The organism is Pseudoxanthomonas indica, from assembly GCF_900167565.1.
Classification (GTDB): Bacteria; Pseudomonadota; Gammaproteobacteria; order Xanthomonadales; family Xanthomonadaceae; genus Pseudoxanthomonas_A; species Pseudoxanthomonas_A indica.
Map to the genome: position 1 here is coordinate 795,307 of NZ_FUZV01000002.1, position 55,643 is coordinate 850,949.

The 55,643-nt window shown below is 65.5% G+C and carries 54 protein-coding genes (2 of these 54 only partly in view); 38 read left to right on the top strand and 16 right to left on the bottom strand.

The window, feature by feature from the left end:
- Positions 1-261, bottom strand: partial view of a LysR substrate-binding domain-containing protein gene (locus B5X78_RS14225; protein ID WP_079725166.1) — the 5' end (the start) only. The gene continues 657 nt to the left of window position 1, outside the view; 261 of the gene's 918 nt are visible here — the first part of the coding sequence; it begins with the start codon at positions 259-261; its stop codon lies off the left edge, out of view.
- Positions 262-381: 120 nt separating this feature from the next.
- Between B5X78_RS14225 and B5X78_RS14230 the strand changes: the two genes are divergently transcribed.
- Entirely contained in the window at positions 382-1,275 is an 894-nt protein-coding gene (locus tag B5X78_RS14230) for a DMT family transporter (protein WP_176140918.1), read from the top strand.
- On the opposite strand, the gene B5X78_RS14235 is transcribed toward B5X78_RS14230, so the two are convergent.
- The 3 genes from B5X78_RS14235 to B5X78_RS14245 all read right to left on the bottom strand — a co-directional run bounded on the left by B5X78_RS14235 (position 1,257) and on the right by B5X78_RS14245 (position 4,052).
- Entirely contained in the window at positions 1,257-2,672 is a 1,416-nt protein-coding gene (locus tag B5X78_RS14235; RefSeq protein WP_079725168.1) for a DUF2867 domain-containing protein, read from the bottom strand. The genes B5X78_RS14230 and B5X78_RS14235 overlap by 19 nt on opposite strands.
- A gap of 43 nt (positions 2,673-2,715) precedes the next feature.
- Positions 2,716-3,048 carry a metalloregulator ArsR/SmtB family transcription factor gene (locus tag B5X78_RS14240; RefSeq protein ID WP_079725169.1) on the bottom strand — a complete coding sequence of 111 codons (333 nt, stop codon included), beginning with the start codon at positions 3,046-3,048 and terminating at the stop codon, positions 2,716-2,718.
- A gap of 95 nt (positions 3,049-3,143) precedes the next feature.
- On the bottom strand, positions 3,144-4,052 hold the full coding sequence (locus B5X78_RS14245) for a peptidylprolyl isomerase (RefSeq protein WP_425478747.1): 909 nt from the start codon (positions 4,050-4,052) through the stop codon (positions 3,144-3,146).
- A gap of 183 nt (positions 4,053-4,235) precedes the next feature.
- Between B5X78_RS14245 and B5X78_RS14250 the strand changes: the two genes are divergently transcribed.
- The 3 genes from B5X78_RS14250 (at position 4,236) to B5X78_RS14260 (ending at position 6,702) form a co-directional block, all read left to right on the top strand.
- A complete protein-coding gene (locus B5X78_RS14250; RefSeq protein WP_079725171.1) occupies positions 4,236-4,601 on the top strand; it encodes a PadR family transcriptional regulator in 366 nt (121 codons plus the stop codon).
- Entirely contained in the window at positions 4,598-5,515 is a 918-nt protein-coding gene (locus B5X78_RS14255) for a sensor domain-containing protein (RefSeq protein WP_079725172.1), read from the top strand. The genes B5X78_RS14250 and B5X78_RS14255 overlap by 4 nt, the downstream gene beginning before the upstream one ends.
- Before the next feature lie 149 nt (positions 5,516-5,664).
- Positions 5,665-6,702 (top strand): NAD(P)-dependent alcohol dehydrogenase, encoded by a 1,038-nt coding sequence (locus tag B5X78_RS14260; RefSeq protein WP_079725173.1) that lies wholly within the window; start codon positions 5,665-5,667, stop codon positions 6,700-6,702.
- 68 nt (positions 6,703-6,770) lie between these two features.
- Here B5X78_RS14260 and B5X78_RS14265 read toward each other — a convergent pair whose 3' ends face one another.
- Both B5X78_RS14265 and B5X78_RS14270 read right to left on the bottom strand, forming a co-directional pair.
- Positions 6,771-8,021: a polyhydroxyalkanoate depolymerase gene (locus B5X78_RS14265; RefSeq protein ID WP_079726204.1), complete on the bottom strand. Its 1,251-nt coding sequence runs from the start codon at positions 8,019-8,021 to the stop codon at positions 6,771-6,773.
- Positions 8,022-8,105: 84 nt separating this feature from the next.
- Positions 8,106-8,711, bottom strand: a complete 606-nt coding sequence (locus B5X78_RS14270) for a class I SAM-dependent DNA methyltransferase (protein WP_079725174.1) — start codon at positions 8,709-8,711, stop codon at positions 8,106-8,108.
- An 86-nt stretch (positions 8,712-8,797) separates the two neighbouring features.
- Here B5X78_RS14270 and B5X78_RS14275 point away from each other — a divergent pair, with 86 nt between their 5' ends.
- A complete protein-coding gene (locus B5X78_RS14275) occupies positions 8,798-9,271 on the top strand; it encodes a CopD family protein (RefSeq protein ID WP_079726205.1) in 474 nt (157 codons plus the stop codon).
- A gap of 354 nt (positions 9,272-9,625) precedes the next feature.
- Complete coding sequence (locus tag B5X78_RS14280) at positions 9,626-12,730, top strand: S8 family serine peptidase (protein WP_176140876.1); 3,105 nt, start codon at positions 9,626-9,628, stop codon at positions 12,728-12,730.
- Between the two features lie 60 nt (positions 12,731-12,790).
- Here B5X78_RS14280 and B5X78_RS14285 read toward each other — a convergent pair whose 3' ends face one another.
- A complete protein-coding gene (locus B5X78_RS14285; RefSeq protein WP_079725176.1) occupies positions 12,791-14,509 on the bottom strand; it encodes an alkaline phosphatase family protein in 1,719 nt (572 codons plus the stop codon).
- A gap of 141 nt (positions 14,510-14,650) precedes the next feature.
- On the opposite strand from B5X78_RS14285, the gene B5X78_RS14290 reads away from it, so the two are divergent.
- From B5X78_RS14290 to B5X78_RS14305, 4 genes are all read left to right on the top strand, one after another.
- Positions 14,651-15,976: a dicarboxylate/amino acid:cation symporter gene (locus B5X78_RS14290; protein WP_079726206.1), complete on the top strand. Its 1,326-nt coding sequence runs from the start codon at positions 14,651-14,653 to the stop codon at positions 15,974-15,976.
- Positions 15,963-16,385, top strand: coding sequence for a GNAT family N-acetyltransferase (locus B5X78_RS14295; protein ID WP_079725177.1), 423 nt, complete (start codon positions 15,963-15,965; stop codon positions 16,383-16,385). The genes B5X78_RS14290 and B5X78_RS14295 overlap by 14 nt, the downstream gene beginning before the upstream one ends.
- A gap of 167 nt (positions 16,386-16,552) precedes the next feature.
- On the top strand, positions 16,553-17,926 hold the full coding sequence (locus B5X78_RS14300) for a M16 family metallopeptidase (RefSeq protein ID WP_079725178.1): 1,374 nt from the start codon (positions 16,553-16,555) through the stop codon (positions 17,924-17,926).
- A gap of 10 nt (positions 17,927-17,936) precedes the next feature.
- On the top strand, positions 17,937-19,352 hold the full coding sequence (locus tag B5X78_RS14305; protein WP_079725179.1) for a M16 family metallopeptidase: 1,416 nt from the start codon (positions 17,937-17,939) through the stop codon (positions 19,350-19,352).
- 194 nt (positions 19,353-19,546) lie between these two features.
- On the opposite strand, the gene B5X78_RS14310 is transcribed toward B5X78_RS14305, so the two are convergent.
- A complete protein-coding gene (locus tag B5X78_RS14310) occupies positions 19,547-20,353 on the bottom strand; it encodes a hypothetical protein (RefSeq protein ID WP_079725180.1) in 807 nt (268 codons plus the stop codon).
- A 190-nt stretch (positions 20,354-20,543) separates the two neighbouring features.
- On the opposite strand from B5X78_RS14310, the gene B5X78_RS14315 reads away from it, so the two are divergent.
- Positions 20,544-21,041: an acyl-CoA thioesterase gene (locus B5X78_RS14315; RefSeq protein ID WP_079725181.1), complete on the top strand. Its 498-nt coding sequence runs from the start codon at positions 20,544-20,546 to the stop codon at positions 21,039-21,041.
- Positions 21,042-21,114: 73 nt separating this feature from the next.
- On the opposite strand, the gene B5X78_RS14320 is transcribed toward B5X78_RS14315, so the two are convergent.
- On the bottom strand, positions 21,115-21,903 hold the full coding sequence (locus tag B5X78_RS14320) for a C40 family peptidase (RefSeq protein WP_079726207.1): 789 nt from the start codon (positions 21,901-21,903) through the stop codon (positions 21,115-21,117).
- Between the two features lie 82 nt (positions 21,904-21,985).
- Positions 21,986-22,504: a C40 family peptidase gene (locus tag B5X78_RS14325; RefSeq protein WP_229730780.1), complete on the bottom strand. Its 519-nt coding sequence runs from the start codon at positions 22,502-22,504 to the stop codon at positions 21,986-21,988.
- A gap of 168 nt (positions 22,505-22,672) precedes the next feature.
- On the opposite strand from B5X78_RS14325, the gene B5X78_RS14330 reads away from it, so the two are divergent.
- The 8 genes from B5X78_RS14330 (at position 22,673) to mdtD (ending at position 32,163) form a co-directional block, all read left to right on the top strand.
- The gene (locus B5X78_RS14330; RefSeq protein WP_079725183.1) at positions 22,673-23,152 is read left to right on the top strand and encodes an FKBP-type peptidyl-prolyl cis-trans isomerase; all 480 of its coding nucleotides are present in this window, start codon (positions 22,673-22,675) and stop codon (positions 23,150-23,152) included.
- Between the two features lie 173 nt (positions 23,153-23,325).
- A complete protein-coding gene (locus tag B5X78_RS14335) occupies positions 23,326-24,594 on the top strand; it encodes a DUF418 domain-containing protein (protein WP_079726208.1) in 1,269 nt (422 codons plus the stop codon).
- Between the two features lie 25 nt (positions 24,595-24,619).
- A complete protein-coding gene (locus B5X78_RS14340; protein WP_079725184.1) occupies positions 24,620-25,897 on the top strand; it encodes an NAD(P)/FAD-dependent oxidoreductase in 1,278 nt (425 codons plus the stop codon).
- Positions 25,894-27,258, top strand: a complete 1,365-nt coding sequence (gene gorA / locus B5X78_RS14345; RefSeq protein ID WP_079725185.1) for a glutathione-disulfide reductase — start codon at positions 25,894-25,896, stop codon at positions 27,256-27,258. The genes B5X78_RS14340 and gorA overlap by 4 nt, the downstream gene beginning before the upstream one ends.
- A gap of 94 nt (positions 27,259-27,352) precedes the next feature.
- Positions 27,353-28,822: a DUF418 domain-containing protein gene (locus B5X78_RS14350; RefSeq protein WP_079725186.1), complete on the top strand. Its 1,470-nt coding sequence runs from the start codon at positions 27,353-27,355 to the stop codon at positions 28,820-28,822.
- Positions 28,823-28,859: 37 nt separating this feature from the next.
- A complete protein-coding gene (hutG, locus tag B5X78_RS14355; protein WP_079725187.1) occupies positions 28,860-29,636 on the top strand; it encodes an N-formylglutamate deformylase in 777 nt (258 codons plus the stop codon).
- Between the two features lie 32 nt (positions 29,637-29,668).
- Positions 29,669-30,637 carry a DMT family transporter gene (locus B5X78_RS14360; protein ID WP_079726209.1) on the top strand — a complete coding sequence of 323 codons (969 nt, stop codon included), beginning with the start codon at positions 29,669-29,671 and terminating at the stop codon, positions 30,635-30,637.
- A 44-nt stretch (positions 30,638-30,681) separates the two neighbouring features.
- A complete protein-coding gene (gene mdtD, locus B5X78_RS14365; RefSeq protein ID WP_079725188.1) occupies positions 30,682-32,163 on the top strand; it encodes a multidrug transporter subunit MdtD in 1,482 nt (493 codons plus the stop codon).
- A gap of 87 nt (positions 32,164-32,250) precedes the next feature.
- Here mdtD and B5X78_RS14370 read toward each other — a convergent pair whose 3' ends face one another.
- The 3 genes from B5X78_RS14370 to parE form a co-directional block, all read right to left on the bottom strand.
- Complete coding sequence (locus B5X78_RS14370; protein WP_079725189.1) at positions 32,251-33,405, bottom strand: carboxylate-amine ligase; 1,155 nt, start codon at positions 33,403-33,405, stop codon at positions 32,251-32,253.
- A 47-nt stretch (positions 33,406-33,452) separates the two neighbouring features.
- Positions 33,453-35,456, bottom strand: a complete 2,004-nt coding sequence (locus B5X78_RS14375; protein ID WP_139381573.1) for an alpha/beta hydrolase family protein — start codon at positions 35,454-35,456, stop codon at positions 33,453-33,455.
- An 87-nt stretch (positions 35,457-35,543) separates the two neighbouring features.
- Positions 35,544-37,433, bottom strand: coding sequence for a DNA topoisomerase IV subunit B (gene parE / locus B5X78_RS14380; RefSeq protein ID WP_079725191.1), 1,890 nt, complete (start codon positions 37,431-37,433; stop codon positions 35,544-35,546).
- A gap of 173 nt (positions 37,434-37,606) precedes the next feature.
- Here parE and B5X78_RS14385 point away from each other — a divergent pair, with 173 nt between their 5' ends.
- The 8 genes from B5X78_RS14385 to truD all read left to right on the top strand — a co-directional run bounded on the left by B5X78_RS14385 (position 37,607) and on the right by truD (position 44,607).
- On the top strand, positions 37,607-37,861 hold the full coding sequence (locus tag B5X78_RS14385) for a hypothetical protein (protein WP_079725192.1): 255 nt from the start codon (positions 37,607-37,609) through the stop codon (positions 37,859-37,861).
- A 129-nt stretch (positions 37,862-37,990) separates the two neighbouring features.
- Positions 37,991-39,652, top strand: coding sequence for a CTP synthase (gene pyrG, locus B5X78_RS14390; protein ID WP_079725193.1), 1,662 nt, complete (start codon positions 37,991-37,993; stop codon positions 39,650-39,652).
- Between the two features lie 53 nt (positions 39,653-39,705).
- On the top strand, positions 39,706-40,539 hold the full coding sequence (gene kdsA, locus B5X78_RS14395; protein ID WP_079725194.1) for a 3-deoxy-8-phosphooctulonate synthase: 834 nt from the start codon (positions 39,706-39,708) through the stop codon (positions 40,537-40,539).
- Positions 40,540-40,668: 129 nt separating this feature from the next.
- Positions 40,669-41,955 (top strand): phosphopyruvate hydratase, encoded by a 1,287-nt coding sequence (gene eno, locus B5X78_RS14400; protein WP_079725195.1) that lies wholly within the window; start codon positions 40,669-40,671, stop codon positions 41,953-41,955.
- 2 nt (positions 41,956-41,957) lie between these two features.
- The gene (gene ftsB, locus B5X78_RS14405) at positions 41,958-42,305 is read left to right on the top strand and encodes a cell division protein FtsB (protein WP_079725196.1); all 348 of its coding nucleotides are present in this window, start codon (positions 41,958-41,960) and stop codon (positions 42,303-42,305) included.
- On the top strand, positions 42,302-43,003 hold the full coding sequence (ispD, locus tag B5X78_RS14410) for a 2-C-methyl-D-erythritol 4-phosphate cytidylyltransferase (protein WP_139381574.1): 702 nt from the start codon (positions 42,302-42,304) through the stop codon (positions 43,001-43,003). Before ftsB ends, ispD begins: the two co-directional genes overlap by 4 nt.
- Before the next feature lie 69 nt (positions 43,004-43,072).
- Positions 43,073-43,576 (top strand): 2-C-methyl-D-erythritol 2,4-cyclodiphosphate synthase, encoded by a 504-nt coding sequence (gene ispF, locus B5X78_RS14415; RefSeq protein ID WP_229730738.1) that lies wholly within the window; start codon positions 43,073-43,075, stop codon positions 43,574-43,576.
- Positions 43,573-44,607 carry a tRNA pseudouridine(13) synthase TruD gene (gene truD, locus B5X78_RS14420; protein ID WP_079725198.1) on the top strand — a complete coding sequence of 345 codons (1,035 nt, stop codon included), beginning with the start codon at positions 43,573-43,575 and terminating at the stop codon, positions 44,605-44,607. Before ispF ends, truD begins: the two co-directional genes overlap by 4 nt.
- Positions 44,608-44,614: 7 nt before the next feature.
- Here truD and B5X78_RS14425 read toward each other — a convergent pair whose 3' ends face one another.
- On the bottom strand, positions 44,615-45,160 hold the full coding sequence (locus B5X78_RS14425; RefSeq protein WP_079725199.1) for a Smr/MutS family protein: 546 nt from the start codon (positions 45,158-45,160) through the stop codon (positions 44,615-44,617).
- A gap of 105 nt (positions 45,161-45,265) precedes the next feature.
- On the opposite strand from B5X78_RS14425, the gene surE reads away from it, so the two are divergent.
- Genes surE through B5X78_RS14445 form a run of 4 tightly spaced genes read left to right on the top strand, consistent with a single transcriptional unit; the run spans position 45,266 to position 48,202 of the window.
- On the top strand, positions 45,266-46,045 hold the full coding sequence (gene surE / locus B5X78_RS14430; RefSeq protein ID WP_079725200.1) for a 5'/3'-nucleotidase SurE: 780 nt from the start codon (positions 45,266-45,268) through the stop codon (positions 46,043-46,045).
- Positions 46,042-46,719, top strand: coding sequence for a protein-L-isoaspartate(D-aspartate) O-methyltransferase (locus B5X78_RS14435; RefSeq protein ID WP_079725201.1), 678 nt, complete (start codon positions 46,042-46,044; stop codon positions 46,717-46,719). The genes surE and B5X78_RS14435 overlap by 4 nt, the downstream gene beginning before the upstream one ends.
- A 6-nt stretch (positions 46,720-46,725) precedes the next feature.
- The gene (locus B5X78_RS14440) at positions 46,726-47,337 is read left to right on the top strand and encodes a YqaA family protein (RefSeq protein WP_079725202.1); all 612 of its coding nucleotides are present in this window, start codon (positions 46,726-46,728) and stop codon (positions 47,335-47,337) included.
- 28 nt (positions 47,338-47,365) lie between these two features.
- Positions 47,366-48,202, top strand: coding sequence for a peptidoglycan DD-metalloendopeptidase family protein (locus tag B5X78_RS14445; RefSeq protein ID WP_079726211.1), 837 nt, complete (start codon positions 47,366-47,368; stop codon positions 48,200-48,202).
- 218 nt (positions 48,203-48,420) lie between these two features.
- Here the strand turns inward: B5X78_RS14445 and B5X78_RS14450 are convergent, their stop codons facing one another.
- Entirely contained in the window at positions 48,421-48,801 is a 381-nt protein-coding gene (locus tag B5X78_RS14450) for an Mth938-like domain-containing protein (RefSeq protein ID WP_079725203.1), read from the bottom strand.
- A 32-nt stretch (positions 48,802-48,833) separates the two neighbouring features.
- Complete coding sequence (yhbY, locus tag B5X78_RS14455) at positions 48,834-49,139, bottom strand: ribosome assembly RNA-binding protein YhbY (RefSeq protein WP_079725204.1); 306 nt, start codon at positions 49,137-49,139, stop codon at positions 48,834-48,836.
- 94 nt (positions 49,140-49,233) lie between these two features.
- On the opposite strand from yhbY, the gene rlmE reads away from it, so the two are divergent.
- The 7 genes from rlmE to hflX form a co-directional block, all read left to right on the top strand.
- Positions 49,234-49,866 (top strand): 23S rRNA (uridine(2552)-2'-O)-methyltransferase RlmE, encoded by a 633-nt coding sequence (rlmE, locus tag B5X78_RS14460; RefSeq protein WP_079726212.1) that lies wholly within the window; start codon positions 49,234-49,236, stop codon positions 49,864-49,866.
- A 49-nt stretch (positions 49,867-49,915) separates the two neighbouring features.
- On the top strand, positions 49,916-51,847 hold the full coding sequence (ftsH, locus tag B5X78_RS14465; protein WP_079725205.1) for an ATP-dependent zinc metalloprotease FtsH: 1,932 nt from the start codon (positions 49,916-49,918) through the stop codon (positions 51,845-51,847).
- A 237-nt stretch (positions 51,848-52,084) separates the two neighbouring features.
- On the top strand, positions 52,085-52,237 hold the full coding sequence (locus B5X78_RS18640) for a hypothetical protein (protein WP_176140877.1): 153 nt from the start codon (positions 52,085-52,087) through the stop codon (positions 52,235-52,237).
- Positions 52,237-53,136, top strand: a complete 900-nt coding sequence (gene folP / locus B5X78_RS14470; RefSeq protein WP_079725206.1) for a dihydropteroate synthase — start codon at positions 52,237-52,239, stop codon at positions 53,134-53,136. Before B5X78_RS18640 ends, folP begins: the two co-directional genes overlap by 1 nt.
- A 20-nt stretch (positions 53,137-53,156) precedes the next feature.
- Complete coding sequence (gene miaA, locus B5X78_RS14475; RefSeq protein ID WP_079725207.1) at positions 53,157-54,113, top strand: tRNA (adenosine(37)-N6)-dimethylallyltransferase MiaA; 957 nt, start codon at positions 53,157-53,159, stop codon at positions 54,111-54,113.
- Between the two features lie 115 nt (positions 54,114-54,228).
- Positions 54,229-54,501 (top strand): RNA chaperone Hfq, encoded by a 273-nt coding sequence (hfq, locus tag B5X78_RS14480; protein WP_079725208.1) that lies wholly within the window; start codon positions 54,229-54,231, stop codon positions 54,499-54,501.
- A gap of 107 nt (positions 54,502-54,608) precedes the next feature.
- Positions 54,609-55,643 carry the 5' portion of a ribosome rescue GTPase HflX gene (hflX, locus tag B5X78_RS14485; protein WP_079725209.1) on the top strand. 267 nt of this gene lie beyond the right edge of the window, so the window shows 1,035 of its 1,302 coding nt (coding positions 1-1,035); its start codon is at positions 54,609-54,611; its stop codon lies beyond the right edge, outside the window.

Here is a 55,643-nt window from a genome sequence, read left to right on the forward strand (position 1 = left end):
CAGATTGGCGGCCACACCTTCGATGTCGCTGAGTGCGCTGGTCGCCGCATCCGCCAGTTGCCGGCCTTCCAGAGTCAGCTTGACCCCGCGCGCATGGCGCTGGAACAGCACCACGCCCAGCAGCGATTCCAGCTTGCGGATATGGTGGCTCACCGCGCTCGCAGTCAGATGCAGCTCTTCGGCCGCATGGGCGAAGTTCTGGTGGCGGGCGGCGGCGGCAAACACGCCCAGGGCGGGCAACAGGGCAGGGCGCAGGTTCATGGCCAGACTTGAACGAAATTTGTGGCTCCCTCGCATTCTATGCGCTTGTGGCTTTCCGGCGTCCAGGGACAATGGCCGCAGACACAAAACAGGCGCACGGCAATGGCAAGCAGCGACGGCGTGGCGGCACAAACCCTGGCCAACCCGAGTACTCCCATGACCCGCGACTGGCGCACGCCGCTGGAGCTGCTGGTGCTGGGCGCCATCTGGGGCAGCTCATTCCTGTTCATGCGTATCGCCGCCAAGCCGTTCGGCGCGTTCGCCCTGGTCGACATCCGACTGGCGCTGGGCGCGATCATCCTGCTGCCGTTCCTGTGGCGCGACCGCGCTTACATCAGCCGCGCCATGTGGCCCAAGCTGGCGATCATCGGCGTGATCAACTCGGCCATTCCGTTCCTGTTGTTCGCCTGGGCGGCGCAACGCTCACCCGCGGCCATCGGCGCGATCTGCAACGCGATGACGGTGTTGTTCGCTGCGTTGATTGGCTTTCTGTTCTTCGGCGAGAAGATCGGCACACGTCGCGCCATCGCCCTGCTGGTCGGCTTTGCCGGCGTGGTGCTGCTGGCCACCAGCAAGGCCGGTGGCCTGAGCGTGGGCATGGCGGTGGTGGCCGGTTCGACCGCAGCGTTGCTGTATGGCGTCGGCGTCAATCTGGTGCGTCGCCATCTCGCTGGCATTCCGCCTGCCGCCGCCGCTGCCGCCACGCTGAGTTGCTCGGCGTTGGTGCTGGCGCCGTTCGCCGCGACGCACTGGCCGGACCACCCGATTGCACCGGTGGCGTGGGGCAGTGCGATCGCCATCGGCATCGTCTGCACCGGCTACGCCTTCCTGCTGTACTACCGCTTGATCCAGCGCATCGGCCCGGCGCGCGCCGCCACCGTCACCTATCTGGTGCCGCTGTTCGGCGCGGCATTCGCGTGGATGTTCCTGGGTGAGCCGGTGACGCCGGCGATGCTGGGGGCGGGTGTGTTGATTCTGGGGAGTGTGGCGTTTAGTCAGCGCAAGGCGGGCTGAATCCCGTCGCTTGGCTTTGCCGTCGCCGTGGCCGGTTCGCCCAGCGCGAACTCGGCCGCGTGCCGCAACATGCTGGGAGAGATGTAGCGGCGGTGCGCGGCCGCGATGGTCGCCATGTAGCAGCGGCCAAACAGGTTCGTGCACTGCACGCGGGTGCCGAGGCTTATCTCGATGCGGCCATTGTCCAGCAACTGCACGCCGACGCAGGAACGGAACCGCAGATGGCGGTCGTCGGCACCCAGAATCACCTGGGCACGCCGTCCATCGGCATCAATCTTCTGGACGAGGACTGGATAGCGGCCCAGGAAGAGACTGTCGCGCTGGTCCGAAAGCAACGATGACACCGGACATCCCAACGGCGACGTGCGCAGGCGCAAAGGCCGCACCAGTACGTTGCGCAGACGCATCAACCAGGTGACGCCGGCAGGCCGCTGCTGCAGGAAACCGTCCAGCACCTGCGCCAACCAGTCTTCCGCGTTGCGCCGCGTCGGGACCGCTTGAGTGAGGACGAAGCTGTCATCGTGGTGATGCGCGGGCAGTTCGCCCGCCAGTAGCGAATCGGCGGGCGTGGCGGGCATCGCCTGTACGGGTATGCGGCGCGCGCTGATGAAACCGCCGGCGTGCCGGCACAAACCGATCCACGCCCGCAGCCGCCCGCTGGCGGCGCGCGCGTGCGCGCACAGCGCGGCGATGGCGCTGTCTGCTGGGGCTTCCAGCGACAGTGAAATGGTCGGCGTCATCGCATCATCGGCGGAGCGCGAGGCGGCCACACGGGCCACTACCTCGGGCAACAACTCGGTCAAGGACGCCAGGTTGGCCGTGCCTGCCGCGACCTGTTGTCGCTCGCTGTCTGTCAGCGGTCCACCGAGCTCGTTGGTGTGGCAGGACAGCGCGAAGAACACGGGATGCCGCGACGACGTCCGCAGTGGCGCGAACTGATGCCAGGCGCCGTCGCCAAAGCGCACGGTGAACAAGCAATCAGCCGGCAGCCTTACCTGGCGCAGCGCGTGCAGGAAATGGCGGGGGTCGGCGGCCAGTTGCGCATCGGACGCGGTGGAAAAACGCAGCAGCGCGCCGCCGCTGCCTGTGATGGCGGTGAACACGCGATGCCCGGCGTGGCGATGGAAGGGATGGCCATGGGCGCCGACTGCGAACGAGTACAACGCGGTGGCATCGCCCTTCTCGATGTCCGGAGCGCCGATGCGCACGGAGGGTTCGTCGAGCTCATCGATGAACCCGAGATGGCCACGTTGGCGATCGCCCGCATCGGCAATCAGGCGATCGCCTGCGCCATGTCCCAGTTGGGCGACCAGCACCACTTCCACCGGCAGTCCGCCGCAGTAGGACGGCAAGCGCGCGCTGGGAAAACCACTGACCCGTTCCGTATTGCGTGACATGGCAAGCCTCGCTGCAAAAGGAAATGTGGTGTGTGTTGGAAACTCAGCGCGCCGGACCGGGCTTCTTCTTCGCGCCAGCCAGCTGTCTGGCCTCGCGCTTTAGCGGTCCGGCGGTTGGACAGATTTCAAAGGCGAATCCGGTCAGTGTGTTGACCAGGCTGTCCGGGACCAGGCGGTAGAAAACGAATTGGCCGCGCCGTTCGCTGCTGACCAGGCCAGCATTTTCCAGCACGGAAAGATGGCGCGAGATTGCCGGTGCGCTCATCTCGAAACGTTTGCCGATGTCGCCCGCAGTCAGTTCCTGCGCCGACAGGTAGGCCAGGATTTCCCGGCGAGGGCGCGAGGCAAGGGCTTCGAAGACTTGATCGATGGCCATGGAACTAAAGAGTTAACGGATTAGTTAAATATCTAATTCATTGGCTGGCTTGTCAAGGGCCCGAATGAAGAAGGCGCCTCGCGGCGCCTCCAGGTTCACTTCTTCGGCGACCGCACCGGCAACGGCACATTGCACACATCGATATGGCCGGCCGGGCGCACGTACCACGGGTCGCGACGATTGCGGCGTGCTTCGGTGGCATCGGTGAAGCTGCGCGAATCGGTGCGCAGCAGTTCCAGCGGCGTGCGTTCGGCTTCGGGCACGTCGCTGGCCAGGCGGATGGCGCGAATCGGGGTGTAGTCGGCCTTGTCGGCATACATGCCCATCGGTTCCGGGCCGCGCTTGAGCACGCTCAACAATTCCATGCCCTTGACCACGCGGCCGACCACGGTGATGTTGCGATCCAGTTGACGAGGTGACTGCCCAATCACCACGTACAACTCGGTGGCGTTGCTGCTGTCGGCGGCGGTATCGCGACCCGCGCCCAAGGTGGCGTAGCAATGCGCCATCCAGGCCTGGCCGGTCTTCGGGTCACGGGCGGCAGGGAAGCCATCGACAAAGCCCACCTGCGGCGCCCAGCCGTCGCTGTCCGGCAGCACGTCGAACTTCAAATCATCGGCCTTACGCTCGAACTCGGCGGGCAGCTTGGGCTTGGCGCTGCCCATCGACTTGCGCTGGCTTTCCTCTTCGGTGGGGTCGCCGAACTGCACCACCCAGTTGTCCTGCGAGCGGTAGATCGACAGGCCGTTCCAGAAGCCCTCATGCGCCAGCGTGCGGATGTTGCCTACGTGCTCCGGCGCAAAGGCCGGCGCCAGTTCGATGATCACGCGTCCGCTTTCCAGCTCGAGGTAAAGCGTGTTGGCCGGATCCAACCGGCGCCAGTCCTGGGCCGGCGAGGCCTCCAGGATTTCCTGCGCGCTGCGGTATTTGCTCTTCTGCGGCTCGGCCGCGTGGGCCGGCAAGGTGGCAAAGGCCAGGGCGGAGGCGAGCAGGGCGAGGCGCAGGGTCATGGGCGGTCCGGTCCGGTGGCGTGTGAAGGCGTCGATTCTACGCAGAGTCCCGGTGGCGCTGTCTCCCTTTGCCGGGGCCGCAGCGGGCCGTGGGCAGAAGTAGCCATGACTACCTGCACATTCGCTATACCCAAGTTCGCACTAGTGTTGTCTCCAAGCTAGTCAAGGAGGCGCGCCATGGTCGATGTGGATGCCCAATTGAAGAAGTTCCAGAAAGAGCTCAGCGCCGGTACGGTCTCGCTGGCCCTGCTGGCGGTGCTGGCCCGGGCCGGGGAACCGCTGTACGGCTACCTGATCGCCAAGCAGTTGGAGCGGGTCGGGGAGGGCGTGCTCAGTGGCAAGCAAAGCGCGCTTTACCCGGTGCTGCGCAACCTGGAAGGCGGGGCCCTGCTGGAGAGTTTCGTCGAACCCTCGGTCTCGGGTCCGCCGCGCCGCTATTACCGTATTACCGAGGCAGGGCGGCAGACCCTGCAGACGTGGGCGGCCGCCTGGCGCGCCACCCGCGATTCCGTTGATTCCGTCCTGACGGGGATAACCGCATGAACATCGAATCCGCTCCGCGTCTTCCCACCACCATCCCCGAGTACCTGGAACAGCTGCGCGCCGCATTGGCGGGTTCGGACCCGGCGCTGATCCAGGACGCGCTCTACGACGCCGAGGAATACCTGCGCTCGGAACTGTCCGAACAGGCCGGCAAGAGCGAGGCCGAAGTGATCGCATCGGTGGCCGGCAGTTACGGCGCGCCGGCCGAGGTGGCCGATATCTATCGCGACACCGAAGTGACGGTGACCCGCGCCCTGAAGCCGCCGGCGCCGCCCAAGCGCGAATCGTTGATCGGCCGCTTCTTCGGCGTGGCCGCTGATTCGCGCACCTACGGCGCGCTGTTCTACATGCTGCTGTCGTTGGCTACCGGCACGTTCTACTTCACCTGGGTGGTGACCGGCGCGAGCCTGTCGGCCGGCCTGATGATTCTGATCGTCGGCATCCCGCTGCTGATGCTGTTCCTGGCTTCGGTGCGCCTGCTGTCGTTGGTGGAAGGCCGCATCGTCGAGGTGCTGCTGGGCGAACGCATGCCGCGTCGTCCGCTGTACACGCAGCGCGACAAGCCGTGGATGACCCGCATCGGCGAGATGTTCACCGACCGCCGCACCTGGACGGCCATGCTGTACTTCTTGTTGATGATGCCGTTGGGCACCGCGTATTTCAGTGTCGCGGTCACCTTGTTGAGCCTGGCCCTGGGTCTGGCCGCCGCCCCGCTGGCGCTGTTCCTGCCGCACTCCTGGGACATCAACTTCGGCTTCTGGTCGGTGGGCGATCCCGGCATGTACTTCGCGGTGCCGCTGCTGTTCGTGATTGGCGTGTTGCTGCTGTTCGCCACCATGCATCTGGCCCGTGGCATCGGCAAAATCCACGGTTGGTTGGCCAAGCAGTTGCTGGTGAGCAATCCGGTGGTGTAACCGAACCGGCACACCTGTCCGCCACCAGGAAAGCCCCGCGCAAGCGGGGCTTTTTCTTTCCAGTGCGGCGCCGTGGCGTGCTGCCTGCGCCTTCACCCTGATGTAACCAGTCGGGCGGATCCTGACGCTTCCTCCCGTGGAGCGGCGCCATGAAGATGAAAGCGGTGCGATTCATCCAGACGGGCAAGCCGGCGGAAGTGGTTGACCTGCCCAAGCCCACGCCGGGCCCCGGCCAGGTGCTGCTGAAGATCGCCGGTGCAGGCGTCTGTCATTCGGATCTGCACATCCTCGATGAGCCGCTGGGTTTGTCGGGTCCGTTCACCCTCGGCCACGAGAATGCAGGCCATGTCGCCGCGCTGGGACAAGGTGTCGAGGGGTGGAAGGAAGGCGACGCCGTCGCCGTGTACGGTCCCTGGGGTTGTGGCCGCTGCCACACCTGCCAGACCTCGGCGGAAAACTACTGCGAGAACCACGCGCTGCTGGGCACCATGGGCGGTGGATTGGGATCCGATGGCGGCATGGCGGAATACATGCTGGTGCCGTCGGCGCGCCAACTCGTGCCGCTGGGCAAGCTGGATCCGGTGACCGCTGCGCCGTTGAGTGACGCCGCGCTCACCCCCTACCACGCCATCAAGACCGCACTGCCGATGCTGACGCCGGACGCGAGCGTGCTGGTCATCGGCATCGGCGGCCTGGGTCACATGGCCGTGCAGCTGCTCAAGGCGCTCACGCCGGCCACCTTGATCGCCGGCGATATCGATGATTCCAAGCTGGCGCATGCGCGTCACCTGGGCGTGGCGCATACGTTCAACACCCGTGACGGCGACGCGGCACTCGAAGGGATAAAGCAGCTGGTCGGCCCGCGTGGTGTCACCGTGGTGCTGGATTTCGTCGGTGCACAGGCCACCGTGGATCTGGGCGCGCAGGTGGTCGGGCGCAACAGTCGTCTGAGCGTGGTCGGACTGGGCGGCGGCGTGGTGCATCACGCCGCCAATCGGCCGCCGTACGGGTGTCAAGTCACCGTCCCGTACTGGGGCTCGCGCACCGAGCTGATGGAAGTGATCGCGCTGGCCGAGGCCGGGCGGATCCAGGTGGACGTGCAGTCGCATCCGCTGGAGCAGGCGGTGCAGGTGTACCAGTGGCTGCGCGAAGGCAAAGTGCGCGGGCGTGCGGTGCTGACGCCCTGAGGTGTTCGCCCTATGAAAAAAGCCCCGCGCGAGCGGGGCTTTTCTTGTCTGCGCTGGCCGGCGTTGAATCAGCCCGCCGCCTTGGCGATGAAATCCCGCACCTGCGGATACACCTTGTCGCGCCAGCGACGGCCGCTGAAGATGCCGTAATGGCCGGCGCCTTCCACGGTGATGTGCTGCTGGTGATCCGGGGCGATGCCGGTGCACAGGTCATGCGCGGCAGCGGTCTGGCCCAAACCGGAGATGTCGTCCAGTTCGCCTTCGATGGTGAGCAGGGCGGTGTCGGTGATCGCCGCCGGATTCACCAGCTCGCCGTTGACCTTCCACTTGCCGCGCGGCAGCAGGAATTCCTGGAAGACCACGCGGATCGTGTCGAGGTAGTACTCGGCCGGCATGTCGAGCACGGCGTTGTACTCGTCGTAGAAGCGACGATGCGAATCCGCATCCTGCAGATCGCCCTTGACCAGGTTGGCGTAGAAATCCCAGTGCGACATGAAGTGGCGGCTGGGGTTCATCGCGATGAAGCCGGCGTGCTGCAGGAAGCCGGGATACACCGCACGGCCGTGGCCCGGATACGGCGAGGGCACGGAGTGGATGACGTTGTTCTCGAACCACGACAGCGGATTGCGCGTGGCCAGGCCGTTGACTTCGGTGGGGCTGCGACGCGCATCGATCGGCCCGCCCATCATCACCAATGAGCGCGGCGTGTCTTCGCCGCGGCCGGCCATCAGCGAGACCGCGGCCAGCACCGGCACGGTGGGCTGGCACACGCTGATCACGTTGAGATTCTTGGCGCCGATATGGCGGATGAACTCCTCCACATAGCCGATGTAGTCATCCAGGCTGAAGGCGCCCGCTTCCTGCGGCACCATCCGCGCATCGACCCAGTCGGTCACGTAGACCTTGTGGTCGCGCAGCAGCGTGCGCACGGTATCGCGCAGCAGGGTGGCGTGGTGGCCGGACAGCGGCGCCACCACCAGCACGACCGGATCATCCTTGAGCGCGACGATGTTGTCGGCGTCGTCCGTATAGCGCTTGAAACGCAGCAGGCGGCAGAACGGCTTCTTGATGATTTCCTGTTCCACCACCGGCACCGTCAGTCCGTTGACTTCCACTTCGTGGATGTCCCAGGCCGGCTTTTCGTAGTCCTTGCCAATGCGATAGATCAGCTCGTTGCTGGCGGCGATGCGCTCGGCGCCGGGCAGGTTGGACAGCCAGCTGCCCTGCGCGGAAAAGATGCGGGCATTGGCTTCGGCCATGTACGCCAGCGGCGCCATCCAGGCGCGGCCCAGCTCATGCCATTGATACAGAAGGGTCATACGGTCAGGATCCGGGGCCAGAGCGGCCATCTGCTGCGGCGCAGCATACCGCATGCCGGGTGAGCCCGGAATTCGCCTGTTCAGCTAGCCCGCGGCTAACTCCAGCGCCGCCGCATCGGCCACCAGCGCTGGCGCCAGCCAGCAATGCGAACCCAATCCGCGCAATCCCTGCTGCTGGAACTGCTCCCGGTACCAGTTGGCTTTGCGCGGCTGGAAGCCTTCGTGGTCGCCTTCGTACTCGTCCTCGCGGGCGAAGGTTTCCAGGAAGGCCACGCCGCCGCACAGCTCGGCCAGGCCGACCAGGCCGCGCTTGAGCTCGCGCGTGGGCACGTAATGCAGCACGTCCGAACAGATCAGCAGATCCACTGGTGCGCACGGCCGCAGATATTCAAAGTCGCCGAACTGGGCGAAGTGCAGATTGCGTAGGCGACCAAACCGGCGCACGGCGTATTCGCTGCTGTCGAAGCCCAGATACTGCAAGCGTGGACGCAACTTGAGCAGCGGCGCACGCCAGGCGCCTTCGCCGCAGCCGATGTCGAGCACGCTGCGAATGGGGCGTTCCAGGTGGTATTCGGCGGTGGCAACGGTCAAGGCCACCTTGCGCGCGAGTCGCTGCGGCCCACCGATATCGCCTTCGCGATACCAGCGACGGAAGTAGCCGGCGTCGTAGATTTTTTCGGGCGGGCTCATGGCGGCGGGCGCGAGGGCAAGGGCGCCTATTGTTCACGCGGATCGCCTGCGCGGGAAGGCCGGCGTTGCTGGCGGTGATCGCGACGATGCGGGAGAATCCGCGCTTTACGATCATCGGAGCCCGCCACGTGGACAAGGCCAGCCTGTATCCCTGGATCAAGACCCTGCATATCGTCTTCGTCATCGCCTGGATGGCGACGGTGTTCTATCTGCCGCGCATCCTGGTCAACCTGGCTGAAACCACCGGCCAGACCGATGTGCAGGCGCGTTTGATCCTGATGGGGCGGAAGCTTTATCGCTTTGGCCACAACATGTTTGGCCTGGCGGTGCTCTTTGGTGGCTGGCTGGTCTTTTCGTATCACCTGTGGGGCGGTTGGCTGCACGCCAAGCTGACCCTGGTGGCGTTGGTGCTGGTGCACTTCATCCTGTCAGGGCGTTGGTTGAAGGGCGTGGAGAAGGGCAAGCCGTTGCCTTCTTCGTTCACCCTGCGGCTGTTCAATGAGGGGCCGGTGCTGGTGTTGATCGCGATTGTCTGGCTGGTGTTGGCCAAGCCTTTCTGACCTGCAGGGGGGGGCGGTCATCGATTCAGTCGCCGCGTCTGCGCAGATGCAGGCGAGCGCGCAGGCGCCTGGACCGCTTGCGGTCAGTTAGTTGATGATCAATCAACTTCGATTCATGCGAAAAACAAGCGCAGCCGGGCCTGCTTTCGTGGAAGCAGAGCAAAATAGGCTGAAATCGTTTCAACGGTCGGATCACATTGCGGACTTGATCGGGTCGATGCGCGGAACTTAGCGTGCGCGCCCCGATAGTTCAGTCCCCCCATGTTGACCTGCAAGACCGCACTGATTCCTTCCTGCCGCTTGGCATTCGCTCCATTCCGTAATTGCCTTTCGCAGGCCGTCTTGGCTGCGTTGATGTGCGTGCCCGCACTGGCGGCGGCGCAAAGCCAGTACGAGGATCCCGGGCAGTCGGGAAATCCCGAAAGCTGGCACACGGATGAATTCAACAAGGACTGGGGTCTGGCCGCCATCGGCGCCGACCACGCGTACGCACGGGGATTGAGTGGCAAGGGCATCAAGACCGCGGTTCACGATGACGGCGTGGCCCATTGGCACAGTGAGTTCGCCAACAGATTGGACACGATTACCTTCGCCGATCCCGGCTGCCCATCGCGTGCGCACATTGCCGGCCCCGGTGCATGCTTCTACGCCGATGGCACGGTCAGTTACGCGTTTACCGACAATTACGACCAGAATCAGATTGATCACCTGCGCCGATTGGCCGAGCAGGGGAAGATCACACCGGAAAAGCTGAAGTACTACGAGAGCCTGCCCGGCTTCCGCTACGCCGAGCACGGCACGCATGTGGCGGGGACGATTGGCGCCGCGCGTGACGGCTCGGGGATGCATGGCGTCGCGTTCGCGGCGGACATGGTTTCGGCCAACTTCCTCAGCGATACCTATCGAAATTTCCAGGCGGCAATGAATTGGCCCGGCGCGGTCCGTTACGCGCGCGCGCCGGGGCTGTCGGCATTGCGCAGCCTTTACGACCAAATGGCCGAGCGCGAGGTCAGGGCCATCAACAACTCCTGGGGTCCCGGCCGCGACTTCAAGACGGAAGCAGAACTGGACGCCTTCGGCGAGAATGCTTTTGTCCAGGAGGCGACAGCCATTTACGGCGCTGCCGCCATCGACAATGACCTGATCCAGGTGTTCGCCGCCGGCAACCAATCCGGCACTCTGGCGAGTTACTGGGCCACGTTGCCGCGTTATCTGCCCGAAGCGGAGCCCTATTGGCTCAGCGTGGTCAATCTGTCTCAGGATCTGACCCGTAGCGCCGGTTCAAGTATTTGCGGCCTCAGCAAGGACTGGTGCATTTCCGCCCCCGGCACCGATATTTATTCAGCGATACCCGCCGGCCAGATCAGCGGCGAAGTAGTACGCGACGACCATGGTGCAGTGTTGGGCTTGCAGGTGGATGAGGCCGAACAAACCAGCAGCTACGGCGTCAAGACCGGCACCTCCATGGCGGCACCCCACGTGACTGGCGGTTTGGCACTGTTGATGGAGCGTTTTCCCTACATGACCAGCGCGCAGGTGCGCGATGTACTCCTGACCACGGCCAGGGATTTGGGCGCGCCCGGCGTTGACGAGGTGTTTGGTTGGGGGTTGATGGATTTGAAGAAGGCCATCGACGGCCCCGGCTTGCTGCGCGTGGATACGGACGTCGCTCTCTCACGCCCTGCGGGGGGCGCGAAAGTATGGCAAGGCGAGGCGTGGGACGACTGGCGCAATGACATTGCTGGCAATGGCCAGTTGACCAAGCGTGGTGAAGGCTGGTTGCGGTTGAGCGGCGACAACACGTTTGCCGGCATAGTGCTCAAGCAGGGCGTACTGGAGTTGACCGGCGCCAACACGCTTGATGCGGCGGTGACCGTGGAAGGCGGCGTCCTGCTGCTGGATGGCAAGTTGATCAATACCGACTTGACGCTTCGCGAAGGCAGGGCGCAGGTGCAGGGCGAGATCCGGGGTGGTCGGACCCACGTAGGCGCTCAGGCCCTGTTGAGCGGCACGGGCCGCTTGGCGCAGGCGCAAGTGGCGGGCACCATCGCGCCGGGTGACAACGGCATTGGCACTTTGCATGTGCAGGGCGACTACGAACAACTAGCCGGCTCCACCTATCAGGTGGACCTGGGCGAGCAGAACTCTGATCGGCTGGTGGTCGCCGGACAGGCCCGCCTGCAAGGCGGAGAGGTGCAGGCCACGCCGGTCGAGGCGACGCTGGGCGATCACTATCGGATCCTGGATGCGGGCGACGTGCAAGGGCAGTTTGCAGGCGTGCAGGGCGCGACGGGTTCACCCTTCCTGAAAATGGGGTTGAGCTACTCGGCCAAGGCGGTGGACCTGAGCGTGCAGCGTGGCCTGGCCCTGGCCAGCGTGGCGAGTAGCGACAACCAGCTCGCCACCGCCACGGCGGCGGACCAGTTGCCTGAGAGCAGTGACCTGGCGCGAACCTTGACCCGCCTGACGCCGATGCAAGTGGTGTCTTCGCTGGACCAGATCAACGGCGAGTCCTACGCCAGTCTGCAGGCATCCCTGCTCATGCAGGGCCAGCACCTCAACGAAAGCAGCGCGCAGCGCCTGCGCATGCAGCAGAGCGCATTCGCCCTGCAACGCGATGCGGACAAGCGCAACGGTTCCTGGGTGGAGATGAATCAGGCGGCCAGCCGATTCGCCGCCGATGGCAATGCGGCCGCCGTCCGTTCGCAGGCCAGTCTGTTGAGCATCGGCTATGACCGGTACTTGGGTGGAAGATGGATGGTGGGCGTGAACGGCGCGATGGGACGCGGTGAGCAGAACATCAGCGAGCGCAGCGCGCGTTCCACCTTCGACAGCCGCAATCTGGGGCTCTACGCAGGCAAACGCTGGGATGCCTTTGCGCTGAGAGCGGGTGTATCGGTTTCGCAGCATCACGTGGATGCGGAGCGCCGCAGCAGTCTGGGCAGCGAGCTGCAGACTCCGCACGCGCAGGTCCGCCAAACGGGCCAACAGGCGTATTTAGAAGGCGGGTATCGGTTCGACCTCGGATCCCGCGCACAGCTGCAGCCCTTCTTGCAGTGGTCGCAGGTGCGAGTCCGACACGGCGCGTTCGCGGAGTCGGGGGGCAGCTCGGCGCTGCAGGTCGCCGCGCAACGCAGCGTGGTGGATTACAGCACTGTCGGGCTCGACCTGGCAACGTCACTGGCGGCGGCTGGCGGCGAAGACTGGCTGAGCTTCGGTGGCACGCTGGCGTATCGACACGCGACGGGCGACCTGACGCCACTGACCAGCGCGCGCTGGCAGGGTGGCGAACTCTTTGCCGTGCGCGGTACGAGCATCGGTCCGCACGCAACCCTGTTCGACCTGCATCTGGGCGCGCGGCTGAGCCGTAACAGCCTGCTGGAATTTGGCTACAACGGTGCCCATGGCTGGAATGGTTGGGACCACGCGCTCAATGCGCGCTTTTCGGTGGCCTTCTGACGTTGGAGCGCATCCACGCCGGCTGCGGCGTGAATGCGCTGGGCAAGGACAACAGGCGCTTCAGCGGGCGCGCTCAAAATCCGCTGGCTTGGGCAGTTCCACCGGCACACCATCGGCATTGCAGGTCTGCGCGGCGCACAGGCGCTCGCGCAACCGGGGCGTGGCCTGCACGATGAAGTGGTAGATGGTGTTCTGCTCGACCGTGCCGCGCACGGCATCGCTGCCCGGGCCGATGGCCCAGATGCCGACGTCTTCGCCGCCGTGCGATTCGGATTTCAGCGGCACCATGGCTTCCTGCAGGTAGTCGGGATCTTCGGTATCCACCGCGTTCAAGTCCGGGCGACCGTCATGCGCTTCGACACTGCTGGGCGCATGCAGGAATTTCTTCGGCCCTGCCGGCTGGCGATTGCTGGCGCCGGGATAGCCGGGGCCGTTGGCGTAGCTGAGCGTGGTGAAGGGCAGACCCAGTTGATCGCGGGCGAGATCGCCGGGCATGTCGTCCTCGCTGCCCTGACCGCGCACTTTGCCGAGGATGGGATTGCCGCGCACCGGATAGCCGACGAAGTTCAGCGAATGCGAATGGTCGGCGGTGACCAGGATCAGCGTGTCTTCGCGCGAGGTCGCGTCCACCGCTGCCTGCACCGCCTGCGACAGGGCGATGGTTTCATCCAGCGCACGGAAGGCATTGCCGTAGTGGTTGGCGTGATCAATGCGCGCGCCTTCGATCATCAACACATAGCCTTCGGGCTTGCGCGAGAGGGTGTGGATGGCGGCGCGGGTCATCTCGGCCAGCGAGGGTTCGCCGGACGGGTCACGACGGCGATCATGCTCGAACTGCATGTGATCGGGTTCGAACAGGCCGAGCACCTGTGGTGCCTCGGCGGCGGCGAGCAACTGCGTGCGATTCCACACGTAGGCGCCCTGCGGATGGGCCTGCCGCCATTCGGCGGTGAGATCGCGCTCATCCAGGCGCTGGCCGACCTTGTCGTCGTATTCGGGATCGCGTTGCTGGGCGCTGGTGAATTCGCGGCGACCGCCGCCCAGGGCAACGGTGGGGCCGCGACCGAAGCGCGAAGAGGTCAGCAGCTGCGCCGCGATGTCCTGGCAGCCTTCGGCCACGGCATTGGCAGGCAGATCGGCGTTGTTCTCCCAGTCGCGGTTCGGCACGTGGGCATAGGTCGCTGCCGGGGTGGCGTGGGTCAGCCGCGCGGTGGTCACCACACCGGTGGCCATGCCGGCGCTGTCGGCCAGTTCCAGCCAGGTCAGCGCGGCCTTGCCCAGGCTGTCGGCGCAGTCATTGCGCTGGCCGGCCGTGACGCCAATGGCGCCCATGTGAGTCTTGATGCCGGTGGTGATGGCGGTCATGGTGCCGGCCGAGTCCGGCGTCTGCGAATCGGTGTTGTAGGTCTTGCTCAACGCGGTCTGCGGAAAGCGTTCCCAGCTCAACTGGTTCTCTTCGCCCGATTGTCCCTTGCGCTGCCCGTCCAGGATGCGCGCGGCAGCGACCGTGGTCAGGCTCATGCCATCGCCCAGGAACAGGATCACGTTCTTCGCGCGGCCCTGCATGGCGCCATTGGCGGCGGCGCGGGCAGCACCATTGCGATACCACCAGGCCGGGGACTCGCCGTCCGGATGCTGCACCACCGGCACATCGATGGCGGCAACACGGGCCTTGCCGGCGGCGGAGGACGCCACGGCGCTGGTGGACGGGACGGAAGCACAGGCGGTGAGCAGGCTCAGGCTCAGGCCCAGGGCGGGCACGACAAAAGCAGGGCGCATCAGCAACTCCAGAAATGACTCGCCATTATGGCAACCGACAGTGTCCTGTTCATGACACGCCGGCTTTCCAGCGCTGCCGTCGTGCTCATCACCCGACTGGGCTATCGTGTCGGCCTGCATTTCTACAGGGTGGCGTGGTTGATGAAGCTGGTGTCGGCATGGTTCAAGATTCCGTTCTGGCAACGGGTGCTGGGCGGTTTCGCGCTCGGCGCATTGGCCGGTTGGCTGCTGGGTCCGGCCGCTGATACCTGGTTCGCACCGCTGGGCACGCTCTACGTCACCCTGATCAAGATGATCGCGGTGCCGCTGGTGTTCTTCGCGGTGATCAATGCGGTATCGAGTCTGCACGGGCAGAAGTCGGTGGCTGCGCTGGGCGGACGCACGTTCATGTGGTTCGTCATCACCGCCGCACTGGCCGTGGCGGTGGGCCTGGCCGTAGGCGTTGTGATGCAGCCCGGCGTGGGCGTGACCACGCTGCAGGTGGATGCCAATTATGTGCCGAAAGATATTCCGAGCCCCATCAAGGTGCTGCTGGACGTGGTGCCGTCCAATCCGTTCCAGGCGCTGACCGGCATCGGCACCACCAAAAATGCTGCCGGTGAAACCGTGCTGGCCGCGGGCAAGGGTTCGATCCTGCCGGTGATCTTCTTCGCGGCACTGCTGGGCTTTGCGATGGTCAAGCTGGGCGAGAAGGTAGCCGGCGCGCGCAAGCTGGCCGGCGAGGCCAGCGAGATCATGATCCAGGTGACCCGCTTCGTGCTGGAGATCACCCCGATCGGCACCTTCGGTTTGATTGCCTCGCTGGTGGGCGCGTACGGCTTCAGCAAGTTGCTGCCGCTGGCCAACTTCGTCGGCGCGCTCTACGTGGCGTGCGCGCTGCATATCGTGGTGGTGTACAGCCTGTTGCTGGCCAGCCACGGCTTGAATCCGCTCAAGTTCTTCCGTGGCGCGGCGGCGGCGATGCAGGTCGCCTTCGTCAGCTCGTCCAGCTTCGCCTCGATGCCGGCCTCGCTGCGCGCGATCACCCACAACCTGGGCGTGGACAAAAGCTATGCCTCGTTCGCGGTGCCGCTGGGCGCCAGCATCAAGATGGATGGCTGCGGCGCGATCTATCCGGCCCTGTGTGCGGTGTTCATTTCGCAGTACACCGGGCACCCGCTCAGCGCCGATCAGTATCTGATCGTGCTCATTGCTTCAGTGTTGGGCAGCTTCGGCACCGCCGGCGTGCCGGGCACGGCGGTGGTGATGGCCACGGTGGTGCTGAGCGCCGCCGGCCTGCCGCTGGAAACCATCGGCTATCTGTACGCCATCGATCGCGTGCTGGACATGATGCGCACGATGACCAACGTGACCGGGCAGATGGTGGTGCCGGTGCTGGTGGCCAAGGAAACCGGCCTGCTCGATCGCCGCGTCTACGAATCCCCGCCCAGCAACCTGGGACTTGAGGAAGGCAATGACCCTGCCTGAGGGCTACACCCTGCAGGCACGCGTGCCGGACATCGACGACGTGCTGCGCCTGCGGGTTGAGTCTGGTCTGTCGCCACGCACCCGCGCCGCCGCCGAAGCCGGGCTGCCCAATTCCTTGTTCGGCGTGACGCTCATGCATGACGGCCAGGCCATCGGCATGGGTCGGATCATCGGCGACGGCGGCTGCTCCTTCGTCATCGTCGATATCGCGGTGCAGCCGGCGCACCAGAAGCGCGGCCTGGGCCGGGCGATCATGGACGCGCTGGATGCCTGGCTCAAAGCCCACGCCCCGGATGGCGCGCACATCTCGCTGATTGCCGATGGCGACGCCCGCCATCTGTATGCCCGCTACGGTTTCAAAGACGTGGGCCCGGCGTCCATCGGCATGCAGTACACGCTGCGCAGGTAAGCCGCCAAAGGCGAGCGGCCGAGAGGCGGTGTGAGCCGGCGCCCGCCGGCTCATGACCAAATGCCATGACTTCCGACCACGCGCCGGACCGGCGCATGACTTCCGGACCAAGCGCGCCCCGGGTCGCTGGGTCTAGGCTGGGTGGACTTACCCTTGGGGTTCACCCTATGCGCCTACGCACTGCCTTCTGGCTGCTGGCCGGCCTGACGCTGGCGGCACCGACGCTCGCCGCCACCACCGATCATTGGACCGTACCGGTTGCCGTCAAGAAACTCGACAACGGCCTGACCGTGGTCATCTCCGAAGATCACAGCGCGCCGGTCATCGGCGTGAGCGTGGTCTATCACGTCGGCATGCGGCTGGAGCCGCGCAACCGCACCGGCTTTGCGCATTTGTTCGAGCACCTGATGTTCCAGGGCACGCCGAATGCGAAGAAGGGCGTGTTCGACAGCGTGATCACCGGTGGCGGCGGCAACAACAACGGCTCGACCCGTCCGGACTTCACCAACTACATCGAGACCGCGCCGGTGTCATCGCTCGACGCGATCCTGTGGCTGGAAGCCGATCGCATGAAGACGCTGGACTTCAACCCGGAAAACCTGAAGAACCAGCAGGACGTGGTGAAGGAAGAAATCCGCGTCAACGTCAAGAACCAGCCCTACGGCGGCTTCTTCTGGCTCGACATCGGCCAGCAGGCGTTCCACAAGTGGGAAAACAACCACGATGGCTACGGCAGTTTCGAGGATCTGGAAAACGCCAGCCTGAAGGACGTGGCCGATTTCCATCGCGACTATTACGGCCCCAACAATGCGGTGCTCTCGATCGCCGGTGACATCACCCCGGCGCAGGGCTTTGAACTGGCGCAGAAATACTTCGGCGCCATTCCCGCGCGCGCCACGCCGGCCGCGCCGGATTTCAAGGAAGGCTTGAACACGCAGGAAAAGCGCGTGCAGCAGAGCGACGCGCTGGCGCAGGTGCCGGCGATTGCCGCCGCCTGGAAGATGCCGGATCGCGGCAGCAAGGATCAGGCGCCGATGGCGGTGCTGGGTGCGCTGCTGGGCAATGGCGATGCCTCGCGCTTCTACCAGGGCCTGGTCAAGGGCCGCGAACTGGTGCTCAACATGGAATCGCTGTACGGCCTGACCAGTGAGTGGGAATACGACGGTCCCACCTTGTTCACCGTGTTCGCCATGTACAAGCCGAGCACCGACGCCGATGCCGTGCTCAAGGGCATGGATGAGGAAATCGCCCGTGTCGCCCGCGAAGGCGCCGACGAGGCGACGCTGTCGCGGGTCAAGACCCAACTGCTGGCCAGCTGGTACAACAATCTCGAAGCCTTCCAGGATCGCGCCGATGCACTCGCCAAGCTGCAGACCCTGTGGGGCGATGCGGCCGTGGCCAACCAGATCCCCGGCTGGATCCAGGGCGTCACCTCGGACGACCTGAAGCGCGTCGCCGCGACCTACCTGACGCCGGCCAACCGCACTGTCATCGATCGCAAGCCCGCCGCGATGATCGCGCCGGCCGCGGCCAAGAAATAAGGAGATTGCCATGACGATCCACAAGAGCCTGATCGCCTTCGCGGTTTCCGCACTGCTGGCTGCCACCGCGCAGGCTGCCGAACCGGTGCTGCCGAAGGATCTGCCGGCGTATGCCCCGGACAAGCCGCTGCCGGTGCCGCAGATCGAAAAGAAGACCCTGGCCAACGGCCTGGAAGTGTGGGTGGTGCCGCGTTCGGGCATTCCGCGCGTGGACTACGTGTTGGCGGTTCGCAATGCCGGCCTGGCGGCGGATCGCGCGGACGCGTCCGGTTACGCCAACCTGCTGGCCGGCCTGCTGACCGAAGGCACGGCCAAACGCGACTCGCGCGCGGTGGCCGAAACCGCGCAGGGCTTTGGCGGCAGCATCAGCGCCGGCGCCAGCCCCGACGGCATCAGCGTGTACGCCGACGCCCTGGCCAGCCATGCCGATGGCATGCTCGGTCTGCTCGCCGAAGTGGCGCGTTCGCCGGCCTTCCCGGAAAACGAGGTCAAGCTGGCCCAGGCCAACGCCGAGCAACAGCTCAAGGCCAACGAGGCGCAGCCTTCGTTCCGCGCCAATCGCGCGGTGCTGTCGGCGATCTATGGCGATCACCCGTATGCGCGCACGCAATTGAGCGCGGGCGGCATTGCCGCGCTTGCCCCGGCCAGCCTGCGCAGTGAACACGCACGCCGCTTTCATCCGGATCGCACGCTGCTGGTGATCACCGGCAAGGTCACGCCGGCGCAGGGTTTCGCGATGGCGGAAAAGGCGTTTGGTGACTGGAAGGTCGCCAGCGCCGAATCCACCGACACGCCGGCCGCGCCACGCCAGGCCACGCCCAAGTTCGTGCTGCTGCAGCGCGACGGCAGCGTGCAGTCGACGCTGCGCATCGGCCGGCCGGCCATCGCCGCTACCGATGCGGATTACGTGCCGCTGCAATTGGCGCGCATCCTGCTGGGCGGCGGCTTCAGCAGCCGCGTCAACCTCAACCTGCGCGAAGACAAGGGCTATACCTACGGCGCCGGCGTGCGCTACGTGGGCGCGCGCGCCGGTGGCGAAGCGATTGGCCAGGCCGACGTGCGCAACGAAGTCACCGGCGCCTCGCTGAAGGAGTTCTTCCACGAATACACCCGCCTGGGCAACGAGCCGGTGCCGGCCAAGGAACTGGAAGACACCAAGCGCTACATCGCCGGCGACTACGTGATCAGCAACCAGCTGCAGGGCGCGGTGGCGGCCAGCCTGGCCAAGAACTGGCTGGTGGGCCTGCCGTCGGAATTCCTGGGCCAGTTCGTGCCGCGTCTGCGTGCGCTGGATGCGGCCAAGGTGCAGGCGGTGGCCAAGCAGTATTTCCACCCGAAGGATCAGTCGATCGTGGTGGTGGGTGACAGCAAGGCGATTGCCGAGCAGCTCAAGACCTACGGCGAGTTCCAGGTGCAGAGCAAGTAAGCAGCAACGATTCCCCGTCGTCATTGGAAGCCGGCGACCCCCGCCGGCTTTTTTTTGGGCTCCGCCCAAAAAAACCCAAAGTTTGCTTACGCAAACCTTGGGCCCCGCTACGTGCTGCCAAACCCCTCGCGCCCGGAGGCGCTCGCCCCCTGACTCAGGGGGCAGTCAAAAGCGGAGCTCTCGTTTGCTTCTAATCAGCTCTCGTCGAAGAGCAGGGTGACCATCACGCGAACACCCCAGTCGGGGCCGAGGGCGCGTGATGCGGCGTGGTAGCGCACGCCGGCCTGCAGGTTCACGCGCTTGTCGTGCAACGGAATCATCTGCCCGACCAGTACGTTGACGGGCACCAGCCAATGTTGGCGTCTCCAGTCGTAAGTGGATTCGATGTTGGCGGACAGCGAGCGACCACCTGCGAAGCCTCGCGATACGAACGGTTGCACGAAGCTCATGCTGATCGGCGGGCGATGGCTGTCGCCGCTGATCGACCAGACATGGTTGGCCAGGGCGCCGACGATCCAGCCATTGCCGGTTTTCTTCAGCGCCACGGCGGTGGGTCCGGCGCCCCATTGGCCAAAGCCCAGGCGATCATCGGAAGCGGTGGGCAGGCGCAACACCGGGCCAACGCCCCAGGTCCAACCCGCGCGAGTCGGTGCAGCCGGTGACAGGAAGAAACTCTGGGTGGCGTCACCGACGCCCCGAATGGTGCTACCGCTGGCCGTGCGGTGATGGATCACCGGCACGACACTGCGCGAGATCAGGTTCCAGTCGCCGCCCAGGCCGATGGGAAAGACCGGCTGCACATTGAGCGTGTCGCGGCTGCCGCGGCCGTCCCGGCCGATGCCCACATCATGGTTGTATTGCAGCGGCAGGCTGACCAGCGTGGCGATGGGATTGGCCGGCAGCCGGCTCAGGTCGATGGGTTCGCCCGCATCGGCGAAATGCGGGCGACCGAGCGATGCGGCGACGAGCAGGGCGAAAGCGGTTCGGGGCAGGTCGGGCATGCTGCGTCAGGCCTGGAATGCAGCGCCGGACTATTGCACTTGGATAGGAAGATCCAGCCGCAACGACGGGCAGACTGTGTTGGCTCACACTCCACCGGCACGGCGCGCGTTGTGGGGCCGGCGTCGCTCATCACCACGGTCGGGCCTGCCTTGCGGTAGATTGCCTGCGCCCATCCCCTCGGAGATCGCCATGAGCGGCGTGCAGCGCGAATTGACCTTCCGGTTCCTCGCCGAACCCACCGACGTCAACTACGGCGGCAAGGTGCACGGCGGCATCGTGATGAAGTGGATTGACCAGGTGGGCTACGCGGCGGCGGTGGGCTGGAGTGGCCACTACAGCGTGACTGTGGCGGTGGGCGGCATCCGCTTCGTCGCGCCCATCCGCACCAGCGATCTGGTGACGGTGCAATCCAAGCTGGTCTACACCGGCACCAGCAGCATGCATTTCGCGGTGGATGTGCGTGCGCGCGATCCCATGGGCGGTGAGTCGCGCTTGTGCACCCATTGCGTGATTGTGTTCGTGGCGCTGGATGGGGTGGAAGGCAAACCGACCGCCGTGCCCGCGTGGAAGCCGGAAACGGTCGAGGATTGCCAGCTGTCCGAGTACGCGGTGAAGGTGATGGAGTTGAGCAAAGGCATCGAACAGACCGTGGCGCACTACCAGGATCCCGAGTTCCTGAAGAAGTAGCCGGAGCCCGCTCGCCAACAAAAAAGCCGCCGGTGTTGCCGGCGGCTTTTGATTTGTTCCGTCGCGGTCCTGCTTACATCGCGATGCGGCGCGCCTGCATGAAACGGGGCGCCCAGTAGCCGCTGGTCAGGCTGTCCACACGCACGTCGTTGCCGGTGCTGGGCGAATGCAGGAAGCGGCCTTCGCCAACGTAGATGCCGACATGGTTGATGCGGCCCTTGCGGCCGAAGAACACCAGGTCGCCTTGCTTGAGGTCTTCGCGCTTGGCAATCAGTTGACCATCGGCCTGCGAGGCCATGTCGCGCGAGACGCGCGGCAGTTCGATGCCCAGAGCGGTGCGGAACACGTAGCCGACCAGGCCGCTGCAATCAAAACCGCTATCCGGGGAGGTGCCGCCCCAGCGATACGGGGTACCCATCAGGGTCAGCGCTCGCTTGAGCACCGCCTGGATCTTGCCGCCTTCGCCTTCCATCACCACCGTGCCCTCGCGGGCCTGGCTGTAGCTGGACAACAGGCGGCTCAGATCGCCGGCCACCATGGTGGAGCGGTCGAGCAGGGGCAGGGTATCGGTGGCGGCCAGACGCGGCAGCAGGGCGGCGAGGGTGGCGGTGGCGGCTTCGGCCGCCTTTTCGCGGATGCCGGCGGTGGCCGGTTTCGCCGCGTCCCTGGCGTTGTTACTGCTGTCGGCCGCCACCGCGAGCGGGGCGACCACATCCGGGGAAGCGGCCGGCAATTCGGCGGTCTGCGCCCACACTGGACTGGCCAGGCCGGCCAGACACAACACGGAAAGGAAGGAAAGCGCACCCCGCTTGGAGCGGTGTATGGCGGCTGGCTGGCCTGTTGGCAGGTCGTCGGTCGTCACGTGGGCGCGGAAATCTTGCGAAGAGGGCGTCAATACTGCCTTCACTCGCCCATCATTTTGTTCGGAAATCGTTAATTTCCCGTTAGTTCCGTCGAACGGGGGTCACAATGTGACTTAGTGAACCATTCAGTACACGTTTCGCACCACTGTAATGGTCGCGCCAATAGCTGCCGTCCAGGTGATCCAGGCGGACGGTGCCGCCGGTGCTGGGGGCGTGCACAAACCGGCCTTCGCCCACGTAAATCCCGACGTGGCTGACGTTGCCGCTGCTGCCGAAGAACACCAGATCGCCCGCCGCCAGGCGCTCGGGGGCGATGCGCGGACCCTGCACCGCCGCCAGCTCGCGTGAGGTGCGCGGCAGCCGCAGATCCAGCACGTCACGGAATACGTAGGTGACCAGGCCGCTGCAGTCGAAGCCGGACTCGGGCGTGTTGCCGCCATACCGGTAGGGCGTGCCGACCAGGCCCAGCGCCCGCATCAGGACCGAGTTGGCCGCGACCGGATCGGCCGGTTGCACCTGCGGCCAGGCGCGCTGGCTGGGTGGGGGCGGGCGACGGGTGACGTCCTTGCCGCCGCCGCAGGCCGCCAGCAGGCCGGCCATGGCCAGGACGAGCACGCCAACACGCAGCACACGCGCCCCCGCGGGTGGCGGTGGCCGGTCCAAGCCGGGATAATGCGCGGTCTTCATTGCGGCGCATCTTCGCTGCAATCCCTTTGGCCGACAAGCCATTCACGCCTGCCCGTCGGCAGCCCCTTTGCAGAGTCCCGCATGAAAATCGCAAAAGACAGCGTCGTCTGTTTCCACTACACCGTATCCGAAGCCGGCCAGGAGCCGCTGGAAAGCTCCAAGGACCGTGAGCCGCTGGCCATCCTGATCGGCCACGGCAACATCATCCCGGGCCTGGAAAACGCGATGCAGGATCGCGAAGCCGGCGAGAACTTCAGCGTGGACGTGACCGCTGCCGACGCCTACGGCGAACGCCGCGACGGCCTGAGCCAGCGCGTGCCCAAGAAGCACTTCGGCACCCAGAAGCTGGTGCCGGGCCAGCAGGTGGTGTTGAACACCAACTTCGGCCCGCGCGCGGTCACCATCCAGAAGGTGGGCATGAGCGTGGTCGACGTCGACCTCAACCATCCAATGGCCGGCAAGGATCTGCACTTCGACGTGGAAATCGTGGAAGTGCGTGAAGCCTCGGCCGAAGAGCTGGAGCACGGCCACGTGCACGGCGATGGTGGCCATCACCACTGAGCCGCGCCTCCCGCGCCGCGTCAGTCGAAGCGAAACCCGCCCTACGGCGGGTTTTTCTTTGCCCGGCGGCGCCTGGTCTGCCGCCGCCGTCGCCATGGCCGGCGTGTTTTAATCGGCGTGCTCTAATCGACTTGGTCTAATCGGCGCGGGACAACGCCAGGGAGAGGGACATGATGGCCGAGACACTCGACAGCACCCGACTGCAACCGGTGGCCGCACGCGAACGCATCGAGAGCATGGATGTGCTGCGCGGATTCGCCCTGCTCGGCATCCTGCTGATGAACATCGAAGCCTTCGTCGGGCCGATGATTCCGGCGCTGACCGGCCTGAATCCGCAACTGACCGGCGCAGACCGGATCGCCGACGCGCTGATTTACATCTTCGTGCAGGGCAAGTTTTACACCTTGTTCTCGCTGCTGTTCGGCATGGGCTTTGCGGTGATGTCGCAACGCGCCGAAGCGCGCCAGCAGCCATTTGCCGGCATCTATCTGCGGCGCACGCTGGGCCTGCTGGTGATCGGCCTGATCCACACCCTGCTGATCTGGTCCGGCGATATCCTGCTGACCTACGCCTTGCTGGCCTTCGTGCTGTTGGCCTTCCGCGGCGTTTCCAGCAAGTGGCTGCCGTGGCTGGCGATTGGCGCCTACCTGCTGCCGATGGGCTTCGTGACCTTGTTTGGCGTGCTGGGCGAACTGGCCAGCCTCAGCCCGCAGGGCGCGCAGGAATGGAACGCGCAGATGGCCACGATGGCCAGCCAGATGGCGGCGATGGAGCAGGGCCAGCGCGCGGCGTACGGCAGTGGCACCTACCTGCAGGCGGTGGCGCAACGCGCGCAGGACACCGGCTTCATGCTCAGCAACATCATGATGATGGGGCCGCTGATTTTTGCGATGTATCTGTTCGGCGCGTGGTTCGTGCGCAGCGGCGCCATCGCCCATCCCGAGCGCTTTCCGCGGCTTTACGCCTGCCTGCGCTGGCTGGCCCTGCCGATCGGACTGGCCAGCATGTTGGCGTCGTTCGTTATCCATCCCACGATGGAATTCGATCGGATGGACATGGGCACGGTGTTCGCCTTCTGCGCCAGCCTGCTGGGCAGCCTGTTGATGGCGATGGGCTACCTGGCCTGGATCGTGCGCGCGCTGCAATCGCCCACCTGGGCCAGACCGCTGCACTGGCTGGCGCCGGCCGGACGCATGGCGCTCACCAACTACCTGCTGCAATCGATCGTCTGCACGCTGATCTTCTACGGCTACGGCCTGGGCTACTTCGAACAGTTGTCGCGCGCCTGGCAGGTGCCGTTCGTGCTGGCGGTGTTCGCCGTGCAGGTGCTGCTGAGCCGCTGGTGGCTGGCGCGATTCCGCTTCGGCCCGGCCGAATGGTTGTGGCGAACGGTGACCTACCTGCGCCCGCAACCCATGCGCGCGCTGGCGGCAAGCCACTGAGCCACATGCAGCGTTGCAGGGATGCATGCGTGCCTGCGGCTACACTGCGCAGGTGAGCCAGACCTCCGACGACATCATCATCCTGGGCGCCGGCGCGATCGGCCTGGCCACCGCGCTGGCCCTGCTCGACGCCGGCCGAGGCGTACGCCTCATCGATGCCGGCGCGATCGGCCACGGCGCTTCGCACGGCAACTGCGGCACCATCACGCCCAGCCACGCGCCACCGCTGGCCGCACCCGGTGTGGTGGCTCAGGCCTTGCGCTGGATGCTGCGACCCGACGCGCCGCTGTACTTGAAGCCGCGCGTGGACCCGGCGTTGTGGCATTGGCTGTGGCGATTCTCGCGACGCTGCAATCCGCGCGACTGGCGCGTCAGCGCGCAGGCGCGCGCCGCCTTGCTGGAGGATTCGCGCCAGCGCCTGGTCGAATGGATCGCGCGCTATCAGCTGGACTGCGAGTTCCACGAGGAAGGACTGGATTATGTGTTCCGCGATCCACGCCTGCTGGATCGCTACGTACGCGAATGCGCGACGTTGGCCGAGTTCGGCTTCGCCAGCGAGATCATCGGCGGCAGCGACTATGAGCGCCAGGAGCCGGCCATGCGCGAAGGCGTCGCCGGCGCCATCCGCTTTCCCGATGACGCGCGCCTGCGTCCGGATCGCTACGTCGCCGAACTGGCGCGCGTGGTGGCGGCACGCGGCGGCCGTTTCGAAACCGATTGCCGCGCCACCGGCGTGCAGGCCGATGCGCAAGGCGTAAGTGTCCAGACCGAACGCGGCGCCTGGCGCGCTCGCGAGGTGGTGATTGCCTTGGGCGCCTGGACACCGGCGTTCGCCCGCACCCTGGGTCTGCGCGCGCCCATCCAGCCGGGCAAGGGTTACTCGATCACCTACTCGCGACCGTCGCTGATGCCGCGTCGCCCGCTGGTGCTGAAAGACGTCTCCGTCTGCGTCACCGGCTGGGACAGCGGCTTCCGCCTGGGCAGCACGATGGAGTTTTCCGGTTACGACGAGCAGTTGAACGAAATCCGCCTGGCGGCCCTCGAGCGCGGCGCCCGCCAGTTCCTGCGCGAACCGGTGGGTGCGGTGGTGGAGGAGCGCTGGTGCGGCTGGCGACCGATGACTTACGACGACATGCCGCTGTTGGGCCCGGCGCCCGGCCAGCCGCACGTCTGGTTGGCCGCCGGCCACGGCATGCTCGGTATTAGCATGAGCGCGGCGACGGGCCAGCTGATGTCCGATCACATCACCGGCCGGACGCCGGCGATCGATCCCACGCCTTACCGACCGGAGCGATTCGCATGAATGCGCGCACTGATTTTGACCTGATCGTGATTGGCGGCGGTTCCGGCGGCCTGGCCGGCGCGTTCCGCGCGGCCGCGCACGGCGCGCGCGTGGCCGTGCTGGAACCCGGCGAACTGGGCGGCACCTGCGTCAATGTCGGTTGCGTGCCGAAGAAGGCGATGTGGCTGGCGGCGGAGTTGTCGCAACGCATCGCCATGGCCGGCCAACTGGGCTTTGACGTGCCGGAAACACCGCCGGCGTTCGAGTGGAAGGAGTTCATCGTCCACCGCCAGCGCTACATCGCGGGGATCCACGCCAGTTATCGCAAGCGCCTGGACGAGAGCGGGATTGTCTGGATGCCATGCCGCGGCCAGTTCGTTGACGCGCACACCGTGGAGAATTCCGACGGCGCCCGTCTGCGTGGCGAGCAGGTGCTGATCGCCACCGGCGGGCGCCCGCGGCGACCGGCGCTGCCGGGCGCCGAGCTGGGGCTGGTGTCGGATGATTTCTTCAACCTGTGCAGCGCGCCGAAGAAGGTGGCGATGGTCGGCGCCGGCTACGTCGCCGTGGAACTGGCCGGCGTGCTGCAGGCCCTGGGCAGCCAGGTGGAACTGTTCGTGCGCGGCCAGCGTCTGCTGGCGGACTTTGATCACGAGCTCGCCGATGACCTGCTGGAGAACACGCGCCAGCACGGCATCCATGCACACTTCGGCTACCACCTGGCCGAAGTACAGCCCGCGGGTGATGGACATGTCGCCCTGATCAGCCAGGCCGGCGAGCGTAGCGAACCGTTCGAGAGCCTGATCTTCGCCACTGGCCGCGTGCCCAGCACCGCCAGCCTGGGCGTGGAGATCGCCGGGGTGAAGCTGGACGACGCTGGCTTCGTCCAGGTCGATGCGTGGCAAACCACCTCCGTGCCGCATATCCATGCCGTCGGCGATGTAACCGATGCGCCCGCGTTGACGCCGGTGGCCATCGCCGCGGCGCGGCGCCTGATGGATCGCCTGTACGGTGGCAAGCCGGATTCGAAACTCGACTTCCGCGACATCGCCACCGTGGTCTTCTCGCATCCGCCGCTGGGCCGGGTCGGCCTGAGCGAGCAGGAAGCGCGCGCGCAGTTCGGCGATGCGGTCAAGGTCTTCCGCACCCGTTTCCGGCCGATGCTGCACGCCCTGGCCGACTCGCCCCAGCGCAGTCTGTTCAAGCTGGTCTGCGTGGGTGAGGACGAGCGCGTGGTGGGCCTGCACCTGCTGGGCGAGGGCGCCGACGAGATCCTGCAGGGCTTCGCGGTGGCGATCCGCAAGGGCATCACCCGCCGCGATCTCGAGGACACCGTGGCCATCCATCCCACCTCCGCCGAAGAAGTGGTGCTGCTGCGCTAGCTACCGCCGGTCCGTGACCCCAGTGGGAATGACCTCCGGCACCTGAGTTGCGAAGCGGCCGGCGCTAAGGTGGCGCCAGCATCGGAGAGCCGCCATGGAACAGGATTCCGCCACACCCGTCGTTCCCGCACCCGCCAGCTCCCCCCATGCGTCACTGACGCCGATTGGCGGCGGTGAACGCATCACCGCGCTGGACAAGATCCGTGGCTTTGCCCTGCTGGGCATCGCGGCGATGAACGTGGAATGGTTCACCCGCCCGATCAGCGAACTGGGGCGCGGCGTCGATCCCTCGCTGCACGGCGTGGACTGGCTGGTCAGCTGGCTGGTGTATGTGCTGGTGCAGGGCAAGTTCTGGACGCTGTTCTCGCTGCTGTTCGGCATCGGCTTCGCGGTGATGCTGGGCCGCGCCGAAGACCGCGGCAGCGCTTTCGTCACCCCTTACGTGCGGCGGATCATCGGCCTGTTCCTGTTCGGCGCGATGCATTACATCTTCATCTGGACCGGCGACATCCTGCACGAATACGCGTTTGCCGCCCTGGGGCTGCTGCTGATCGTCAGCCGCAGCTGGAAGAGCTGGTTGCTGATTTTGGTGTCGGTGGTGGCTGCGGGCGTGGCGCTCAAGCTCAAGGCCATGCCGATGCTGATCGCCTTGTGCGTGCTGGTTGGCCTGATGATGTTCTTCCTCCATCGCGGTTCGCTGGCGCGGTACCGAAAATGGGGCGTGACGGTCTACTGCCTGCCGTTTGTCATTGGCTTGATCGTCGCCGCCGGCCTGACCGCCTTCCCGCAGTTCAAGCCCGGCGAGAAACCCGAGCAGGCCGCGCAGCGGCAGGAACGCGTGCAGGAAAGAGCGAAGGAACGCGCCGAGGAAATCCGCATCTACACCACCGCCACATACACCGAGTCGGTGCGCCACCGCGCCGCGCAGTTCACCGAGCATCTGCCGCAGGCAGCGGGGTTGAGCTTCATGGCGCTGCCGATGTTCCCGATCGGATTCTGGTTCGTGCGCTCCGGCATCGTCGCGCGCTTGCGTGAACATGCGGGCCTGTTCCGTCGCCTGGCGGCGTGGGCCCTGCCGATTGGCCTGGGCATGACCGTACTCAGCGCGTGGCTGCTGCCCACGTTTCCCAACGACGGCGGCGGCGGGCCGGACCCGTTCCGGATGACGGTTGGCTCGCTGTTCCAGTTGGGCGCCTTGCTGCTGTGCCTGGGCTACTTCGCCGGCCTGGTGCTGGTCACCACCAGCCGCTGGGGCGCACGCTGGCTTGCGCCGCTGGCCTATGCCGGGCGGATGGCGTTGAGCAATTACATCCTGGCGTCGGTGATCGGCACCTGGTTCTTTTCCGGTTACGGGCTGGGTTTCTACGGTCAGGTGTCGCGGCCGGGGCAGATGCTGTTCGTGCTGGCCGTGTTCGTGCTGCAGATCGGTTTCAGCTACTTGTGGCTGCAGAAGTTCCGCTACGGGCCGCTGGAATGGCTGTGGCGCGCGATCACCTACTGGACCCTGCCGCCGATGCGGCGACAGGCGGAGCAGGCGCCCAGCCAGGTGATGGCCGCGCGTTGACCTCACCGGGCGCGGCAGGCGGGCTTACAATAGCGGCATGGAAATCTGCACGCTCCACCGCGGCGAAGCGCCGCTGCTGATCAGCCTGCCGCACAACGGCACGGCCTTGCCCGAGGCGATGGCCGCGCGCTTGACCCCCTCGGCGCGGCGCACGCCGGACACCGACTGGCACGTGGCACGGCTTTACGACTTTGCTCGCGAACTGGGTGCATCGATGCTGGTGCCGCAATACTCGCGCTATGTGGTCGACCTCAATCGACCGGAAGACGATGTCTCGCTGTATCCGGGCCAGAACACCACCGGCCTGTGCCCGATCGTGCAGTTCAGTGGTGAGCCGGTGTACCTGCCCGGGCAGGAACCTTCGACCGATGAAATCCACCAGCGCGTGGACACTTACTGGCGTCCTTACCACGCGGCTTTGCGCGAAGAGATTGAACGCCTGCTCGCCGCGCACGCACGGGTGGTGGTCTGGGAAGCCCATTCCATCCGCAGCGTGGTGCCATTCCTGTTCGAAGGCCGGCTGCCTGATTTCAACCTGGGCACCGCCGGTGGGGTCAGCTGCTCGCCGCAGTTGCAACAGCGGCTGGAAGCCATCCTGTCGGCGCAGTCGCACTACAGCCACATCGTCGATGGCCGCTTCCGTGGCGGCTACATCACCCGCCACTACAGCGACCTCGCGCGCGGCGTGCAGACGGTACAACTGGAACTGGCGCAGGTGAACTACATGGACGAAGACAGCTTCGACTACCTGCCCGCCACCGCCGCACCGACGCAACAGGTGATCCGCCGCCTGCTGGAAGCCACGCTGGCGTGAAGCCGCAGCAAGCCGATGCCGCCAGCGCGGCGATGCAGGAGCGCGAAACGTCCAGCGCGCTGCTGGACCCGGAGGCCGCACCCAACGACGCGACCGTCGCGCCGGTGGCGCCGTCCCGGCTGCCGGTCACCGGTTTCCTGCTGGCGGCGCTGGGTGCCATTGCCTTTTCCGGCAAGGCCATCATCGTGAAGCTGGGTTATCGGTACGGCGTGGACGCGATCACCTTGCTGGCCTTGCGCATGCTGGTGGCGTTTCCGTTCTTCCTGCTGATGGGGTTGTGGGCGTCGCGACGCGCGGCGTCGCTGGCGCGCGGCGATGTGCCGAAGATTCTCGCGCTCGGCTTCTTTGGCTACTACCTGGCCAGCTTCCTGGATTTCGCTGGGCTGGCCTACATCACCGCCACGCTGGAGCGGCTGATCCTGTATCTCACCCCCACCCTGGTGCTGCTGATCAACCTGTGGGTGTTCGGCAAGCGCGCCAGCCGCCTGCAATGGTCGGCGCTGCTGGTGAGCTACGTGGGTGTGCTGCTGGCGTTCGGCCACGACTGGCAACCGGGCGGCACCAACATCGCCATCGGTGGCGCGCTGGTATTCGGCAGCGCGCTGGCCTACGCGATCTATCTGGTCGGCAGCGGCGAGATGGTGCGCCGGGTCGGCGCGGTGCGCTTGACCGCGTATGCCAGCAGCGTGGCCAGCGTGCTGTGCATCGGCCAGTTCCTGCTGCTGCGTCCTGCCGCCACACTGCTGCAACTGCCACACGAAGTCTGGTCGCTGTCCCTGCTCAATGGCACCTTGTGCACGGTCTTGCCCGTGCTGATGGTGATGATGGCGGTCTCGCGCATCGGCTCGGCGCTGGCGGCGCAGATCGGCATGCTGGGTCCAGTCTCCACGATCATCCTGAGCCTGTTGCTGCTGGGTGAGCCGATGGGACCCTGGCAAGTGCTGGGCACGGTGCTGGTGATGGTGGGAGTGTTCGTGGTGTCGCGGCAGCGCACGGCGTGATCGCCTTCATGCACGCATGGCATTGACTCCGGCAGAATGAACACATGAAGGAAACCCTGCCGCCCGCCACGCCAACGCCTGGAAGTCCTCCGGCGGGTACGGCGCCGGTGGAGCCACCACCGCCGCTGATCGCCTTGCGGCCGTTGCTGTGGCTGGTGGCCGCCGGCGTCTTCATGCAGATGCTGGACAGCACCATCGTCAATACGGCCTTGCCGTCGATGGCGCGCGATCTCAACCAGTCGCCATTGAAGATGCAGGCGGTGGTGGTGGCCTATTCGCTGACCGTGGCCATGCTGATTCCCGCCTCGGGCTGGCTGGCGGATCGGTTCGGCACGCGCCGTCTTTTCATCCTTGCCATTGCGGTGTTCACGCTGGGCTCGTTGGCTTGTGCGCTTGCGCAAACGCTGCCGCAATTGGTTGCCTCGCGCGTGCTGCAGGGCGTGGGCGGCGCGATGCTGCTGCCGATTGGCCGGCTGGCGGTACTGCGGGCGGTGCCGCGCAAGGATTTCCTGGCGGCGATGAGCTTTGTCACCGTGCCGGGCCTGATAGGGCCGTTGATTGGTCCGACCCTGGGTGGCTGGCTGGCCGAAGTGGCGTCATGGCACTGGATCTTCCTGATCAACCTGCCGCTGGGCGTGCTCGGTACGCTGGCGGCATTGCGCTGGATGCCGGACCTGCGCGGGCCGCAGATGCGCTTTGATGCGTGGGGCTATGTGCTGCTTGCCTTCGGCATGGTCGCGATTTCGCTATCACTGGACAGCCTGAGCGAGCAGGATGCGCGTCGCGGCTTCATGCTGGTGCTGCTGGTATTCGGCCTGGCCGGCCTGGTCGCGTATTGGCTGCATGCCGCGCGCGCGCCGCGGCCGTTGTTCTCGCTGGCCTTGTTCAAGGTGCCGAGCTTCAGCATCGGACTGCTCGGCAATCTGTTCTCGCGCATGGGCAGCAGCGGCATGCCGTTCCTGATCCCGCTGATGCTGCAGGTGGCACTGGGCTATTCACCGATGAATGCCGGTTTGATGATGATTCCCGCCGCGCTGGCCGGCATGGGATCCAAGCGCATCGTGGTGCCGCTGGTGCATCGGCTGGGCTATCGCAAGGTGCTGGTGGGCAACACGATCCTGGTGGGTCTGGCGATGGCCAGCTTCGCCTTCATCTCGCCGGAGTGGCCGTTGTGGCTGCACCTGATCCAGTTTGCCTGCTTTGGCGCGGTCAACTCGCTGCAGTTCACCGCCATGAACACCTTGGCGCTGCGTGATCTGGACGGTGACCTGGCCAGCAGCGGCAACAGCCTGTTATCGATGACCATGATGCTGGCCATGAGTATCGGTGTGGCCGTGGCCGGCAGCCTGCTGGGCGTGTTTGGTAACGAGGCCCTGCACCCGCTGCGCGATCAGGCGCTGGGCGCATTCCGCTGGACGTTTGTCTGCGTGGGCTTGATCACGATGGCCTCGGCCGCGATATTTGCGCAGTTGCCACCGACAAGGCGCATTCCGCCGGCGAGCGTGAAGCGGGCCGATGCGGCGTAGGCGGGGGTCTGATCAGGCGTTCGTGTGTTGAACACAGCCCCGACGCTTGCCGGGTTTCGGGGCTGAAGCCCCTCCCACATTGAATCGCTATTGATCAGGTCTTGGCGCGGTAGCGGATGTGCCGGCGATGCTCGCTTCACCCAGCCAATCCACCACCGCTTGCAGCGCATCCAGGCGGCCATCTCCCGCGCGCAGGCGCTCGTTGTAGATCGCCAACTGGTGATGAGCGCTGGTCCCTTCCTCCAGGATTTGCCACAGGCGCTCGAAGGCGGGCGCGGCTTGCAGCGCATCGATATCGTCTTCCACTGCGCCTTGGGTGTTGCGCAGCATTTCGCGCACCGACACCAGCTTGCCCGAGGCCAAATCAATCAGGCCGGCGTTGTAGCCATGGCGCTGCGCCCGCCACAGGTTCTCCGCGATGATCGCCTGCACCCCGGCATCCAGCCCGGCATGCCGTTGCGGGTTACGTTCGAGATAGCGCACCAGGCAGCGGAACAGCTGGGCGATGGCGAGTGCGTCATCGGCATGGGTGCAGCAGTCGGGTACGCGCAATTCCAGGGTGGGGAAGGCGAGGGAAGGGCGAATCGCCCACCACAGGAAGCTGGCGTTCTCGATGGTGCCGGACTGCACCATCCGCGCCACATAGCGGTCATAGCCGGCCTGATCCGCGAACAGCGGCGGCAACCCCGTGCGCGGAATTTCCTGGTACGCGGTTTGTCGATAGCCCATCAAGCCGGTCGGGTGGCCCATCCAGAACGGCGACGACGTACTGAGCGCCAGCAGCAGTGGCAGAAACGGTTGCAGGCGCTTCAACAAATCGATGCGCGCGCTGGTATCGGCGGGCTGCACATGCACGTGCAGGCCACACACCAGATTGCGGTGACCGAGCATCTGCAGTTGCTGCATCACCCGGTCGTAGTGCGGTTTGTCGGTACTGACCTGATCGCGCCACACGCCCATCGGGTGGGTGCCCGCGGCGAGAATGGACAGGCCCTGTTCGGCGGCGATGCGGCCGACCGTGGCGCGCAGGTTGAACAGGTCGGCGCGCGCGGCGTCGATACCGTGATGCACACCGGTCTGCACTTCCACCTGGGTCTGCAGGAGTTCGCTGCCCACGCGCTCGCCCAGCGCCTCGTGGCAGCGCGCGAAGAAGGTCTTGGGCATGTGCCGCAGGCGCCGACGATTGCGGCGAACCAGAAAGTACTCTTCTTCCAGCCCGAAGGTGTACGGATGATGTGCCAAAGAAAAAACGCCCTGTCAGGTGACAGGGCGTTATCTCATTGCTCAGGTCAATTTTGTGTTTGCGCGACCGGCGGTGAAGTGGACGCCGGCGCTGCCGCGGTACCTGGACCAATATGCCGGTCCAGGAATGCTGCAACGCGTTTGTTCAGTTCAGTAATGTTTTCCGGCTTGACGAAGCCGTGGCCTTCGCCCGAGACCACCATGGTTTCCACCGGTACCCCGGCCTTCTTGAAGGAACTTTCCAGGGCATTGAACTGATCCATGGGAACGCGACGATCCAGCTTGCCCTGTACCAGCATGACGGGCACCTTGATCTTGGCAACGTTGCGAGCAGGTGAATTGGCGATCAGGGTCGCCTCGTCATTGCCCAGCACGCGGTCCAGATAGCGGCGACCGGCCTTGCGCTCGGTGATGTCTCCCTCCTCATGCATGACCTTGAGGTCGTAGACACCAACGTAGCCGATGGCGCACTTGTACAGGTCGGGATAACGGATGGGATTCATCAATGCGGCATAGCCACCAAAGCTTGAGCCGTAAATGCAGATGCGGTTCGCATCGGCCAGCTTGTTTTCCACTGTCCACCTCACGCCAGCGGCGATGTCGTCCATCATCTTGCCGCCCCATTCGCGATAGCCGAGCTTTTCGAACTTGTCGCCGCGCCCGCCCGAGCCGCGGAAATTGATCTGCAGAACAGCGTAGCCGCGACTGGCGAGGAACTGGGCATCGCGATCAAATCCCCAACTGTCGTAGACGCCGTAAGGACCGCCGTGAGGTACCACCACCATGGGCTGCGGCCCCGCAGCGTTGGACCGGGATGTGTAGAACCCGAACAACTTCAACCCGTCTGGCGCAGTGAACTCGATCGGTCGGGTTGTCGCCATTGACTCGGCTTTGAACCAAGGTGCTACCTCGCCAATCATCTGAACCTTGTTGGTATCCCTGTCGAGTACGTAGTAAGCAGGGGGCACACGATCAGACCAAGCACCGAACAAGACCTTGCGATTGTCGCCGCTGAAATCGACCAGCGTGATCATCTTGCCCGAGAAGGCCTTCAGCAGGCCGGAATGCAACTTGGCCCATTCAGAACCATTGTCGAAGTAGCGCACTGAGGGCTTGTCGGCGTCGTACGTCACGCCAAAAGGGACACCGTCACGTCCAGCTCGCAACACCTGTCCGATCTGCACATCGTCGCGTCCGGCGAGCAGGGTCCGGGTGCCAGAGGCGAAATCGACGCGATACATCTTGCCAGGCTCGCGGTTGTCGGAAATCACTCCGTAAGCCGTGTTGCCATCAGCTTCGAAGGAGACCCCGCCAAAAGTGAAACCGGCAAGTGTCTTGGGTACAGATTCCCAATCCGACGCGGCGGTCGGCCGGTAGAAAAGGACCGGGTTGTCTTCCTTGTCGGTCGTCTTGCGCAGGCGCGCGCGCCCGGTCCGGTCGTACCAGAATACTGCCGGTTGCGGAGAGCGTTCGACTTCCTTGCGCGAGCCCGTGCGCGCATCGACCTTGTAAATCACTGTCGGGTTCTCTTCGCCGCATACACTTCGCCAGCAGGTAAAGTTGACAAGCAAAGAGCCAGGCTCATTCCTCAGCACCATGTCTACTTCTGCGAAGCCTTGATCCTTGCGGCGCCCTGCACGGATGCCATCATCCGGGATGTACGCGAAAAGCACTTCCTGGTTCTTGCCCCGGATGTCGGAGGACATCAATTCTCCACGGCTGACCAGTTGCTCGCGTAATGGCTCCTTTTCGGCGCGGGATACGACAATCTGCTCATCGCTTGCCCATACGATGTCGGTCACATGTTGCTGCTTGGTGAAACGCAGTGCCTGCACGCTCGCACTGCCATCCAGCGGCACAATCTGCAGCTGTGTTTCGGTGCCATTGGCAGCAGGAACACCCATGGCCACGTACTTGCCGTCGGGTGAGATGCTGACATCACTGAATTCGTAGTCCTTCGAGAAGTCCTCGACCGGAATGACCTGCGCCCAGGCAGGCGCCACTACCAGGCCGCCCAACAGGGCCGCCCACTTCCATGCGTTGATAGACACGGTTCCTCCCCAGGAACGTGGTTTGCGTGTAGGCCGATGGTGCCATCACATGAGCCGGCTGTCATGTGACGCCGGCCATGGTTGCGGTCAGACTTCCAAGGAAGCCAGGTCACCCTTGGTTTCCAGCCACGCCTTGCGCTCGCTGGCGCGCTTCTTGGCCAGCAACATGTCCATCAGCGAGTGGGTCTGGTCGCCGTCTTCGACGGTGAGCTGGCACAGCCGACGGGTGTCGGGGTGGATGGTGGACTCGCGCAGCTGCGAGGCGTTCATTTCGCCGAGGCCCTTGAAGCGGGTAACGTTGACCGCGCCCTTGATCTTCTCGCGCTGGATCTTCTCCAGCAGCAGGCGCTTTTCTTCCTCGTCTAGGGCGTAGAACACCTGCTTGCCCACGTCGACGCGGAACAGCGGCGGCATCGCCACGAACACATGACCGGCCTGCACCAGTGCCGGGAAGTGGCGCAGGAACAATGCGCTCAACAAGGTGGCGATATGCAGGCCGTCGGAGTCGGCGTCCGCCAGCACCACGACCTTGCCATAGCGCAGGCCGCTGATGTCTTCCTTGCCCGGATCGCAGCCAATGGCCACGGCGAGATCGTGGACTTCCTGCGAGGCCAGCACGCTGCCGGAAGCCACTTCCCAGGTGTTGAGGATCTTGCCGCGCAGCGGCAGGATCGCCTGGAAGTCCTTGTCGCGCGCCTGCTTGGCGCTGCCGCCGGCGGAGTCGCCTTCGACCAGGAACAATTCGGTGCGCGACAGATCCTGGCTGATGCAGTCGGCCAGCTTGCCGGGCAGGGCGGGGCCCTGGGTGACCTTCTTGCGCACCACCTGCTTTTCGGTCTTCAGGCGGGCAGCGGCGCGTTCAATCGCGATCTGCGCGATCTTCTCGCCCAGATCCACATGCTGGTTGAGCCACAGGCTGAAGGCGTCATGTGCGGCGCCTTCAATGAAACCGGCGGCCTGGCGCGAGCTCAGGCGTTCCTTGGTCTGGCCACTGAACTGCGGGTCGGTGATCTTCAGCGACAGCACGAACGCCACGCGATCCCATACGTCTTCCGGCGCCAGCTTGACCCCGCGCGGCAGCAGGTTGCGGAAATCGCAGAACTCGCGCAGCGCATCGGTCAGCCCGCTGCGCAGACCATTGACGTGCGTGCCGTGCTGGGCGGTCGGGATCAGGTTGACGTAGCTTTCCTGCACCAGTTCGCCTTCGGCGACCCAGGCCACGGCCCAGTCGACGATCTCGGTGTCCTTCTTCAGCTGGCCGGCGAACAGATCCGGCGGCAGCAGCTCACGGCCCGCCAGTTCGCCCTTCAGGTAGTCACGCAGGCCGTCTTCGTAATGCCAGCGATCACGCTCGCCGGTGGCCTCGTCCAGCAGCGTCACGGTCAGGCCCGGGCAGAGGACGGCCTTGGCGCGCAGCAGGTGACGCAGGGCGCGCACGTTGAATTTGGGCGTGTCGAAGTACTTGGCGTCGGGCCAGAAGCGCAGGCGCGTGCCGGTGTTTTTCTTGCCGACGGTGCCGACCGTTTCGAGCTTGGAAGCGGCGTCGCCGTCGCGAAATTCCATGCGGAATTCGCTGCTCTCGCGCTTGATGAAGATTTCCACCTTCTTCGACAGCGCGTTGACCACGCTCACGCCCACGCCGTGCAGGCCGCCGCTGAAAGTGTAGTTGCGGTTGTTGAACTTGCCGCCGGCATGCAGGCGGGTCAGGATCAGTTCCACACCCGGAATCTTTTCTTCCGGATGGATGTCCACCGGCATGCCGCGGCCATCGTCGCTGACTTCGCAGCTGCCATCCTTGAACAGCGTCACTTCCACCGTGCTGGCATGGCCGGCGAGGGCTTCGTCGACCGCGTTGTCGATCACTTCCTGCGCCAGATGGTTGGGGCGGGCGGTGTCGGTGTACATGCCGGGCCGGCGCTTGACCGGGTCCAGGCCGGAGAGAACTTCGATGTCGGCGGCGTTGTAACGACTGCTCATGGAATCGGTGGCGTGCCCGGTGGCGTGGAGGCGGCAAGTGTGCGGCCAGGCGGGTCTTTTTGCACGTTCAGGAGCAAGGCAGGCGGCAACGCCTACTCTTGCCCGCAGCAGAGGGGCAACTTGATATTCGGCTCGCCATCCCCATCTGCCTTGCAGCTACAGGAGGAATGACAATGTCTTCGCGCAAATTGCTGATCCTGGCCATCGCCGCCCTGACCGCCGCCAGCGCCACCGTGGCGTGGGCCCAGTCCAAGCCGACCCAGGACCCCAAGTCCGACCAGAGTTCCCAGCCCGAACCCAGTGACGCCGAACGCAAGGCGCAACGTCGTGCGGCCAACGAAGCCGCCGCTGCCCAGCGCGCCAAGCAGAAGTCCGCCCAGGGCCAGAAGTCCGGCGCCCAGGACGAGGAAGAAGAAAAGAAGCCGTAATCCCCGAAAGCCTTGCACTGCAAGGCTTTGGCGTGGATGTGAAGGCTCCCGGCGCCCCGCTTCGGCGGGGCGTCGTGCTTTCCGAAGGCCGGCTTCATCGGTAGACTATGGCTTTCCGGAGCCCAGCTTATGACTCCCCTTATTTTTGTTACCGGCGGCGTCGTGTCCTCGCTTGGCAAGGGCATCGCCGCCGCTTCGCTTGCGTCCATTCTTGAAGCACGTGGCCTCAAGGTCACGATGATGAAGCTGGACCCCTACATCAACGTCGATCCGGGCACCATGAGCCCGTTCCAGCACGGTGAGGTGTACGTCACCGACGACGGCGCCGAAACCGACCTGGACCTGGGCCACTACGAGCGCTTCGTGCGCACGCGCCTGAGCCGCAAGAATTCGATCACCACCGGCCGCATCTACGAGAACGTCATCCGCAAGGAACGCCGCGGCGACTATCTCGGCGCGACCGTGCAGGTCATCCCGCACATCACCGACGAAATCCGCCGCTGTATCGACGAGGCCACCGAAGGTTTCGACGTGGCGCTGGTGGAGATTGGCGGCACCGTGGGCGATATCGAGTCGCTGCCATTCCTGGAAGCCATCCGCCAGATCCGCACCGAACGTGGTCCGGAGCAGGCCTTGTTCATGCATTTGACCCTGGTGCCGTACGTGGCCGCCGCCGGTGAGCTGAAGACCAAGCCGACCCAGCATTCGGTCAAGGAACTGCGCTCGATCGGTATCCAGCCGGACGTGTTGCTGTGCCGCTCGGAGCAGGTGATTCCGGATTCGGAGCGGCGCAAGATTTCGCTGTTCACCAACGTCCCCGAGCGCGCCGTCATCAGCGTGCCGGATGTGGACGTGCTGTACAAGATTCCCAGCAGCCTGCACGAGCAGGGCCTGGACAACATCGTCATCCGCCAGTTGCGACTGGACACGGCCAGGGACGCGGATCTGTCGGAATGGGAAGCGGCGGTGGACGCCACCCTCAATCCGCTCGACGAGGTCACCATTGCGGTGGTCGGCAAGTACGTCGACCACCAGGACGCCTACAAGTCGGTTGGTGAAGCCCTCAAGCACGGCGGCCTGCGCCAGCGCACGCGCGTGCGGCTGAAGTGGATTGAAGCGCAGGAACTGGAAGGCAGCGACATGTCGTTGCTCGACGGCGTGGACGGCATTCTGGTGCCGGGCGGTTTCGGTGATCGCGGCTTCGAGGGCAAGGTGCTCACCTCGCACTTCGCGCGCCAGACCGGCATCCCGTATTTCGGCATCTGCTACGGCATGCAGGCCGCGGTAGTCGACTACGCCCGCCATGTGGCCGGCATGGACGGCGCCAACAGCACCGAAAACGACAAGCAGTCGGCGCATCCGGTAATTGCCTTGATTACCGAGTGGCGCACTGGCGCCGGTGATGTGGAACGCCGCGACGAACGTTCGGATCTGGGCGGCACCATGCGCCTGGGCCTGCAGGAAGCCCGCCTGAAGCCGGGTACCCTGGCACGCGAACTGTATGGCAAGGACGTGGTGGCGGAGCGCCATCGCCATCGCTACGAGTTCAACAACCGCTACCGCACCCAGCTGGAAGACGCCGGCCTGGTGGTGTCCGCCAAGTCGATGGACGATCTGCTGGTGGAAATGGTGGAGCTGCCGCGCAGCGTGCATCCCTGGTTCCTGGCCTGCCAGGCGCACCCGGAATTCCTGTCCACGCCGCGCGATGGCCATCCGCTGTTCGTCGGCTTCATCCGCGCAGCGCGCGAGAAGAAGGCCGGCGGCAAGTTGTTGAAAGAAGCACGCGCATAAGTTGTTCCCAATCCCTCTTCCGGAGGGCGAGGGGCTCAAACGAAGGAGTCGCAATGAAGCTCTGTGGATTTGATGTTGGCCTGGATAAACCGCTGTTCCTGATCGCCGGCCCCTGCGTGATCGAGTCGATGCAACTGCAGCTCGATGTGGCCGGGCAGCTGAAAGAGATCACCGGCAAGCTGGGGATGAACTTCATCTTCAAATCCAGCTTCGACAAGGCCAATCGCACCTCCGGCACCAGCTTCCGCGGCCCCGGCATGGAAGAAGGCCTGAAGGTGCTGGCCGAAGTGAAGAAGCAGATTGGCGTGCCGGTGCTGACCGACGTGCACGAGTACACGCCGATGGACGAAGTGGCCTCGGTGGTCGATGTGCTGCAGACGCCGGCGTTCCTGGTCCGCCAGACCGACTTCATCAAGAAGGTCTGCGCCGCCGGCAAGCCGGTCAACATCAAGAAGGGTCAGTTCCTCTCGCCGTGGGACATGAAGCCGGTGGTGGAGAAGGCCAAGTCGACCGGCAACCAGGACATCATGGTCTGCGAGCGCGGCGCCAGCTTTGGCTACAACAACCTGGTCAGCGACATGCGCAGCCTGAGCGTGATGCGCGACACCGGTTGCCCGGTGGTCTTCGACGCCACCCATTCGGTGCAGTTGCCGGGCGGGCAGGGCACCAGTTCCGGTGGCCAGCGCGAATTTGTTCCCGTGCTGGCGCGTGCGGCGGTGGCGGTGGGTGTTTCGGGCTTGTTTGCCGAGACCCATCCGGATCCGTCCAAGGCCCTGTCCGACGGCCCCAATGCCTGGCCGCTGGCAAAGATGGAAGCGCTGCTGGAAACCCTGCTGGCGCTGGATTCCATCACCAAGAAGAACGGCTTTCTGGAATCCCAGGTCTGACGGAATCCGCCGGGAATCCGCGGCTGCGGCCGTGCCTGGCGGCATTTCTTTGTAGACTTGCGGCGCATACGTCGCGCGGCCACCGGCCGCGTCTCCAAGACATTACCAATAGCGACCACCACGGACCCCATGACCAACATCGCCAAGATCCACGCCCGCGAAATCCTCGACAGTCGCGGCAATCCGACCCTCGAAGCCGAGGTCACGCTGGAAGACGGTTCCTTTGGCCGTGCGATGGTGCCCTCGGGCGCCTCCACCGGCACCAAGGAAGCGGTGGAGCTGCGCGACGGCGACAAGACCCGTTATCTGGGCAAGGGCGTGCGCAAGGCCGTGGACAACGTCAACGCCACCATTGCCGGCGCGCTCAAGGGTTTTGACGGCGCCGACCAGGAAGGCCTGGATCGCCGCCTGATTGACCTGGATGGCACCGAGAACAAGGGCCGCCTGGGCGCCAATGCGCTGCTCGGCGTGTCGCTGGCCAATGCCCGCGCCGTGGCCGCCTCGCGCAAGCAGGAACTGTGGCAGTACCTGGCCAACGGCCGCGACGTGACCCTGCCGGTGCCGATGATGAACATCATCAACGGCGGTGCGCATGCCGACAACAACGTGGACTTCCAGGAGTTCATGGTGCTGCCGGTGGGCTTCGACACCTTCGCCGAGTCGCTGCGCGCCGGCACCGAAATCTTCCATTCGCTCAAGTCGGTGCTCAAGGGCCATGGCCTGAGCACGGCGGTGGGCGATGAAGGCGGCTTTGCCCCGGACTTCCGCAGCAATGTCGAAGCGCTGGACACCATCCTGGAAGCCATCGGCAAGGCCGGCTACAAGGCCGGCGAAGACGTGCTGCTGGGCCTGGACGTGGCCTCGAGCGAATTCTTCGACAACGGCAAGTACCACCTGGTCGGTGAGAACAAGCGCCTGACCAGTGAGCAGTTCGTCGATTTCCTGGCCGACTGGGCCGCGCAATACCCGATCATCACCATCGAAGACGGTCTGGCCGAGGACGACTGGGCGGGCTGGAAGCTGCTGACCGATCGCATCGGCAAGAAGATCCAGCTGGTCGGTGACGATCTGTTCGTCACTAACCCGAAGATCTTCAAGGAAGGCATCGAGTCCGGCACCGCCAACGCGATCCTGATCAAGGTCAACCAGATCGGCACGCTCAGCGAAACCCTGGAAGCCATCGCCATGGCCGATCACGCCGGCTACGCCGCCGTGGTCTCGCACCGCTCGGGCGAAACCGAAGACACCACCATCGCCGACATCGCCGTGGCCACCACTGCCACCCAGATCAAGACCGGCTCGCTGTGTCGCAGTGATCGCGTGGCCAAGTACAACCAGCTGCTGCGCATCGAGGAAGCACTGGGCGCCAAGGCGCGCTACGCCGGCCGCAATGCTTTTGTCTCGCTGAAGAAGTAAGCGTGCGGCGGATCGTCTGGCTGCTGCTGGCACTGGTACTGCTGCTCACGTGGCTGCAGTACAAGTTCTGGTTTGGCGCCGGCAGCTCCAGCGACGTGGTGGCACTGGAAAGCCAGGTGATCGTGCAGAAGCGCGAGAACGCCGGATTGCAGGAACGCAACGACGCGCTCGCGGCGGAAGTGGAAGATCTGAAGTCCGGCGAAGCCGCGGTGGAAGAGCGCGCGCGCAGCGAGCTGGGCATGATCAAGCCGGGCGAGAAGTTCTATCGCGTCGTCGAGAGCACGCCACCACCGCCCGTCGTCGACGATCCGGATGAAGCCCCGGCGCCGGCCAGCGAGCAGGCGCCCTGATGGCCGGGATTTGGACGGTGATTCCCGCCGCCGGTCGCGGCACCCGTTTTGGCGGTGATTTGCCCAAGCAGTACCTGCAGGTGGGCGGACAGACCGTGCTGGCGCATACGCTGGCCGCGCTGTTCGCGCATGAGGCGGTGGAAGGCGCGATCATCGTGCTCTCGGCCGAAGACGCCGACTGGCCGGGCTGGTCCGACTTCGAAGGCAAACCGCTGCAAACCTGCGTTGGTGGAGCCACCCGCGCCGAGTCGGTGTTGGCCGGCCTGCGCGCGCTGCCGGAGCAGGTGCGCGGCGATGATTTCGTGCTGGTGCACGATGCCGCCCGTCCCAATCTGTCGCGCACGGATCTGGCCGCCCTGCTGGAACGCGGCCGCGCCGATCCGGTGGGCGCCATCCTGGCTGCGCCGGTGCGCGATACCCTCAAGCGCGCAGGCGACGACGGCGGCATCGATGGGACCGAATCGCGCGAGCGGCTGTGGCGTGCGTTCACGCCGCAGTTGTTCCGCCGCCTGCAGCTGTCACGCGCGCTCGAGCACGCCGCACAGGCCGGCATCGACGTGACCGACGAGGCCATGGCAATGGAGCGGCAAGGCCTGCGTCCGCTGCTGATCGAGGGTGCGGAAAGCAACTTCAAAATCACCACGCCCGCCGATCTGGCACGCTTCGAATTCGAACTGCAGCGCCGACCGGCGCGGTAGGCCGGCCTGCTGGCGGACGCTAGAATGGTCTGGTTTCGGGGCTGAGGCCCCTCCTACAGGTTCGCACTCATGCCGCATTCCATGGTCGCCCAGCTTCCTTTCCGTGTTGGCCAAGGCTTCGACGTGCATGCCTTCGGCGAGGGCGATCACGTGATGCTCGGCGGTGTGCTGGTGCTGCATGATCGCGGCGTGCTGGCGCACAGCGACGGCGACGTGGTGCTGCACGCCTTGTGCGACGCGATGCTGGGCGCGCTTGCATTGGGCGATATCGGCCAGCACTTTCCGCCCTCCGATCCGAAATGGAAGGGCGCCGACAGCCGCCAGTTCCTGCGTCATTGCCTGGGCTTGGTGCGTGCGCGCGGCTACGAGATGGGCAATGTGGACGTCACCGTAATCGGCGAGCGCCCCAAGATTGGCCCGCATGCGGCGGCGATGCGCGAACTGATGGCGCATGATCTGGGCATCGTGGTCGAACAGGTGAGCGTCAAGGCCACCACCACCGAGAAGCTGGGCTTCACCGGTCGCGGCGAAGGCATCGCCGCGCAGGTGGTGGTGCTGTTGATCAAACGATGAGCAACGAACTTCCGCGCGCCTTCGGGCCTTCAGTGATGCAGGCGCGCTTTCGCAGTGCGCCCGAGGACTTTTTCGTCGAGGAACTGCCAGGCTTCGAACCCACCGGCGAAGGCGAGCATCTGCTGCTGACCATCGAAAAGCGTGGCCTCAATACCGCCTTCGTCGCCCAGCGGCTGGCGCAGTGGGCGGGCATCGCCGAGATGGGCGTGAGCTATGCCGGCCTGAAGGATCGCCACGCGGTCACCCACCAGCGTTTCAGCGTGCACCTGCCCAAGCGACAGGCGCCGGACCTGGCGGACCTGGCCAGCGACGACCTGCGCGTGCTTGCATCGACCTGGCACAACCGCAAGCTGCCGCGTGGCGCGCTGGCGGGCAATCGTTTCGTGCTGCTGTTGCGCGAGGTGCAGGGCGAGCGCACGGCCATCGAGGCGCGGCTGGGCGAAATAGCCCGTCACGGCTTGCCGAACTGGTTCGGCGAACAGCGCTTTGGCCGCGATGGCGGCAATGTCGCTTCCGCACTGGCGATGTTCGCGGGTCGACGGGTCAAGCGCGATCAACGTTCCATCTTCCTGTCCGCGGCGCGTTCGGAATTGTTCAACCGCGTGCTGGCGGCACGGCTGGCAGCAGGCAACTGGAACACCGCCATGGACGGCGAAGTCTGGATGCTTGACGGCAGCCGCAGCGTGTTCGGGCCCGAGCCCTGGAACGACACGCTGGCGCAGCGCCTGGCTGAGTTCGACATCCATCCCAGTGGTGCGCTCTGGGGCGCCGGCGAGCTGCGCACGCAAGGCGACTGCCGCGCGTTGGAACTGCAGGCGCTGGAAGGCGACACCGCGCAACGCCTGCGGGCCGGACTGGAAGTTGCCGACCTCAAGCAGGAACGTCGCGCGTTGCGTTTGCGGCCTGCTGACCTCGCCTGGCAATGGCAGGCCGATGACGTCTTGCAGCTGGCGTTCGCGCTGCCGCCCGGCAGCTATGCCACCGGCGTGCTGCATGAGCTCGGTGAAGTCAGCGAGGCCGCGCGCCAGTAAGCGGCCTTCAGCGCCGCGACAACAGCACCACCACCGCGCCGGTACCGCCCTGGGCCGGTGGCGCCGAATGAAACGCCAGCACATCGGCGCGCTGCCGCAGCAGGCGATCCACCAGGTTCTTGAGTACCGGGATGTCGCGCTCGTTGCGGCTGCCCTTGCCATGGATGATGCGCACGCAACCCCATTCATGCGCGCGTGCCTCCAGCAGGAACTCGCGCAACAGCGACTCGGCCTGCAACGCGCTGGCGCCATGCAAATCCAGCTCGTCCTGGGCCGAGAACTGGCCCTTGCGCAGGCGCTGGAACACCCGCGCCGGCACGCTGGCGCGGCGGAAGCTGAGCACGTCTGCCGCTTCCAGCAAGGCCATGTCGGCCAGGCCGCGCTGGAACTCGCTGCGCGCTTCCACTTCATCTCGCTCGGCCATGCGCGCGGCGGGTCGTGGCCTTGGCCGGCTGGGCGGGGCGGCGGCGTCGGGCAGGCGCTTGACCTCGCCAATGGCCTGGCGGAACAGCGCTGCGTCGTCGTCGTCGTCGTGGTCTTCGGGCGATGCCATCGGCACAGCTTAGGTGCTGGGGCGCATGCGTCAATCACGCGCCAGCGCGTGCGCGGTGCGCGGTCATCCGCATCCGGTATCATGGCCGGGTTCCCGAGGAGACCCATGCGCGTACTAGTCAGCAACGACGACGGCGTCGACGCCCCCGGTATCCATGCGCTGGCCGATGGCCTGCGCCAGGCCGGGCACGAGGTGTTCGTCATCGCCCCGGATCGTGATCGATCCGGCGCCAGCAATTCGCTCACGCTGGATCTGCCGATCCGCCTGAAGCGACTGGATCACTACACCTGCAGCGTGGCCGGCACGCCGACCGACTGCGTGCATCTGGCGCTGACCGGCATGCTGGAGTTCGAGCCGGATATCGTAGTGTCGGGCATCAACAACGCCGCCAACCTCGGTGATGACGTGATCTACTCCGGCACCGTGTCGGCGGCGATGGAAGGGCGCTTCCTCGGCCTGCCCGCGGTGGCGATGTCGCTGGTCACGCGCAATCACGATGCCCGCCATTTCGAGACCGCCGCGCGCGCCGCGGTGGAAATCGTGGCCCGGCTCAAGGCCGATCCGCTGCCGGCCGACACCATCCTCAACGTCAACGTGCCGGATCGCGCCTGGAGCGAGATTGCCGGCTTCGAAGTGACCCGCCTGGGCAATCGCCATCGTTCCGAACCGTGCATCGCGCAGTCCGATCCGCGCGGCAACACGGTGTACTGGATTGGCCCGGCTGGCCCGGAGCAGGACGCCGGCCCCGGCACGGATTTCCATGCCGTGCGTACGGGCCATATCTCGATTACGCCCATCCATGTGGATCTGACCCGTTACCAGGCGCTGGAAAAAGTGGCCGGTTGGGTCGGCGGCCTGACCGCCGCGCTGGAGGAGCCGCTGTGACGCCGCGTTTGCGTCTGCAGCCGGAAGCGGTGGGGATGGGCATGACCTCGCAGCGCGTTCGCGACCGGCTGGTGGATCGCCTGCGCGAGTCGGGCATCCGCAATGAAAACGTGCTCAATGCGATTCGCGTGGTGCCACGCCATCTGTTTGTCGATGAAGCGCTGGCTACCCGCGCCTACGAAGACACGGCATTGCCGATTGGGCACAGCCAGACCATTTCCCAGCCCTGGGTGGTGGCGCGGATGACCGAGGCCCTGCTGGAAACCGCACCCAAGAAGGTGCTGGAAATTGGCACCGGTTCGGGGTATCAGGCGGCGGTGCTGGCGGTGCTGGGACTGGAAGTGCACACCGTCGAGCGCATCGGCGATCTATTGCGGCAAGCGCGCAAGCGCCTGCGCCAGCTGGGCATGAATGTGCGCAGCAAGCACGATGACGGCCGCATCGGCTGGCCCGAGCACGGCCCCTATGACGGCATCCTGGTCACGGCCGCGGCACCTGCATTGGTGCATGCGCTGATCGATCAACTGGCGGTGGGTGGCAGCCTGATTGCTCCGGTCGGTGGCCCGGCTTCGCAATCGCTGGTGCGTCTGAGCAAGCGCGATGACGGCAGCGTGCACGAGGAAACCCTGGCGCCCGTGGTATTCGTACCGTTGTTGTCGGGCACCCTGGACTGAGGCTGGATGAAGATCTTCAAACCGCTCTACGAACGCGCAATCCAATGGGCCAGACACCCGCGCGCGCCTGCATTGCTGACCGGTTTGAGTTTCGTCGAGGCCATCGTGTTTCCGGTGATGCCGGAAGTGATGCTGGCGCCGATGTCGCTGGCCCAGCCCAAACGCGCTTTCTGGTTTGCCACGCTGAGCCTGATCGGCTCCTTGGCCGGCGCGCTGGTCGGCTATGCCCTGGGTCACTTCGCCTTCGCTGCAGTGCAGCCGTTGATCGAGTGGCTGGGCTGGAGCGCGAAAATTGACGCGCAGGTCGCCCACCTGCGCGAGGTCGTGGCCGAATCGCCCTGGCGCGCGTTCTGGCTGCTGGTGCTGGCTGGCTTTACGCCGATTCCGCTGAAGATATTTACGTGGGCCTCAGGCATTGTCGGCGTGCCGCTGATACCGTTCTTCGCCAGCATGCTGGTGGGGCGGGGCAAGCGCGTGTACCTGGTGGCCGGCGCCATCCGCCTGGGCGGCGCGCGTGCGGAAGCCGCCTTGCACCGCTGGATCGAGCCGGTCGGCTGGATCGCCAGCGTCCTGCTGGCCGCGCTGATCGGCTGGCTGGTATGGCAGGCTTATCATTGAGCCGCCGCACCGCCTTATGCACTCCATGATGGAAACGAGCGAACGGATGACGAACGCCACACGCGCCCTGAAACTGATCTGCGTGATCACCGCCGCCACACTTGGCATGGCGGCATGCACCAGTACGGTGGTGCGGGAGTCCGGCACCTCGCGCGGCAGCAGCCGCGTGGTCTCGCAACCCAAATACGGCAACAGCGTCAAGGTGGAGCGCGGCGAAACGCTGTACGGCATCGCCTTCCGCAACGGCATCGACTTCCGCGATCTGGCCGCCTGGAACAACATCGGATCGCCTTACACCATCTATCCCGGCCAGACCCTTCGGTTGTATCCGAGCGGCGCCAGCGGTAGTCGTCCTGCCTCGACTGCATCCGGCAGCGGCACGCCGACGACCGTCGCCACCGGCAAGCCGCGTCCCGCGACCACGGCGGGAACAGTCGGCACGGTCGCCACCGCGCCAAAGCCCGCGCCGGTTTCCAGCGCTCCGTCCAGCAGTGGTTTCAGCTGGCGCTGGCCGGCCGATGGCCATGTGATCAACCGCTACGTCGCCGGTGACGCCGGGCGACAGGGCATCGACATCGCCGGCAGCAGCGGCCAGGCCGTGCGCGCTGGTGCCGATGGCGTGGTCGTATACTCGGGCGCCGGCTTGGTCGGCTATGGCGAACTGATCATCATCAAGCACAGCGAAGCGTGGCTGTCCGCCTACGGGCACAATCGCAAGCGCCTGGTCAACGAAGGCCAGAACGTCAAGGCTGGCCAGCAGATTGCCGAGATGGGCAGCAGCGGTGCGGCGCGCGAGATGCTGCACTTCGAGATCCGCTACAACGGCAAGCCCGTCGACCCGCAGATTTATCTGCCTTCGAGGTAATCGGGCTGCACCCGATTACCTCCCAAAGTTTGCATTGGCAAACTTTGGGCCCCGCGATGCGCTTCCGATCCCCCATTCGCACCTGCGGTGCGAATCGCCCGCCGTTCCGGGCTGCGCCTGTCACTCCCAAAGTTTGCTTCGCAAACCTTGGGCCCCGCTATGCGCTTCCGAACCCCCATTCGCACCTGCGGTGCGAATCGCCCCCTTACCAAGGGGGCTTAGGACTTCGATGAGATCAGGAAGCCGGCGACGACGCGGCGGGCTTCGCCGGCGAGGACGTTGAAGGTGCGCGCGGCGGCGGCGTTGGTCATCACTTCGATGCCGACGCCTCGGGTCAGGCCGGCGGCGAGCACCGCGGCGCTGGGGAAGATTTGCTGGTCGCCGGTGCCGAGCAGGATCACTTCCGGTTGCAGGGCCAGCAGGGGAGCCAGGTCTTCGGGAGTCAGCGTGCTGATGTCGCTGGGCGCCCAGTCTTCCTGCAATGCCGACGGTGACAGCACGAAGCTGCGCGTCAGTACGCGGTCATTGACCTTGGCGCTGCGGCCATCGGCCGCGCGCAGGGTGTAGGCGTAATCCGGGAGTTCGTGGCTCAGCTGCATGGGTGACTCGATGCGGGCGGCAGCCCGGATAATCAACCGCGCGGCAGGACGATCTGGCGGTGATCCTTGCTCTGGCGATACAGCACGGCGGTGTGGCCAATGCGCTGCACCAGTGCGGCTCCACTTTGCTCGACGAGCGCGGCAATCGCAGCATCGCGTGCTTCGCGGTCTTCACCGCCCACCTTGACCTTGACCAGTTCGTGGTGCTCCAGCACCTCGTCGAGCTCGGCGATGAAGGCCGGAGTGACGCCCTTGGCGCCGATCTGCAGCAGTGCTTTCAGGTCATGGGCCTGGCCACGCAGGAATCGGTTTTGGGCGGAAGTCAGGGCAACGGGCATGCAGGAACGGAAGGTCGCAAGGGGTGTTCAGGGTATCATGGCCGCCTTTCCCGCCGCCGCCGCCGGCTGTCGCAAAGCCCGCGGAGACACCCTGATGGCCACCCGTAGCAAGAGCAGCCAGCGTTGGCTGAAAGAGCATTTCTCCGATCCCTACGTCAAGAAGGCGCAGGCCGAAGGCTTGCGCTCGCGTGCGGCCTACAAGCTGGAGGAACTGCTCGAGCGCGACCGCCTGCTCAAGCCGGGCATGGTGGTGGTGGACCTGGGTGCAGCCCCGGGCGGCTGGTCGCAGTTTGTCCGCCAGGCTCTGGGTGATAAGGGCCGGGTGGTGGCCATGGATATCCTGGAGATGCCCTCGCTGGCCGGAGTCGAGTTCCTTCATGGTGACTTCAGGGAACAAGCCGTGTTATCCCAGCTGGAAGCCATGTTGGGCGGGCAGGCGGTGGACCTTGTGCTGTCGGATATGGCCCCCAATAAGAGTGGGGTGGACGCGGTCGACCAGCCGCGCATGATGCACCTGGCCGAGCTGGCGATGGATTTCGCCGATGGCCACCTCAAGCCTGGGGGTGCGTTCTTGATCAAGTTGTTCCAGGGCACCGGGTTCGATGACTACGTCAAGGAACTGCGGCGCCGGTACGACAAGGTCGCCATCCGCAAGCCGGACGCCTCGCGCAAGCGGTCGCCGGAGGTTTACGCGCTGGGCCAGGGCAAGCGCGCGCAGATCAAGTAAGGTGGTTTAACGTGGGCAATGTGAACGAGGTACGGCGGGGCCGATGAGGATGAACGACTTGACCAAGAATCTGCTGCTGTGGGTGGTCGTCGCCGTCGTATTGATGGTGGTGTTCCAGACCTTTTCGCCGAAGCTGGGCGCCGGTGCGGGCGACAGCCAGCCCACCTACTCCGAATTCCTGCAAGAGGTGAATGCCGGCCGGGTGAGCTCGGTACGCTTCACCAAGGATGGCAACCTGACCACCAATGCGCTCGAGTACAAGCGCTCGGATGGCACCACCGGCACTGTGTTCGGCCCGACCGACGACAAGCTGGTCAACGTGCTGGTCAACAAGAATGTCGCCATTACCCGTGACGCGCCGGAATCCGGCGTCAGCCTGGTGATGATCCTGGTGAACTTCCTGCCGGTGCTGCTCATCATCGGCTTCTGGATTTTCATGATGCGGCAGATGCAGGGCGGCGGTGGCGCCAAGGGCGCCATGAGCTTCGGCAAGTCGCGCGCCAAGTTGCAGGGCGAAGATCAGGTCAAGGTCACCTTTGCCGACGTCGCCGGTTGCGACGAGGCCAAGGAAGAAGTGGGCGAGCTGGTGGAATTCCTGCGCGACCCCGGCAAGTTCCAGAAGCTCGGCGGCAAGATCCCTCGCGGCGTGCTGATGGTCGGCCAGCCCGGCACCGGCAAGACCCTGCTGGCCAAGGCCATTGCAGGCGAGGCGCGGGTGCCGTTCTTCAGCATTTCCGGTTCGGACTTCGTCGAGATGTTCGTCGGCGTCGGCGCCAGCCGCGTGCGCGACATGTTCGAGCAGGCCAAAAAGCACGCGCCGTGCATCATCTTCATCGACGAAATCGACGCCGTCGGTCGCCATCGTGGCGCCGGCCTGGGCGGCGGTCATGACGAGCGCGAGCAGACCCTCAACCAGTTGCTGGTGGAGATGGACGGCTTTGAAGGCGGCGAAGGCGTGATCGTCATCGCGGCCACCAACCGTCCCGACGTGCTCGACCCGGCGCTGCTGCGCCCGGGCCGTTTCGACCGCCAGGTAGTGGTGGGCCTGCCCGACGTGAAGGGCCGCGAACAGATCCTGCGCGTGCACATGCGCAAGCTGCCGCTGGCCGATGACGTGGAGCCGATGGTGATTGCCCGCGGCACGCCCGGTTTCAGCGGCGCCGACCTGGCCAACCTCGCCAACGAGGCCGCGCTGTTCGCCGCGCGCGAGAACGCCAAGGAAGTGCGCATGGATCATTTTGATCGGGCGCGCGACAAGATCCTGATGGGCGCCGAACGCCGTTCGATGGCCATGAGCGAAGACGAGAAGACGCTGACCGCTTTCCACGAAGCCGGCCACGCCATCGTCGGTCGCCTGGTGCCGGAGCACGACCCGGTCTACAAGGTCACCATCATTCCGCGTGGCCGCGCCCTGGGCGTGACCATGTACCTGCCCGAAGGCGACCGCTACAGCCTCAACCGGGTGGCGATCGAATCGCAGCTGTGCTCGCTGTACGGTGGTCGCGTAGCAGAAGAGTTGATCTTCGGCGCCGACAAGGTCACCACGGGCGCCTCCAACGACATCGAGCGCGCCACCAAGATGGCCCGCAACATGGTCACCAAGTGGGGCCTGAGCGACGAGATGGGTCCGATTGCCTACGGCGAGGAAGAAGACGAAGTCTTCCTGGGCCGCTCGGTCACCCAGCACAAGAACGTGTCCAATGAGACCGCGCGCAGGATTGATGAAGTGGTGCGCAAGATCCTGGATCGCGCCTACGAGCGCACCAAGACCATCCTGACCGAGAACCTGGACAAGCTGCACGCGATGTCCCAGCTGCTGCTGGAATACGAAACCATCGACGTGCCGCAGATCGACGCCATCATGGAAGGCCGCGAACCGCCTCCGCCGATGGGTTGGACCAAGTCCGGCAAGGACAGCGACAAGGGCGGCGGCGATTCCCGCCCGCTGCCCCCCATCGCCGGCCCCGCTGCGCAGACCTGATCCAACAGTTCTCGAATTGCCAAACCTGTAATCAGCCCCCTTGGTAAGGGGGCAACGAGCGCCATAGGCGCGAGTGGGGGATCGGCAGCGCGAAGTGGGGCCCGAAGTTTGCCACGCAAACTTTGGGGTTTACCCGGCGCAGCCGGGTAAACCTGTCACAAAGGACGGCTCCGGCCGTCCTTTGTTTTTGTGGATAATCAGATCGCAACCTGCGGTCGCCACGCCAGGAGGATTCAGATGCGCAACCGGAACTACGGATACTTCGCGATCGCCGTCGGCGCCGGCGTGGCCATTGGCGTGGCCACGGGTCAGCTGGCCGTATGGACCGCCATCGGTGCGGGCCTGGGCATGGTTTTCTCGCAGGGCCGGCGCGGCAGGTGCCTGCACTGATGTTCGACACCACGCCTCAACTGGACTGCGGCGGGCGCATCCTCAAGCTGGATCGCCCGCAGGTGATGGGCATCGTCAATGTCACCCCCGATTCGTTTTCCGATGGGGGGGCGCATGCCGGTACCGAGGCGGCGATTGCGCATGGTCTGCGGCTGGTGGAGCAGGGCGCCGACCTGCTCGACATCGGCGGCGAATCGACCCGTCCGGGTGCGGCCGAAGTGTCGGTTGAAAAAGAAATTGCCCGCGTTGTGCCGGTCATCGAGCAGTTGGCGGCGCGTGTCTCCGTGCCAATCAGCGTGGATACGTCCAAGCCCGAGGTGATGCGCGCGGCTGTCGCTGCCGGCGCCGGCATGATCAACGACGTATACGGCCTGCGTCGCGACGGCGCCCTCGATGCCGCCGCCGACCTGCGCGTGCCGGTGGTGCTGATGCACATGCAGGGCGAACCACGATCCATGCAGGATGCGCCTCACTATGATGACGTGGTGGGTGACGTGCATCGCTTCCTCACCGAACGGATTTTCGCCGCCGAGATGGCCGGGATCGCCAAGAAGCACATCGTCATCGATCCCGGTTTCGGCTTCGGCAAGAACACCGCGCACAACCTGAGCCTGCTGGCGCAGCTGGAGCGATTCGTTGAACTGGGCGTGCCGGTGCTCGCCGGCCTGTCGCGCAAGCGCAGCCTGGGCGAGCTCACCGGTCGGGCAGTGGCGGACGAACGCGTCGCCGCTTCCGTCGCCGCACACCTGATCGCCGCCCAGCGCGGTGCCAGGCTGTTGCGCGTGCATGACGTGGCCGAGACCGTGGATGCCCTCAAGATCTGGAACGCCGTGGCCGCCGTGCCGATGCCGCGCGGCCGGCCAGCAGCGCCCACGATTCGCTGGCCTGATGAAGATTGATTACCTGCCCCAGCACCGCAATGCCGATTGACACCCGTCCCCTCGCCATCGCCCTGATGGGCCCCACCGCCTCGGGCAAGACCGCCCTGGCGATGGAATGGGCGCTGGCGCTGGGTGGCGAAATCGTCAGCGTCGACTCGGCGTTGGTGTACCGCGGCCTGGATATCGGCGCTGCCAAGCCCGATGCCGCCATGTTGGCCAGCGTGCGCCATCACCTGATCGATGTGCGGGATCCCTGGCAGAGCTACTCGGCCGCGGACTTCGCGGTCGATGCGCGCGCGGCCATCGCCGACATAACCGCCCGCGGCAAGCTGCCCATCCTGGCCGGCGGCACCGGTCTGTATTTCCGCGCGCTGCTCGAAGGCCTGGCCACCATGCCCGAAGCCGACGCCGCCACCCGTGCCGCTATCGCCGCCGACGCGCAGGCACGTGGCTGGCCCGCCCTGCACGCCGATCTGGCGCAGGTGGATCCGGACGCCGCTGCCCGTATCCACGCCACCGATCCCCAGCGCATCCAGCGCGCCCTGGAAGTCTGGCGGTTGAGCGGCAAACCCATCAGTCAGTGGCAGCGCGAACCCGGCCCGCCGCGCCTGCCGGTGCGGTGTCTCAAGCTGGTGCTGGCGCCGACCGAGCGCGCCGTGCTGCACCAGCGCATCGAAGCCCGCTTCGACGCCATGCTGGCCCAGGGTTTCCTGGACGAAGTGCGCGGCCTGCGCGCGCTACCGCAAATGCAGGCGGTAACGGCGCCGCTGGACCTTCCTGCCGTGCGTGCGGTCGGCTACCGGCAGGCCTGGGAGTTCCTCGACGGGCAGGGGGATGCCGCCGCCTTCCGTGAACGCGGCATCCAGGCGACCCGGCAACTGGCCAAGCGCCAGCTGACCTGGCTGCGCGGCGAACTGGATGCCCGCTGGTTCGACCCCGGCCGCGACCAGGCCGCCCTGGCCCAGGCCCTGGCACGCTTTCTGGGCGCTGCGTAGCTGGTCAAACCGCCCCGGTTGTGTAACATCGGAGGCCGGGTCGCCCTGGGGAAACTGAAAGCGGACCCGGATTCACCACAATTATTCCAATAAGCAACACTCTGGGAGTTCGCCAATGTCCAAGGGGCAGTCCTTACAGGACCCTTTCCTGAATGCGCTGCGTCGTGAGCGGGTGCCGGTTTCGGTTTACCTCGTCAACGGCATCAAGCTGCAAGGAACCATCGAATCCTTCGATCAGTTCGTCGTCCTGCTGCGCAACACGGTCAGCCAGATGGTCTACAAGCACGCCATTTCCACGGTCGTGCCGGCCCGCAACGTGCGGGTGGGTCCCGGCGGCGGCTACGTGCAGTCGGGTGAAGGCGGCGAGGAAGAGGCCGAAGTCGAGTAATCACGGCGCGGGCCTCGCCCGGGGTGAAATTTGGGGGGAGCGCCCCCATAGCTATATCGTGGCGCCCGTCGGGCGCCGCTCACCCGTGACGAGACCTCGATTCCTCCATGTTTGAACGTTCCCGCAAGGGCGAACACGCCTTGCTCATCCAGCCCCATGCCGGCGGTCCGCCGGACGACGGGGCGGTAGAAGAATTCACCGATCTGGCCCGCTCCGCCGGCGCCAGCATCGCCGCGATGCTGACGGCACGCATCGATCGGCCCAACCCGTCCACCCTGATCGGCAGCGGCAAGCTGGAAGAGATCAAGGCGGCCTGCGAAGCCACCGGTGCCGACCTGGTGCTGGTCAACTTCCCGTTGTCGCCGGGCCAGGAGCGCAACCTGGAGAAAATCCTCCAGCGCCGTGTGCTCGATCGCACCGGCCTGATCCTGGACATCTTCGCCCAGCGCGCCCACAGCCACGAAGGCAAGCTGCAGGTGGAACTGGCCCAGCTCAAGCACATGGCGACGCGATTGATTCGCGGCTGGACCCATCTGGAGCGCCAGCGCGGTGGTTCGATCGGCCTGCGCGGTCCCGGCGAAACCCAGCTCGAAACCGATCGCCGCCTGCTGCAGAAGCGCGTTGAACAACTGCAGAAGCGCCTGGAAAAAGTGGAAGTGCAGCGCACCCAGATGCGCCGTGCGCGCGTGCGCAGCGAACTGCCGCGCGTGGCGCTGGTGGGTTACACCAACGCCGGCAAGTCCACCTTGTTCAATGCGCTGACGGGCGCCGAGGCGTACGCCGCCGATCAATTGTTCGCCACCCTGGATCCCACGGTGCGTCGAATCGAACTGCCCGGTGGCGGGGTGGTGCTGGCCGACACGGTCGGTTTTGTCCGCGATCTGCCGCATGAACTGGTGGCGGCATTCCGCTCGACCTTGTCCGAGGCGCGCGAGGCGGATCTGCTGCTGCACGTGATCGACGCTGCCGATCCATTGCGCGAGGAACGCATCGCCCAGGTCGATGAGGTGCTGCAGGCCATCGGCGCCGGCGAGATTCCGCAGATTCTGGTGTTCAACAAGATTGATCGCATCGAAGGCGCCGAGCCTCGCCATGACACTCCCGGCGAAGGCAGCGAACGGGTCTGGCTGTCGGCACGCGAT

Excerpts from the sequence above, each read along its gene's own strand:
- B5X78_RS14235 (WP_079725168.1), bottom strand. The coding sequence starts at position 2,672 with ATGTCACGCAATACGGAACGGGTCAGTGGTTTTCCCAGCGCGCGCTTG.
- B5X78_RS14240 (WP_079725169.1), bottom strand. The coding sequence starts at position 3,048 with ATGGCCATCGATCAAGTCTTCGAAGCCCTTGCCTCGCGCCCTCGCCGG.
- B5X78_RS14250 (WP_079725171.1), top strand. The coding sequence starts at position 4,236 with ATGGTCGATGTGGATGCCCAATTGAAGAAGTTCCAGAAAGAGCTCAGC.
- B5X78_RS14255 (WP_079725172.1), top strand. The coding sequence starts at position 4,598 with ATGAACATCGAATCCGCTCCGCGTCTTCCCACCACCATCCCCGAGTAC.
- B5X78_RS14260 (WP_079725173.1), top strand. The coding sequence starts at position 5,665 with ATGAAGATGAAAGCGGTGCGATTCATCCAGACGGGCAAGCCGGCGGAA.
- B5X78_RS14265 (WP_079726204.1), bottom strand. The coding sequence starts at position 8,021 with ATGACCCTTCTGTATCAATGGCATGAGCTGGGCCGCGCCTGGATGGCG.
- B5X78_RS14270 (WP_079725174.1), bottom strand. The coding sequence starts at position 8,711 with ATGAGCCCGCCCGAAAAAATCTACGACGCCGGCTACTTCCGTCGCTGG.
- B5X78_RS14275 (WP_079726205.1), top strand. The coding sequence starts at position 8,798 with ATGCGGGAGAATCCGCGCTTTACGATCATCGGAGCCCGCCACGTGGAC.
- B5X78_RS14280 (WP_176140876.1), top strand. The coding sequence starts at position 9,626 with ATGTGCGTGCCCGCACTGGCGGCGGCGCAAAGCCAGTACGAGGATCCC.
- B5X78_RS14285 (WP_079725176.1), bottom strand. The coding sequence starts at position 14,509 with ATGCGCCCTGCTTTTGTCGTGCCCGCCCTGGGCCTGAGCCTGAGCCTG.
- B5X78_RS14290 (WP_079726206.1), top strand. The coding sequence starts at position 14,651 with ATGAAGCTGGTGTCGGCATGGTTCAAGATTCCGTTCTGGCAACGGGTG.
- B5X78_RS14295 (WP_079725177.1), top strand. The coding sequence starts at position 15,963 with ATGACCCTGCCTGAGGGCTACACCCTGCAGGCACGCGTGCCGGACATC.
- B5X78_RS14300 (WP_079725178.1), top strand. The coding sequence starts at position 16,553 with ATGCGCCTACGCACTGCCTTCTGGCTGCTGGCCGGCCTGACGCTGGCG.
- B5X78_RS14305 (WP_079725179.1), top strand. The coding sequence starts at position 17,937 with ATGACGATCCACAAGAGCCTGATCGCCTTCGCGGTTTCCGCACTGCTG.
- B5X78_RS14310 (WP_079725180.1), bottom strand. The coding sequence starts at position 20,353 with ATGCCCGACCTGCCCCGAACCGCTTTCGCCCTGCTCGTCGCCGCATCG.
- B5X78_RS14315 (WP_079725181.1), top strand. The coding sequence starts at position 20,544 with ATGAGCGGCGTGCAGCGCGAATTGACCTTCCGGTTCCTCGCCGAACCC.
- B5X78_RS14325 (WP_229730780.1), bottom strand. The coding sequence starts at position 22,504 with ATGGCCGGCCTGCTGGCGGCCTGCGGCGGCGGCAAGGACGTCACCCGT.
- B5X78_RS14330 (WP_079725183.1), top strand. The coding sequence starts at position 22,673 with ATGAAAATCGCAAAAGACAGCGTCGTCTGTTTCCACTACACCGTATCC.
- B5X78_RS14335 (WP_079726208.1), top strand. The coding sequence starts at position 23,326 with ATGGCCGAGACACTCGACAGCACCCGACTGCAACCGGTGGCCGCACGC.
- B5X78_RS14340 (WP_079725184.1), top strand. The coding sequence starts at position 24,620 with ATGCGTGCCTGCGGCTACACTGCGCAGGTGAGCCAGACCTCCGACGAC.
- gorA (WP_079725185.1), top strand. The coding sequence starts at position 25,894 with ATGAATGCGCGCACTGATTTTGACCTGATCGTGATTGGCGGCGGTTCC.
- B5X78_RS14350 (WP_079725186.1), top strand. The coding sequence starts at position 27,353 with ATGGAACAGGATTCCGCCACACCCGTCGTTCCCGCACCCGCCAGCTCC.
- hutG (WP_079725187.1), top strand. The coding sequence starts at position 28,860 with ATGGAAATCTGCACGCTCCACCGCGGCGAAGCGCCGCTGCTGATCAGC.
- B5X78_RS14360 (WP_079726209.1), top strand. The coding sequence starts at position 29,669 with ATGCAGGAGCGCGAAACGTCCAGCGCGCTGCTGGACCCGGAGGCCGCA.
- mdtD (WP_079725188.1), top strand. The coding sequence starts at position 30,682 with ATGAAGGAAACCCTGCCGCCCGCCACGCCAACGCCTGGAAGTCCTCCG.
- parE (WP_079725191.1), bottom strand. The coding sequence starts at position 37,433 with ATGAGCAGTCGTTACAACGCCGCCGACATCGAAGTTCTCTCCGGCCTG.
- B5X78_RS14385 (WP_079725192.1), top strand. The coding sequence starts at position 37,607 with ATGTCTTCGCGCAAATTGCTGATCCTGGCCATCGCCGCCCTGACCGCC.
- pyrG (WP_079725193.1), top strand. The coding sequence starts at position 37,991 with ATGACTCCCCTTATTTTTGTTACCGGCGGCGTCGTGTCCTCGCTTGGC.
- kdsA (WP_079725194.1), top strand. The coding sequence starts at position 39,706 with ATGAAGCTCTGTGGATTTGATGTTGGCCTGGATAAACCGCTGTTCCTG.
- eno (WP_079725195.1), top strand. The coding sequence starts at position 40,669 with ATGACCAACATCGCCAAGATCCACGCCCGCGAAATCCTCGACAGTCGC.
- ispF (WP_229730738.1), top strand. The coding sequence starts at position 43,073 with ATGCCGCATTCCATGGTCGCCCAGCTTCCTTTCCGTGTTGGCCAAGGC.
- truD (WP_079725198.1), top strand. The coding sequence starts at position 43,573 with ATGAGCAACGAACTTCCGCGCGCCTTCGGGCCTTCAGTGATGCAGGCG.
- B5X78_RS14425 (WP_079725199.1), bottom strand. The coding sequence starts at position 45,160 with ATGGCATCGCCCGAAGACCACGACGACGACGACGACGCAGCGCTGTTC.
- surE (WP_079725200.1), top strand. The coding sequence starts at position 45,266 with ATGCGCGTACTAGTCAGCAACGACGACGGCGTCGACGCCCCCGGTATC.
- B5X78_RS14440 (WP_079725202.1), top strand. The coding sequence starts at position 46,726 with ATGAAGATCTTCAAACCGCTCTACGAACGCGCAATCCAATGGGCCAGA.
- B5X78_RS14445 (WP_079726211.1), top strand. The coding sequence starts at position 47,366 with ATGGAAACGAGCGAACGGATGACGAACGCCACACGCGCCCTGAAACTG.
- B5X78_RS14450 (WP_079725203.1), bottom strand. The coding sequence starts at position 48,801 with ATGCAGCTGAGCCACGAACTCCCGGATTACGCCTACACCCTGCGCGCG.
- yhbY (WP_079725204.1), bottom strand. The coding sequence starts at position 49,139 with ATGCCCGTTGCCCTGACTTCCGCCCAAAACCGATTCCTGCGTGGCCAG.
- rlmE (WP_079726212.1), top strand. The coding sequence starts at position 49,234 with ATGGCCACCCGTAGCAAGAGCAGCCAGCGTTGGCTGAAAGAGCATTTC.
- ftsH (WP_079725205.1), top strand. The coding sequence starts at position 49,916 with ATGAACGACTTGACCAAGAATCTGCTGCTGTGGGTGGTCGTCGCCGTC.
- B5X78_RS18640 (WP_176140877.1), top strand. The coding sequence starts at position 52,085 with ATGCGCAACCGGAACTACGGATACTTCGCGATCGCCGTCGGCGCCGGC.
- folP (WP_079725206.1), top strand. The coding sequence starts at position 52,237 with ATGTTCGACACCACGCCTCAACTGGACTGCGGCGGGCGCATCCTCAAG.
- miaA (WP_079725207.1), top strand. The coding sequence starts at position 53,157 with ATGCCGATTGACACCCGTCCCCTCGCCATCGCCCTGATGGGCCCCACC.
- hfq (WP_079725208.1), top strand. The coding sequence starts at position 54,229 with ATGTCCAAGGGGCAGTCCTTACAGGACCCTTTCCTGAATGCGCTGCGT.